The following is a 57,671-nucleotide window of genomic DNA, read 5'->3' as shown; positions in this document are numbered from 1 at the left end:
AGGCGATGAAGAAGCTGGACGACGCCGATCCGGCGACCAACAAGGCGGGCATGGTCGTCATGGGCCCGGCGCCCCGGCCGGACGGTGAGGCGCCGCCGACGCGGACCCAACTCGTCGCCGCGGGCGCGGTGCTGTTCCTGCTGCTCGGCGTCGTCGGCCACCTCGTCGCCGCGCGGACCAACCGCCGGCCGCGAACCGAGGCGGAGATCGCCGCGGCGCTCGGTGCGGCGCCGCTGGGCACCGTCGACGTGCCCACCGGGCGGCGCGGGCCGAGGCGCCGCGGGCCGCGGGCCCGGCTGCGCCGGCTGCTGGGCACCGACGCCCGCTGGGACGTGCCGGTGCCGCGGACGACCGAGGACGAGGCCGCGCTGCGGCTGCGTTACCGGCGGGTGTGCGCGCGGGTGCGGGACCGGCTGCCGGTGCCGGGGAGGGTGCTGGTGGTCGTGCCGGACGGCGACGGGATCGCCCGGCACGCGGCGGGGCGGCTGGCCGCCGAGGCCGGGGGCGATCCCGCCGCCGCCCCGGGCGCCACGAACGGGACGCACCCCCCGCTGCGGGTGGTGGAGGTGCCGGTGTCCCGGCCGATCGTGCCGGACCGGGGCACCGAGGCCGGTGCGCTGGTCGTGCTCGGCGCGGGCAACTGGACCGAGGAGGAACTCGCCGGTCTCGCCGGGGCGTGCGCGGACGCCGGGCACGAGGTCGTCGGCGTCGTCGTCGCCGGCCCGGTCCGGGTCCGCGGGAGACGGTCCGCCGGCCGCGGGAACGGCACGGCCGCGAAGGACGCCGTCCCGGACACCGCCGCTCCGGCGCTCGCCGCGCGCGGCCGCACGACGGGGGGTTCCGCATGACGACGAGCCACGCGGTGGAGCCGTCGGCCGGTGCGCCGCTGCTCGACCTGCAGTCGCTGCTGGCGGCGGTGCGCAGACGCCGCCGTCTGTGGGGGTCGCTGGCGCTGCTGGGGCTGCTGATCGGCGCGGCCGTGGCGGTGCTGCTGCCCCCGGCGCCGACCGCGGTGACGACGGTGCTGGTCACGCACGCGGAGGACCAGCCGAACGACACCGGCACGCTGATCCGCACCGACGTGGAACTGCTCGGGACCACCCGGATCGCCGGCGCCGCGCTGCGGTCCCTCGGCTCCTCCCAGAAGCCCGAGGACTTCCTGCGGGAGTACCGGGGCACCGGCCTCACCAACAACCTGCTGCGGATCGAGGTGACCGGCGACAGCGACGCGAAGGCGGTGGCCCGCGCCGGGGCGCTGGCCGACGCGTTCGTCGCCGACCATGTGCGGCGGATGCGGCGGACCGCCGACGCCGAGGCGCAGGCCCTGCAGGACCAGCGCGACCGGATGCGGAAGGAACTCGCCCAGGTCAACAAGGCGATCGGGGCCGAGTCGCCGGAGCGGGACCCGAAGGCGTCGGCGAGCGTCGAGTCGCTCTTCGCCCGCCGGGCCGAACTGAACTCGCGCATCGCCGACTTCGACGAGCGCGCGGCGGAGGCCCGCACCGGCACACCGAAGGTCGCGGCCGGCACGCAGATCGTGGACGACGCCCGCGCGGTGCCGCACTCCCTGCCCAGGGCCCTGGTCACCGACGCGGTGATCGGGCTGGTCCTCGGCCTGGTGCTGGGGCTCGCGGTGGCGGCGGTCGGCGCGGTGGTCGCGGACCGTCCGGTGCTTCGCCGGGAGATCGCGGCGCACCTGGGCACCTCGGTCCTCGCGGAACTGCGCGCGGGCGGCCGTCGCGCCCCCGCCGCGCGCGCCCGCCTCACCACGACCCTCGCCCGTACGGTGCGCGGGGCAAAGGGGCCGTTCGCCCTGCTGGAGCTGGGCTGCGCACGCACCGCCGGCGTCCTCGCGCTCGGCCTGGCGGGGGCGCTCCAGGCGGAGGGCCCGGTGGTCGTCGTCGACGGCCTGCCCGGCCGGGAGGCGACGAAGGCCGGCCGGCGGGGAGGCCCGAAGGTGATCACCGCCGCGTCCGACGACCCCCCGGACGCCGGGCGCCGGATCGGGGCCGGTTCCGTCCGGCCCGGTACCGCCTGGGCCGATCTGCCGTACCTGGGCGAGCGGGCGGTGCTCGTGGTGCGGGCCGGGCACGGGAGTGCCGCCTGGCTGCACACGGTGGCGCGGCAGCTCGCGGAGCGGCACGTCGAGGTGCTCGGGGCGGTGCTGGTGGACCCCGATCCCCGTGACCGTACCGACGGCACATTGTGGAACGGCGGGCTTCACGACGGGCCGGGGCGATACAGCGGGGTGGCCGTACCGGTGGCGGCGTCCCGTCCGCGCGCGGACCGGCCGCCGGTGCCGGTGCCGCGGGTCCCCTCGGTGCCGGACAGCGATCAGGAGGTGCGTTAGCACATGTGTGGCATCGCGGGCACCTACCGCTGGCCGGACGGCAAGGCCGTGGCCGACCGGCTCACCGCCGTCCTCGCCCACCGCGGCCCGGACGCGGCGGGCCGCTACGGGCACCCCGTCGGCGACGGCGAGGTGCAGTTCGGGCATCGCAGGCTGTCCATCATCGACCTGTCGGAGACCGGCGCCCAGCCGATGGTCTCCGACGGCCTGGCCCTCACCTACAACGGCGAGCTCTACAACGCGCCCGAGCTGCGGGCCGAACTGGAGTCCGCCGGGGTCCGGTTCCGGGGCACCTCCGACACCGAGGTGCTCCTTCAGGCGTGGCGGCGCTGGGGCACGGACTGTCTGCCCCGGCTGCGCGGCATGTTCGCGTTCGCCGTCTTCGACGAGCGCACCGGCGAACTGACGCTGGCACGGGACCAGTTGGGTATCAAGCCGCTGTTCCTGCTGCGGCGCGGCGGGGGCCTGGTGTTCGCCTCCGAGCTGAAGGCGCTGGCCACCGTGACCGGCGGGAGGCTGGAGGTGGACCACGCGGCGCTGGTGGCCTCGCTGCTGTACTACTGGGTGCCGGACTCGCGGTGCGCGTACCGCGAGGCGGAGAAGCTGCCGCCCGGGACCTGGCTGCGGCTGCGGCCCGACGGCCGGGAGGAGCGCGGCCGGTACTGGAGCCTGAAGGAGGTCGCCGCCGAGGGCCGGGAGCGTGCCCTGGCGGGCGAGGTGCCGGACCTGGCCGCCGTCGTCGAGGAGTCGACCCGGCGTCATCTGATGTCCGACGTGCCCGTGGCGACGTTCCTCTCCGGTGGCCTGGACTCCAGCTATCTCACCGCGCTGGCGGCCCGCGACCGGCCCGGGATCTCCGCCTACACGATCGGGTTCCGCGCCGAGGACTCCCGCTTCGAGGCGATGCCGGACGACCTGCGGTACGCCCGCGAGGTGGCCGCCCGGTTCGGCGTCGATCTGCACGAGATCGAGATCGCCCCGGACGTGCTCGACCTGCTGCCGCAGATGACCTACCACCTGGACGAGCCGATCGGCGACCCCGCCGCGATCAACACGTATCTGATCTGCTCGGCCGCCCGGGAGGCCGGGGTCAAGGTGATGCTCTCGGGGATGGGCGCCGACGAGCTGTTCGCCGGCTACCGCAAGCACCTGGCCAATGTGCTCGCGCTGCGCTACCAGCGGGTTCCGCGCCCGCTGCGGCGCGGGCTGTCGGCAGCGGTGGACCGGCTGCCGGTGGCCTCCGCCCGCCGGGGCTACCGGTCGGTGCGGTTCGCGAAGCGGTTCCTCACCTTCGCCGATCTGCCGGAGGAGACCGCGTTCCGGCGCAGCTACACCATGTACGACCGCGAGGAGCTGCTCTCCCTGGTCCATCCGGACCTGGCGGGCACGGTCGACGACGTGCTGACCGAGCACGCGGACGTGTACGAGGACAACGACCTCGACGACTTCGTCAACCGGATGTGTCTGGGCGACGCCCGGATGTTCCTGCCGGGCCTCAACCTCGCCTACACGGACCGCTCCAGCATGGCCGCGTCGACCGAGGTCCGGGTGCCGTACGTGGACGTCGAGGTGGTGCGGGCGGCGTTCGCGTTCCCCGGCGACCGCAAGATCGTCGGACGGCAGGGCAAGGCCGTGCTGAAGGAGGCGGCCACTTCCGTGCTGCCCCGGGAGATCGTGTACCGGCCCAAGGGCCTGTTCAGCGCCCCGTTGCGGGCGTGGATGAGCCGGGACCTGGCACCGCTGGTGCGCGAGGTGGTGCACGACGGCGAACTGGTGCGCGCGGGGCTGCTGCGGCGCGAGGCGCTGCAACGGCTGGTGGCCGAGGACGCCGCCGGGCAACGGGACTTCTCCAAGCACCTGTGGCACGTGCTGACCCTGGAGCACTGGTATCGCGGCGCGACCTCGGGGGCCTCACTGCCCCTTCCGTGACGGCACGACCCACCACTTGCGTCCCGGCGAAGAGACGAAACGAAGAGGACTTTCGGTGAAACAGGTCGTACAGAACTACAAGAGCGGTGAGCTGGCGCTCCTCGACGTGCCGGTGCCGGGGTGCAAGCCGGGCGGGGTGCTGGTCCGCACCGCCTACTCGCTGATCTCCACCGGGACCGAGCTGATGAAGGTGTCCGAGGCCGGCATGTCGATGCTCGGCAAGGCCCGCTCCCGGCCCGACCAGGTCGCCAAGGTCGTGCGGAGCGTGGCCGCCAACGGGGTGCCCGCCACCTACCGCAAGGTGATGGGCAAGCTGGACTCCTACACGCCGCTGGGCTACTCGCTGTGCGGGGTGGTCGAGGAGGTCGGCGCCGGGACCGACGACGTGAAGGTCGGCGACCTGGTGGCCTGCGCGGGCAACGAGCACGCGCTGCACGCCGAGGTCAACTGGGTGCCGAAGAACCTCTACGCACCCGTGCCGGACGGTCTCGCGCCCCGGCACGCGGCGTTCGGCACGGTCGGGTCGATCGCGTTGCAGGGCGTGCGGCAGGGCGAGTCGCGGCTCGGCGAGGTGGCGCTGGTCGTCGGACTCGGGCTGATCGGGCAGTTGGTGACGCAGCTCCTGACCGCCTCGGGGGTACGTGTCGTCGGCGCCGACCCCGACCCGGCCCGCTGCGAGCTGGCGACACGCCTGGGCGCCGTCGCCTGCGGCGATCCCGCGTCCTCCGCCGTGGAGAGCGCCGTCGCGGAACTCACCGACGGCCACGGCGCGGACCAGGTGTATCTGGCGGCCGGCGGCGGCAGCAACCAGCCGGTCGAGCTGGCCGCCCGGCTGAGCCGGGACCGGGGCCGGGTCGTCGACATCGGCAAGTGCCGCCTCGACCTGCCGTGGAACGCGTACTACGAGAAGGAGCTCGACGTCCGCTTCTCCCGCAGCTACGGCCCCGGGCGCTACGACCCGGAGTACGAGCTGGAGGGCCGGGACTACCCGATCGGCCATGTGCGCTGGACCGAGCGCCGCAACCTGGCCTGCTTCCTGGACCTGGTCGCCCGGGGCCGCGTCGACGTGGAGCCGCTCGTCTCGCACGTCGCCGAGTTCGACGACGCCGTCGAGGCGTACCGGCGGCTCAAGGACGGCGAACTCAAGGCGGTGGCCGTGCTGTTCCGCTACCCGGGGCACCCGGTGGAGACGGTGCCGCCGGAGGTGGGCGTGCCCGCCGTGCGGCGCGGCACCACGGCACCCACCCCTTCGCGGGCCGCCGGGACCCCGGTGCGGCTGGCGTTCGTCGGCGCCGGGAACTACGCGACGTCGATGCTGCTGCCGCACCTGGCCGGGCGTGACGGCGTCGAGCTGTCCACGGTCGTCACCACGACGGCGCTGTCCGGCGCCAACGCGCAGCGCAAGTTCGGCTTCGGAGAGGCGACCACCGACCTCGACGCCGTCCTCGAAGACGCCTCCGTCGACGCGGTGTTCGTCGTGACCCGGCACAACTCGCACGCCGAGCTGACCCGGAAGGCGCTGCTCGCGGGCAAGGCGGTGTTCGTGGAGAAGCCGCTCGCGCTCACCGGGGAGGAACTGGACCGGGTGGTCGCGGCGGTGGAGGAGTCCGGCAACGACCGGCTCCAGGTGGGTTTCAACCGCCGCTTCGCCCCGCTGCTGGTGGAGGCAGGGAAGCGGTTCGGGCCGCGTACCGGTCCGGCGAACCTGCGCTACCTGGTCAACGCGGGCCGGCTGGACCCGGGCAGCTGGTACCTGCGGCAGCAAACGGAGGGTTCGCGGTTCGCGGGCGAGGGCGGGCACTTCGTCGACACGGCGAGCCGGCTGCTGGGGGCCGACCCGGTCTCGGTGTACGCGACGGCCTCCCCGGGCAACGAGGACCTCCAGGTCGTCCTCGGCTACCCGGACGGGTCAACGGCCACCCTCAGCTATGTCACCACCGGTCCGTCCGGTTTCCCCAAGGAGACGTTGGACCTGGTCGCGGACGGCAGGGCGTTGCGGCTCGACGACTTCGTGCGCGCCTCGGTGTACGAGGGCCGCCGCCGCACGTGGGTCTCCTCGCGGCTGCCCAAGGCCCGCGACAAGGGCCAGGTCGCCGAACTGGCCGCGTTCGTACGGGCCGTGCGGACCGGCGGCCCGATGCCGGTGCCGCTTCAGTCGCTGGTCGCCACCACGGCGGCCACCCTCGCGGTCGGGGCGAGCCTGGCGGCCGGTGCCCCGGTGACACTGGCGGGGGCACGATGACCGCGCTGCCGGGGAGCCCCGGCTGGTACCTGCGGCGGCTGTCCCGGATGGGGCCGCAGGAGGTCGGCGGCCGGGTGGGCGACGCGGTGCGCCGACGGCGGTGGCGGTCGGCGCCTCCGGACGGGCCACGCGTGAGCGGTGCCCGGTTCACCGCCGTGCTGCCCGCCGGCACGCTCGCCGCGGTGCCGCCGGACGCCGCGAAACGCCTGCTCGCCGAGGCGGACCGGCTGATGGACGGGCACGCCGAGTTCTTCGGCGTGCGCCGGGACGACATGGCCGACCCGGACTGGTCGTACGACCCCAGGACCGGGCGCCGGGCCCCGTCGGGCCATGCCTTCGACGTGCCGTACCGGGACGAGGCGGCGGTCGGGGACATCAAGCAGATCTGGGAGCCGTCCCGGCACCAGTACCTGACCGTGCTCGCCGCCGCCCACGCGCTCACCGGCGACGAGCGGTACGCGGAGCGGGTGGCCGCGCATCTGCGGTCCTGGTGGGCGGTCAACCCGCCGCTGCGCGGGGCGCACTGGACGAGCGGCATCGAGCTGGGCATCCGGCTGCTGTCGTGGGTGTGGATCCGCCGTCTGCTCGACGGGTGGCCGGGCGCGGCGGCGCTGTTCGAGGACAACCCGGTGGCGGTGCGGCAGATCTGGCACCACCAGCGCTGGCTGGCCGCGTTCCCCAGCCGGGGCTCGTCGGCCAACAACCACGCCGTGGCCGAGACCGCCGGGCAGTCGGCCGCGGCCTGCGCGTTCGGCTGGTTCCCGGACTCGGCGCGGTGGCGGGCCGACGCGCTGCGCGCGCTGGACCGGCATCTGCGTGCCAACACCTTCCTCTCCGGTCTCAACCGAGAGCTGGCCACCGAGTACCACGGGCTCGTCCTGGAACTCGGCCTGGCCGCGCTGGCGGAGGCGGACGCGGCCGGGGTCCCGGTCCCGGCGACGACTCGGCTGGTGCTGCTGCGGATGACGGACGCGCTCGCCGCCGTCGTCGACGACCGGCTGCGGCCACCGCGCCAGGGCGACGCGGACGACGGGCACGGCCTGGTCGTGGACGGGGCGGGCACCGACCGCTGGGGTTCGCTGCTGGCCACCGGGGACGCCGTGTTCGGCGCCCTGCCCTGGTGGCCCGCCGTGACCGGCACCGATGTGCGCAGCGGGCTGCTGGCCGCGCTCGTCCGCCCCACCGAACCGTCCGCGCGCCGCCCCGCCGCCCGGCCCGCCCACTTCGCGGACGCGGGGCTCACCGTCCTGCGCGGCCCGGGAGGCATCTGGTGCCGCTGCGACGGCGGCCCGCACGGCTTCCTGTCCATCGCCGCGCACGCCCACGCGGACGCGCTGTCGCTGGAGGTGCGGCACGACGGCGTCGACGTGCTCGCCGACCCGGGGACGTACTGCTACCACGGGCAGCCGGAGTGGCGCCGCTACTTCCGCTCCACGCAGGCCCACAACACCCTGGAGCTGGACGGCGAGGACCAGTCCGTCTCCGGCGGCCCGTTCCTGTGGACGCGGCACGCCCGCAGCCGCGTCACCGACGTGCACACGTCCGGGGCGGGGGTGTCCCGGTGGTGCGCCGAGCACGACGGCTACCGGGGTTCCGTGCACCGCCGCCAGGTCGAACTCATCGACGCAGAGCGGGAGTTGCGGGTGACCGATGAGGTGCGCGGCCCGCGCCGGGCGGTGCGCCTGGCGTTCCACCTCGGCCCGGCCCTCACCGCCGAACTCGACGGGCACCGGGCCGAGTTGACCTGGTCCCGGGACGGCACGCCGCGCTCCGCGGTGCTCGACCTGCCCCGCCGGCTGTCCTGGCGGGCCCACCGCGGCGAGAGCGATCCGCCGCTGGGCTGGTACTCCCCCGGCTTCGGCCGCAAGGAGCCCGCCACGACGCTGCTCGGCACCGGATTCACCGATGACACGCACGAGTTCACCACCGTGCTCACGTTCCGCGACTAGGCACGGCCGCAGAGAACCGCAGCGAGCCGCAGAGAAAGGAGGAGGACGCGTGGGAGACAACTGGTGGCGCCGGACATGGGCGGCGGCGGTACTGGCACCGGTTCTGCTGGTGTCCGGCTGTGACGGCTCGCCGGACGCCCCGAAGGCGAGACCGACCACCGCGCCCTCCACGGCCGCGACCCGGCACGTGGCCCGGGTGTGCGCGAAACCCCCGGCGGGGCCCGCGAAGGCGCCGGCCGGCGCGGTCACCGTCGACCCCTCGGTCGTCGGCGACCTCGCCGCCAAGACGAGAAGCAGCCCGGCGAGGACGACGTTCTGGCTGCGACCGGGCAGGCACCGGCTCGACAAGGACCGGTTCTCCCAGGTCGTGCCCAAGAAGGGCGACCGCTACCTCGGCGCGCCGGGCGCGGTGCTCGACGGGCAGAAGACCAACCAGTACGCGTTCACCGGCTCCGCCACCGACGTCATCCTCAGCCATCTGACCGTGCAGCACTTCGTCGCGCCGCAGGACGAGGGCGTCGTCAACCACGACTCGGCCGACGGATGGGTCGTCGAACACTCGACGATCCGGCGCAACTCCGGCGCCGGGCTGATGGCGGGCGCCCGCCAGAAGGTCCGCGACAACTGCCTGCGCGACAACGGGCAGTACGGCATGAACGCGTACAAGGGCGACGGGCCGCTGCGCGACCTGGTGGTCGAGGGCAACGAGATCACCGGCAACAACACCGGCGACTGGGAGAAGCGGCGGCCCGGCTGCGGCTGCACCGGGGGCATCAAGTTCTGGGCCGTCGACGGCGCCGACGTCCGAGGCAACTGGGTGCACGACAACCGGGGCACCGGGCTGTGGGCCGACACCGACAACAACGACTTCCGCATCGAGAAGAACGTGCTGGAGGCCAACGACGGTGCCGCGCTGATCTACGAGACGAGCTACAACGCGGTCGTCCGGGACAACGTCATCCGGCGCAACAACTGGGTGGAGGGCCGCAAGTACGCCGACCGCGGCGACAACTTCCCCTTCGCGACGGTCTACATCTCCGAGTCCGGCGGAGAGCCGCGCGTCCCGGCCCGTACGGACGAGATCGAGATCTACCGCAACGTGCTGGAGGACAACTGGTCCGGGATCACCCTGTGGGAGAACGCCGACCGGTTCTGCAACAGCCCCGCCAACACCTCCTCCGGCGACTGCACGCTGCTGGTGAAGGACAGGAAACGCTGCGCGCGGCCGGCCATCGCGAAGGCGCCGCTCTACGCGGACTGCCGCTGGAAGACCCAGCGGGTGGACATCCACGCCAACCGCTTCGTGCTGCACAAGTCCGTCGTCGGCTGCACGGTGAAGTGCGACCGGATGGCGGTGCTGGCCAACTACGGCACGTATCCCGACTGGTCGCCCTACAAGGGTGAGCGGGTGGCCGAGGCGATCACCGGCAAACAGCACAACCGTTGGCACGACAACGTCTACGTCGGGCCGTGGAAGTTCGTCGCCCACGACCCGAGCCGGGTGCTGGACGGCCAGGAGTGGCGGGCCACGCCCTACCGGCAGGACGCGGGCAGCACGTTCGACGGTGACGCGGGGGCGGGGGGCTGAGATGAGCGCACACCCGCGCGGCACGGGGACGGTGGACACCTCGCCCGGCGCCGCACCGCACCCGGCCCGTGTCCCCCGGACCGTCGGGGTCGTCTGGGGCCTGCTGGTCCTCGACACCCTCGGCTCCGCCGGGGCGAAGACCATCGTTCCGCTGCCCCGCTCCCTCATCCAGATGGTCACCATGGGCGCGCTGGTCCTGGCGTTCGCGCTGGCACTCGTCGTCAATCCCCGGCCCGCGCTTGCGGGGCGGGGCCTATCTGTCCCTGCTCACCCTGCTGCTGGTGCCGAGCGTCCTGTCCAGCGCCGACCTCCAATCCGGGTTCGGGGCGCTGTTCCGCTGCTCCCGACTGGCCCTGTTCGTCGGCACGCTGTGGCTGCTGAGCCGCTGGTGGGACGGGAGCGACACGTTCGTACGGCACCACATCCGGGCGTACTTCGTGGTGCTCGGGTCGGTCGCCGCCGGGGCGCTCGTCTCGCCGGGGATGGCACTGCCCGACCTCTACGGGGGACGGCTGGTGGGTGCGCTGTGGCCGCTCACCCCGCCGCAGATCGGCCAGTACGCCGCCGTGATCAGCGGCCTGGCCGTGCTGCTCCTGCTGGGCCGCCGGACCGACCGGCGCAGCGCCGCGATGGTCGTCGTGCCGTCGCTGGTGCTGCTCGCGCTCACCCACACCCGCACGGCCACCCTCGGCCTGCTGGTGGGGCTGCTGGTGGCGATCGGCTCGCTCTTCCTGACCAGCGCCGCCGCCCGCCGGTTCTTCACCTGGGCGGTGGTGTGCGCGGCCGTGGCGGCGGTGGCGTTCGGCTCCGTACTCCAGGCGTGGTTCCTGCGGGGGCAGAGCGAGGAGAACTTCTCCAGCCTCACCGGCAGGGCCAAGGTGTGGCACGCGCTGCTCGCGGCACCCCGGACCGCGACCGAGCAGGTGTTCGGCACGGGGCTGGGCGACAAGTCGTTCGACGGGCTCCCGATCGACAACAGCTGGCTGGCCGTCTACCACGAGCAGGGCCTGCTGGGGGTCTCGCTGGTCGCGGCGGCGATCCTGGTCCTGGGCACCGTGGCGCTGCTGCGGCCGCCGTCGCCGGCGCGGGCCTGCGCGCTCTTCCTGATCAGCTACTGCGCCCTCGCCTCCTACACCGAGGCGGGGCTGGGCGACGCCTCGCCGTACCTGCTGCACCTGGCCGTGGCCGCCTCGCTGCTCGCGGCGCCGGTACCCGCGTCCCGTACGGCCGCCCTCGCACCGCCCGCTCGCCCGGTCGCGGCCGCCGCACCACCCGCTCACCCCGCACCACCCGCTCGACCGGTGCCGCCCGATCGCCCCGCCTCGGCCGCCGCACCGCCGACGGCACCCGCACCCGCCTCCCCCGCCCCGCCCACGCCCGAACCCCCGCGCCGACGCGTCCCGCGCTGGGCCCGGAAACCGGAGGTTCCCTGACCATGCACGTCCTCGTGGTGCACAACCGCTACCGCTCGGCGCAGCCCAGCGGCGAGAACAAGGCCGTCGACCAGGAGGTGGAGCTGCTGCGCGCGGGCGGCCACCGGGTCGAGCTGTTCGAGCGGCACAGCGACGACATCTCCGCCCGCTCCCCGCTCGGCAAGGCGGCCGTGCCGCTGCTCGTGCCGTGGAACCCGGCGGTGCGCAGGGAGTTCACCGCCCGGCTGCGGGCCACGCGCCCCGACGTGGTGCATGTCCACAACGTCTTCCCTCTCGTGTCGCCGTCCGTGCTGGCGGCGTGCGCGGACGCCGGTGTCCCGGCCGTCGCCACGCTGCACAACTACACGCAGATCTGCCCGCCGGGCACCCTGCTGCGGGACGGCAGGCCGTGCACCGAGTGCGTCGGCGCCTCGCCGCTGCCCGCCGTCCGGCACGGCTGCTACCGCGACTCCCGGGTGGCGACGGTGCCGCTCGCGGTGAGCCTGTCGCTCAACCGGCGGCGCTGGTGGACCGGCGTGGAGCGGTTCTTCTGCATCTCGGCGGCGCAGCGCGAGGTGCTGGTGGAGGCCGGGATGCCGGCCGAACGGCTCGCGGTGAAGCACAACTTCGTCCCGGACCCGGACCCGGCGGACCGCCGCACGGGGCCCGGCACGCACCTGCTCTTCCTCGGCCGGCTCGCGGAGGCCAAGGGCGTACGGCTGCTCATGGCCGCGTGGGACGAGCTCGCGGCGTCCGGCGGTGTGGGCGTACCGCTGCTGATCGCCGGCACCGGCCCGCTGGAGGATGAGGTGGCCGTCTGGGCGGCGGGCCGGGACGACGTGCGGTACGCCGGGCTGTACGGCCCGGACGAGTGCCGCCGGGCCCTGGCGGACGCGGTGGCCGTGGTGGCTCCCTCGACCTGGCTGGAGGCGTTCGGTCTGGTCGCCGTGGAGGCGATGGCGGCCGGGGTCCCGGCCGTCGCCGCCGGTCACGGGGCCTTCACCGAACTCGTCGAGGACGGGGTCACGGGGCTGCTGCACCGGCCGGGTGAGGCCGCCTCACTCGCGGACCGCCTGCGGCGGATCACGGCCGACGCGGACCGCAACCGGGAGATGGGCCGGGCGGCCCGGGACCGTTACGAGCGGGACTTCAGTCCGGCCGTCGGCCTGGAGCGCCTGGTGGAGGGGTACCGCGCCGCGCTCGCGGGCCGGTCCGGCGGCGGGGAGGGCCCGCCGCCCGTGGGGACAGCGATCACCGGCTCGCGGCGGGGGCGCCCGCGCGAGCGAAATGGGGGCAGTAGATGACACGATGCCGACTCTGCGGCTCGACGGCGCTCGAAAGCGTCGTCGACCTGGGAGCGACCCCGCCGTGCGAGAGCTTCCTCGCGGCGGACCGACTGGACCTGCCGGAACCGGCGTTCCCGCTGCACCTGCGGGTGTGCACCGACTGCTGGCTGGCGCAGATCCCGCCGCTGATCACCCCGGAGGAGACGTTCACCCAGTACGCGTACTTCTCCTCGTACTCGACGTCCTGGGTGGAGCACGCGCGTACGTACGTCGACGGTGCCGTCGAGCGGCTGGGGCTCGGCCAGGACGCGTTCGTGGTCGAGGTGGCGAGCAACGACGGGTATCTGCTCAAGCACCTGGTGGACCGCGGGATCCGCTGCCTGGGCGTGGAGCCGTCGGTGAACGTCGGCGCGGCGGCCCGGGAGGCGGGGGTGCCGACCCTCACCGCGTTCCTGGACCCGGCGACCGGCGCGGGCGTCCGCGCGGAGCACGGCCCGGCGGACCTGGTGGTCGCCAACAACGTGTACGCGCACATCCCGGACGTCGTCGGCTTCACCGAGGGGCTGCGCGCGATGGTCGCGGACGACGGCTGGGTCTCCGTCGAGGTGCAGCACCTGCTGACCCTGATCGAGGAGAACCAGTACGACACGATCTACCACGAGCACTTCCAGTACTACACGGTCGCGTCGGCGGCCCGGGCGCTGGCGAGCGGCGGACTGACCCTGGTGGACGTCGAGTTGCTGCCCACGCACGGCGGCTCCATCCGGCTGTGGGCGCGGCCCGACGGGGTGGCCGGCGAGCCGTCCGCGCGCGTGACCGAGGTGCTCGGCCGGGAGAAGGCCGCCGGGCTCCAGGAGCTGTCCGGGTACACCGAGTTCTCCGCCCGGGTGGCCAAGGTGCGCCGGGACCTGCTGCGGTTCCTGATCGACGCGGCCGAGCGCGGCGAGACGGTCGTCGGCTACGGCGCCCCCGGCAAGGGCAACACCCTGCTCAACCACTGCGGCATCCGGCCCGATCTGCTCCCGTACACCGTGGACCGCAACCCCTACAAGCACGGCAGGTTCACCCCCGGCGCCCGCATCCCGATCCTGGAGCCGGAACGGATCGCCGCCGACCGGCCGGACTATGTCCTCGTCCTGCCGTGGAACCTGCGGGCCGAGCTGACCGAGCAGCTGTCCTTCGTGCACGAGTGGGGCGGCCGGCTGGTCTTCCCCATACCGGAACTGAGCATTGTCGAGGTGGGGCCGTGAAGGTCGTCCTGTTCTGCGGCGGTTACGGGATGCGGATGCGCAGCGGCGCCGCGGACGACGTGCCCAAGCCGATGGCGATGGTCGGCCCGCGCCCGCTGATCTGGCACGTCATGCGCTACTACGCGCACTTCGGGCACACCGAGTTCGTCCTGTGCCTGGGCTACGGCGCCCACCACATCAAGGAGTTCTTCCTCAACTACGAGGAGACGACGTCCAACGACTTCGTACTGCGCGGCGGCCGCACCGAGCTGCTGTCCACCGACATCTCCGACTGGACGATCACCTTCGCGGGCACCGGCATCGAGTCGCCGATCGGCGAGCGGCTGCGCCGGGTGCGCCACCATCTGGACGGCGAGGAGATGTTCCTCGCCAACTACGCCGACGTGCTCACCGACGCCCCGCTGCCCGAGATGATCGACCGGTTCGCGCGGCGCGACGCCGGGGCCTCGATGATGGTGGTGCCGCCGCAGTCCTCGTTCCACTGCGTGGAGCTGGGCGAGGGGGGCCTGGTGGGCGGCATCACCCCGGTGAGCGAGCTGCCGCTGTGGGAGAACGGCGGCTACTTCGTGCTCCGCCAGGAGATCTTCGACCACATCCCGGAGAACGGCGACCTGGTGGCCGACGGGTGCGCCCGACTCGCGAAACGGGGGCGGCTGGTGGCGCACCGGCACCGGGGGTTCTGGCGGCCGACCGACACCGTCAAGGAGCGGGCCGCGCTCGACGCCGCCTATGCCCGGGGCGACCGCCCGTGGGCCGTGTGGGAGCGGGACGGCGCGGGGGTGGGCGCGTGATCCGACTGGGGGCCGGGTCCCTGGACCGGCTCGTCGCGGTGGGCGCGCACTGCGACGACCTCGCCATCGGCGCCGGCGGCACCCTGCTGACGGCCTGCCGGGCGCACCCCGGACTCCGGGTCGACGCGCTCGTGCTCTCCGGGGGCGGCGGCGAGCGCGAGCAGGAGGAGCGGGCGGCGCTCGCGGCGTTCTGCCCGGGCGCCGACCTGCGCCTCACCGTGCTCAAGCTGCCGGACGGCCGGATACCCGCGCGCTGGGAGGAGGCGAAGACGGCCGTGGAGGAACTGCGCGGGCGGACCGAACCGGACCTCGTGCTCGCCCCGCGCACCGAGGACGCGCACCAGGACCACCGCTGCCTGGCGAAGCTGGTGCCCACCGCGTTCCGCGACCACCTCGTGCTCGGCTACGAGATCGTCAAGTGGGACGGCGACCTCGGCCGCCCGACGGCGTACCAGCCGCTGTCGCCGGAGACCGCCGAGGACAAGGTACGGCTGCTGCGGGAGCACTACCCCTCGCAGCACCGCCGGCCCTGGTACGACCGGGAGGCCTTCCTCGGCCTGGCCCGGATCCGCGGGATCGAATGCCACGCCCGGTACGCCGAGGCGTTCCACGTCACCAAACTCGCTCTCACCCTGGGGGATTGAACCTTGCGCGTACTGCTGACCGGACACCAGGGCTACCTGGGCACCGTGATGGCCCCGGTGCTGACCGCCGCCGGACACGAGGTCGTCGGCCTGGACTCCGGGCTGTTCGCCGACTGCGTGCTGGGCCCGGCGCCCGCCGATCCGCCGGGAACCCGCGTGGACCTGCGGGACCTCACCGCCGAGCACGTGGCCGGCGTGGAGGCCGTGATCCACCTGGCCGCGCTCTCCAACGACCCGCTGGGCTCGCTGGCGCCCGAGCTCACCTACGACATCAACCACCGCGCCTCCGTGCGCCTCGCCCGGCTGGCCCGCGAAGCGGGGGTGCGGCGCTTCCTGTACGCCTCGACCTGCTCGGTCTACGGCGCCGCCGGCGGGGGCGAACTGGTCGGCGAGGAGGCCCCGTTGCGTCCCGTGACGCCGTACGCGGAGTCCAAGGTACGGGTCGAGGACGACCTGCACGCGCTGGCCGACGACGACTTCACCCCGGTGTACATGCGCAACGCCACCGCGTTCGGCTTCTCGCCCCGGCTGCGCGCGGACATCGTCCTGAACAACCTGGTGGGGCACGCCCTGCTGTCCGGCGAGGTGCTCGTCATGTCCGACGGCACCCCCTGGCGCCCCCTGGTGCACGCCGTCGACATCGCCCGCGCCTTCACGGCCGCGCTGACCGCGCCGCGCGAGGCGGTGCACGACCGGGCGTTCAACATCGGCACCGAGGTCAACAACGTCACGGTCGCCGAGATCGCCGAGGAGGTCGCCGAGGCGGTGCCCGGCTCCGAGGTGGTGATCACCGGCGAGACCGGCGCCGACCCGCGCTCGTACCGGGTGGACTTCTCGCGGTTCCGGAAGGCGATCCCGGGCTTCGACTGCGAGTGGACGGTGAAGCAGGGGGCGATCGAACTCGCCGACTCCTACCGGCAGTTCGGGCTGACCCGGGAGAGCTTCGAGCGCCGCTTCACCCGCCTCGCCGTGCTGCGCGCGGCGTCCGGGGCGGGCACGGTCGACGACACGCTGCGGTGGCGCCGATGAGCGCGGGGAGCCGGGAGGATGCGGCCGGGCAGGAGGCGTACGGGCAGGAGATGTTCGCCCTGGTGGAGCGGCTGTATCCGCTGTGCCGGAGCATCACCGGCGACGGGGTGCGCGAGACGCTGCGCATCGTCGACGAGTACGTGCCGCTCGACGTGCACGAGGTGCCGACCGGCACGCAGGTGCTGGACTGGACGGTCCCGCGGGAGTGGAACATCCGGGACGCGTACATCGCCGACGCCACCGGGCGGCGGGTCGTCGACTTCCGGGAGTCCAGCCTGCACGTGCTCGGTTACAGCGTGCCGGTGGCGGCGCGGATGCCGCTGTCGGAGCTGCGCGGCCATCTGCACACCCTGCCGGAGCACCCCTCCTGGGTGCCGTACCGCACGAGTTACTACACGCCGACGTGGGGTTTCTGCCTGGCGCAGGACACCCTGGACGCGCTGGAGGAGGGCGAGTACGAGGTACGGATCGACTCCACCCTCGCCGACGGCCACCTCACCTACGCCGAGCACGTGGTCCCCGGGCAGGTGCCCGACGAGGTGATCGTCTCCTGCCACGTCTGCCATCCGTCACTGGCCAACGACAACCTGGCCGGGATCGCGGTGGCGGTGTTCCTGGCCCGCGAACTGGCGCGGCGCAGGCCCTACTTCACCTACCGGTTCATCTTCGCGCCCGGCACCGTCGGGGCGATCACATGGCTGGCCCGCAACCGGGAGCGGATCGACCGGGTGAAGCACGGTCTGGTGCTCGCCTGCGCGGGCGACCCGGGGCAGCTGACGTACAAGCGGAGCAGGCGCGGCGACGCGGGGATCGACCGGGTGCTGCGGCACGTGCTGTCCGCGTCCGGACGCCCGCACCGGGTCACCGAGTTCACGCCGTACGGCTACGACGAGCGGCAGTACTGCTCCCCGGGCTTCGACCTCGGCGTGGGCTCGCTCACCCGGACCCCGTACGCGGGCTATCCCGAGTACCACACGTCGGCGGACGACCTGGACTTCGTCTCCCCGGCGGCGATGGCGGACACGCTCGCCGTCTGCCGCGAGGCGTTCGCCGTCCTGGACCGCGACCGGCACTACGTCAACCTCAGCCCGTACGGCGAACCGCAGCTCGGACGACGGGGGTTGTACGGCTCGCTGGGCGGGCGCAGCGACGCCGAGCAGGCGCAGATGGCGATGCTGTGGGTGCTCAGCCTGGCCGACGGGACGCACAGTCTGCTGGACGTCGCCGAGCGGGCCGGGCTGCCGTTCGACACCGTCGCCGACGCGGCCGATGCCCTGCACGGCGCCAAACTGCTCAAGGCGTGACACCGATGCCCACGGAGGGGGAGCGGACGACGACACCGGCGGCGGGGCGGGCCGGGCCCGCCTCCGTGCCATCCCCAGGGCGCTCCCCCGAGCAGACCGCCGGACGGCCCCCCGAGCGGTCCTCCACGCCGACCGCCGGACGGTCCCCCGGCCGGGCCGTCCTCGGCCGGCTGTCCTGGGGGCTGGCCGACCAGGCCGCCTCCAGCCTCAGCAACTTCGCCGTGGGCGTCTACGTCGCGCGCTCGCTGGGGCCGACGGCGTTCGGTGTGTTCAGCCTGGCCTGGGTGACCTACGGCGTGGTGCTCGGCGTCTCCCGGGGGCTGGCCACCGACCCGCTCGTGGTGCGCTTCAGCGGTGTCCCGGAGGCGTCCTGGCGCGGGGCGGCGGCCCGGGCCTCGGGGACCGCGCTCGGCGTCGGCACGGCCATCGGCGTGGTGTGCCTGGTGGCCGGGCTCGCGCTCGGCGGCCGGGTGGGGCCCGCGTTCGCCTGCCTCGGCGTCGTCCTGCCGGGGCTGCTGCTGCAGGACGCCTGGCGGTACGCGTTCTTCGCCGCCGGCACCGGCCGCAAGGCGTTCGTCAACGACGTCGTGTGGGGCGTGGCACTGGCCCCGGCCCTGGTGGTGGCGGCCCGGGCGGGCAGCGTGGGCGGCTTCGTGCTCGCCTGGGGCGGGTCCGCCGCGGTGGCCGCGGGGTACGGCTGCCTCCAGTCCGGGCTGCGGCCCCGGCTCGCCGGGATTCGCGGCTGGCTGCGCGCGCACCACGACCTCGGCTACCGGTACCTGGCCGAGAACGTCGGCGTCAGCGGCGCGAGCCAGCTGCGGGCGTATGGGCTCGGGGTGATCGTCGGGGTCGGCGCGGTGGGCGTGGTCCGGGGCGCCGAACTGCTCATGGGCCCGTTCATGGCCCTCCTGATGGGACTGTCGCTGGTCACCGTCGCCGAGGCGGCGCGGGTGCTGCGGCGGGCCCCGCACCGGCTCGGCCGGTTCTGTCTCCTCCTCGGCGGCGGGCAGGCCGTGGCCGCCCTGCTGTGGGGCGGGGCACTGCTCCTGCTGCCCGACCGGGCCGGCGAGCTCGTCCTCGGTGACGTCTGGAGCTCCGCCTCGGCGCTCCTCCTGCCGGTCACGCTGGGCGTCGCGGGCTCCGGCCTGGGCACCGGCGCGGCGGCCGGGCTGCGCGCGCTCGCCGCGGCCCGGCGCAGTCTGCGCTGCCAGTCGTTCGCCTCCGTCGCCTACGTGGGCGGCGGCCTCGGCGGGGCGGCCTGGGGCGGCACGGTCGGCTCGGCCTGGGGTGTCGCCGCCGCGACGCTGCTCTCCTCGGCCGTGTGGTGGCTGCAACTGCGGTCCGCTCTGCGCGAGCGGCACCACGATTCCCCTCCCGAAGAGACGAGTCCGAAGTGAGTGCGAAGTGAGGACCTCATGACCGCGCAACCCAGGCTGAGCATCGGCCTGCCCGTGTACAACGGCGAGGAGTACCTGGCCGAGTCGCTCGACGCCCTGCTCGGCCAGACGTACGAGGACTTCGAGCTGGTGATCTCGGACAACGCCTCGACCGACGGCACCGAGGACATCTGCCGCCGGTACGCCGCGAAGGACTCCCGCATCCGTTACCTGCGGCTGCCCCGCAACATCGGCGCCGCCCCGAACCACAACCACGTCTTCACCCGGTGCCGGGGCGAGCTGTTCAAGTGGGCCTCGCACGACGACCTGTACGCCCGTGACCTGCTGCGGGCCTGCGTGGAAGCGCTGGACGAGCGTCCCGAGGTGATCCTGGCGCACTCCGGGCAGGCGGTGATAGACGGCGACGGCAAGGTGAAGGTGCCCTACGCCTACACGCTCGCCACCGACTCCCCGCACGCGCCGGAACGCTTCCGCAGTCTGCTCTTCGAGCCCGGCGGCGACGACTTCTACGGGGTGATGCGGGCCGACGTGCTGCGCCGGGTGAAGCCGCACGACAGCTACCACCACGCGGACCGCACGTTCGTCGCCGAGATCACCCTGCACGGGCCGTTCCACCAGGTGCCGGAGCTGCTGTACTTCCGCCGCGACCACCCCACGCGCGCCGAGCGGGCCAACCCCTCCAAACGCTCCCGCTGCGTCAACCTCGATCCGCGCCGGGCGGGCCCGCTGCACCCGACACCCCGGCTGCTGGCCGAGTACGTGTGGGGTTTCGTCTCGGCGGTGCGACGGGCGCCGCTGTCCCCGGCCGACCGGCGCGCCTGCCACCGCCACCTCGCGGCATGGCTGACGAGCCGGGCCCGGCCGGGCGCCGGGGAGCGGGTCGAGGACCGCGCCCCGGCCGTCCCCGGCGCGCTCGCCCTGTCGGTGGACGCGCTCGTCGCGGGGCGCGAGGGCCGGGCGGGGAGGCGCCCGTGAGCACCACCCGCCCCGCCCGCGTGGGGGTGTTCGGGCTGCTCGGTTCCGGCAACCTCGGCAACGACGGGTCGCTGGAGGCCGTGCTCGGGTACCTGCGCACCGCGCACCCGGAGGCGGTGGTGGACGCGCTCTGCGGCGGGCCCGAGGTCGTCACCGCCCGGTACGGCATCCCGGCGACGCGGCTGCACTGGTACCGCGGGGAGTACCGGACCGCGTCCCGCGCGGGCGCGGTCGCCGGGAAGGGACTCGGCAAGCTCGTCGACGCGTTCCGCACCGCCGCCTGGGTGCGCCGGCACGACGTGGTGATCGTGCCGGGCATGGGCGTCCTGGAGGCCACGCTGCCGCTGCGGCCGTGGGGGTTCCCGTACGCGCTGTTCCTGCTGTGCGCGAGCGGGAGGCTGCTGGGCACGCGGGTCGCGCTGGCCGGGGTGGGCGCCGCACCCATCGGCAGCCGGGCGACCCGGGCCCTGGTGCGGCGGTCGGCACGCCTTGCCGCGTACCGCTCGTACCGGGACGAGCAGTCCCGCGACGCGATGCGCGCGATGGGCGTGGACACCACGGGCGACGAGGTCTGCCCGGATCTGGCCTTCGCCCTGCCCACGCCGAAGGCGCGCCCGGGACCGCCGGGCCAGGTCTGCGTCGGTGTCATGGACTTCCACGGGAGCGACGACGACCGCGACCGGGCCGAGGAGATCCACCGGCGCTACCTCGACGGCACGACCCGCTTCGTCCGGGTGCTGGCCGAGGAGGGCAGACCGGTACGGCTGCTCACCGGCGACGCGTGCGACGCGTCCGTGGTCGCCGCGATCCTCGACGCGGTGGACTCGCCGCTGGTCACCGCCTCCCCCGCGGCCTCGCTCGCCGAACTGATGGCGGAGACGGCGGCGGCCGAGGCCGTGGTGGCGACCCGCTACCACAACCTGGTCTGCGCGCTGCGGACCGGTACGCCGACGCTCGCCCTCGGCTACGCGGCGAAGAGCGACGCGCTCATGGACCGGATGGGGCTCGGCGCCCACTGCCACCCGGCCCGCGAGGTCGACGCCGACCGGCTGCTCGAACAGTTCCGCGAGCTGCAGAAGCGGGCGCCGGAGCTGCGGCGGACCCTGGCCGAGCGGAACGAGACGGTGGCCCGCCAACTGGCCCGCGAGTTCGCCATGTTGACGGCTGCCCTGTTCCCGACGCCCCGCGGAAACGACGCGACTCCTCAAAGCTCCGGAACCCCTGGAACGCCTGGAACCCCGCAGGAGGCCTTGTGAAGGCGACCGAAGTCCCGGCGATCGCCGGGGCGTTCCTGTTCGAGCCGACGCCCCGCGCCGACGAACGCGGCTTCTTCTGCCGCACCTTCGACGCCGACGTGATGCGCTCGGCCGGCCTCGACCCCGGCGCCTTCGTCCAGGACAGCCTGTCCCGCTCGGCCGGGGGCGTGGTGCGCGGGATGCATCTGCGCGCGGGCGCCGGGGAGGCCAAGCTGGTGCGCTGCTCGTACGGGAGGGTCTTCGACGTCGTCGTCGATCTGCGCCCGGACTCGCCGACGTACCTGGGCCGGGCGTTCCTCGACCTGTCCGGCGAGACGCAGCGGACCGTGTACATCCCGGCGGGCTGCGCGCACGGCTTCCAGGCGCTGACGGACACCGCCGACACGTCGTACCGCATCGACCGCCCGCACGACCCGGCCGAGGACGTGACGATCCGCTTCGACGACCCCGAACTCGCCATCCCCTGGCCGCTGCCGGTCACGTCGATGTCCGCGCGGGACCGGGAGGCGCCGAGCCTGGCCGAGGTACTGAAGCAGCTGGAGAAGTGAGGCCCCCGTGACCACCGAAGAGTTCGAACTGCCCCGCTCCCGGCAGGCCAACGCGCGACTGCACGCGCTGGTCCCCGGCGGCGCGCACACCTATGCCAAGGGCGACGACCAGTACCCCGAGGACCTGGCCCCGGTCATCAGCCACGGGCGCGGTGCCCATGTGTGGGACGTCGACGGCAACCGGTACGTCGAGTACGGCTCCGGGCTGCGCTCGGTCAGCCTCGGCCACGCCCACCCTCGTGTGACGGAGGCGGTGCGGCGCGAACTGGAGCGGGGCAGCAACTTCGTCCGGCCGTCCGTGGTGGAACTGGCGGCCGCGGAACGGTTCCTGGCGACGGTGCCGACCGCCGAGATGGTGAAGTTCGCGAAGAACGGCTCCGACGCGACGACGGCGGCGGTGCGGCTCGCCCGCGCCGCCACGGGGCGCCCACGCGTGGCCGTCTGCGCCGACCACCCCTTCTTCTCCGTCGACGACTGGTTCATCGGGACGACCCCGATGTCCGCCGGCATCCCGGCGGCGATCACCGAGCTGACCGTGTCCTTCCCGTACGGCGACCTGGCCGCGACGAAGGAACTGCTCACCCGGTACGAGGGCGAGATCGCCTGCCTGATCCTGGAACCGGCCGCCGCCGCAGAGCCCCCGCCCGGATATCTGGCGGGACTGCGCGAACTGGCCTCCCGGCACGGCTGCGTCCTGGTCTTCGACGAGATGATCACCGGTTTCCGCTGGTCGGAGGCGGGCGCCCAGGGGTTGTACGGGGTCACGCCCGACCTCTCCACGTTCGGCAAGGCGCTCGGCAACGGCTTCGCCGTCTCGGCGCTGGCCGGGCGCCGGGAGCTGATGGAGCGGGGCGGGCTGCGGCACTGCGGTGAGCGGGTGTTCCTGCTCTCCACGACGCACGGCGCGGAGACGCACTCCCTGGCGGCGGCGATGGCCGTGCAGGCCACGTATGTGGAGGAGGGCGTCACCGCGCGGCTGCACGCCCTCGGCGAACGGCTGGCGGCGGGGGTCCGCGAGGCGGCGGCCGGCATGGGCGTCGGCGACCACGTCCTCGTCCGGGGCCGGGCCAGCAACCTCGTCTTCGCGACGCTCGACGAGAGCGGGCGGCCCTCGCAGCCGTACCGCACGCTGTTCCTGCGGCGGCTGCTGGCGGGTGGGGTACTGGCCCCGTCGTTCGTGGTGAGCGCGGCGCTCAGTGAAGCGGACATCGCCCACACGGTGGAGGTGGTGTCGCAGGCCTGCGCGGTCTACCGCAAGGCGCTGGACGCGGGCGATCCGACACCGTGGCTCGGCGGCCGCCCGGTGCAACCGGTCTTCCGCCGCGTCCCGTAGGCCGCCGTAGGGTGTTCCGCCCCTGCCCGTCCCGTCCCTGACCCGGAGGCTCCGGGTCAGGGACGGGACGGGCAGGGGCGGCGGGGGCGAATCACCAGGTCGGCCATCCCCGCCGCCACCGGCGTCAGCGCCAACCCCGTACACCACCCCGCAACCGCATCCGTCACGTAATGCGCCCCAAGGGCGACTTCCGCCCACCCCATCACCGCACCGCCCCCCACCGACACGGCCACCACCAGCACCGTTCCCCTCGTCCTGCCGAGCCCGAGCCACCCCGCGGCCAACACCCCCGCCACCACGGCGAGCGTCGTGGCGAACGCGGTGTGCCCACTGGGGTACGACAGGTTCCCGTCGCCATGGATCGTGCGCCCCACGAGATGCTTGAGCAGCGTCGTCGTCCCCACGACCAGTCCACAGGCCACGACGACGAACACCGCCGCACGCGGCCACCGCGCCAGCAGGCACCCCACCACGGCCGCCGCGATCGACAGCACCGCTCCGCCGGGCTCCCCGACAAAGTCGACGGCCAGCGCGGCATACCGCCACGGCGGCCGCACACTGTCCGCGGTCGGCGAGAACACCCACCGGTCCGCCCGGCCGGGCGTGCCGCGCCCGGCGTACAGCACCCCCAGCGCGACGACCACGAGCGCGGCGAGCCCGCCGACCACCCCCAGCGGCATCCGCAGCACGGCGGGCAGCACACGCTCCCGGGTGCCGCCGTCTCGACCGGTCATGGGGCCAGCATGCCCCAACGCCCGCTCGTCGCACAGCCGTTGATCACCACCGCTACGGCGGGCCCACGTCGGGCGAACACCGACAGCAGCAGCGCCATCAGCGGCCCGCAGACGCTCACGACGGTCCGGATGGTGGTGTGCGACTTCGTCGCCTGCCCAAGGGCCGTCCGAGACCGCGCCCCACCGTGCGCACGGTGACGGGCGACGCGGTCCTGACGGCCGTCAGAACTCCCCCACCCCGCTCTCCGCCGGCCGGGTCGGCGAACGGATCGGCGTCTCCCGCGCCACCGCCCAGCGCTGCCTCACCTTCCTCGTCGCACCCGCGTTCTCTCTCTCCCCCCCCCACGGCACGGCCGTGAGTAATTCCCAGGTCTTCCGGAAATGGCGGACCCTCGAAACAGGGTCGCCGCGTCATTACACTGTTCCCGGGCGGGAGATCCTAGCGGCACCCTGTGGAGAACCACTCAAGATTTGTTCCGTAATTCCGTGAAGACTGATTCAGGAAGCGATGAGCGGCGGAGTCGAATCGGTCGAGTAGGGCTTCACCTGGGGTTTCTTCATAGAGTTGGCGCGGCACGGCCGCATTTTTGGCCATTGAGCGCGGGGCGTCTTGCCGGAGCCGAAACCACGGCCCTAATGTCGAAGGCGCCGGCAGGACGAATAGCGGCCCAGGATGCGAATGGGTTCGCTTTTCCTCTCCGCCGACGTACCGGGAAACCACGGACCAGGCAACAGGGGGTGACAAAAATGGAGCTCGACATCGAGATCGTCGAGGACGGCCAGGTGCTGCTGCACCACCCGTCCACCTGATCGTCCCGCGTGAACGAACGGCAGGTCCGGCTGTGCCGCTTGTGCGTCACAGCCGGACCACATCCAAGGAGCGCTCGCCGAAAGGAAGACGTGCATGAAGGTCCGCCGTCCCGAACACCTCGTCCTGAGGTGGCGTCCCGAGGGACTTGAGGTCGGCGTCCCGGGACGGGCGCAGTGGATCAGGCTCTCGGACGATCTGCGCAAGGTACTGGACCGGGCCGGGGACGGAATCGACCTGGACGACCTGGCGGCCGCGTTCGGCTCGCGGCACGAGGCCGGCGTGCGCCGGGCGGTGACCGGTCTGCTCCGGCTCGGGGTGCTCGCCCCCGTGGACGGGGACCAGCGGGTTCCGGACCTGTGGCAGCGCTGGGGCGGTCTCACGCGGCGCTTCCACACCGAGACGCGGGATGTCGATTACCTCGTCGACTCACCGAGACGGACCGACGAGGCGCAGGCGATCCTCGCCGGCGGCGATGCGCCGCCGGCGTACAAGGAGTATCCGGACAGCCCTGTCGTGCTGCTGCCGCGCAGGCCCCTGCCCCTGACCACGCCCGTGGACGAGGTGTTCGCCGCACGGCGTACCCATCGCCGGTTCGCGGACGCCCCCGTCAGTCTCGACCGGCTCGGAACGCTGCTCTTCCACAGCTTCGCGCCGCACCGGTTCATCGACGGCGGAGACTTCGGCACGCAGCAGTGCCGGGTGAGCGCTTCGGCCGGCGGCCGTCACGAGGTCGAGGCGTACGTCGTCGCCCACAACGTCACCGGTGTTCCGCCCGGCCTGTACCACTACTCGGTGGTGCGCCATGCGCTGGAGCTCCTGGACGCCCGGGCCGACCGGGCACGGCTGGCCGACCTGACGTACCACCAGGACGCCTCGTACCAGGGCGCGTTCACCATTCTCACAACGGCCGTCGCCAACCGTCTGGCCTGGAAGTACCGTCACCCACGCGCCTATCGCCTGTGGATGTACGACGCCGGGCACTACGGGCAGACCTTCTCGCTGACCGCCACGGCTCTGGGTCTCGGCCCCTTCCAGACCGTCGCCTTCGCCGACAGCCGGGTGGAGCAATTCCTGGGTGTCGACCCCGACGACGAGTTCGCCGTCTATCTGCTGGCCGCGGGGGTTCCGGAGGAACCCGACTCCCTGCTCCCGGCCGATTTCGCCTTCCCGAGCCCGGGAGTGGTGCGATGACACAGCGGTTCGCAGTGGTTCGTCTCCCGCACCGGGCCTTCTGCCGCAGGAGTGGGTCATGAGTCTGAAGCGATGTGTCGCGCTGCCGCCGGACGAGTTCCGCACAGCGGTGTTCGGTCACTCGTACCTGCACACCCGGGCCGCCGATCTGGCGGCCGACTTCACCGACCTGTTCTCGCCCCAGGCCCTGGAGGAACTGCTCTCGGGCGGACTGCGCACCTCTTCGCTGCGACTCGTGCGTGACGGCGTGGAAGGTGACGTGGCCCGGGGCTGCGTCGCCGAATCGGGTGACGCGCCCGGAGCGGCGCCGTTTCCCGACACCGACGGTCTGCGGCAGGCGCTCGCCTCGGGGCAGACCCTGATCGTGCGCTCCCTGCACCGCTTCCACCCTCCGGTACGGCGCTTCGCGCATGAGCTGGCGGCCGAGCTCGGTCACCCCGTCAAGGTCAACGCCTTCGTCACACCGCCCGGCTCGCAAGGGGTGGATCTGCACTTCGACGTCCAGGACGTGCTGGTTCTGCAGATAGCGGGCGACAAGCGGTGGCTGCTGCGTACGCCTCCGCTGCCCGACCCCCTGCCGGCCCACGCCTGGTTCGACGTTCCGGCGCGGCGGCGGGAGGAGATGCGAGCGGCCGCCCGGCCGCTCGCGGATCTGGTCCTGCGGACCGGCGACAGTCTGTACCTGCCGCGGGGGACGATGCACTCACCGATGACACGGGACACGCTGTCCATCCACCTCACCGTCGCCGTTTCCACGATCACCCGGCACGATCTGCTCGGCGAACTGGTCCGCGAGGCGGTCGACGACGAGTGGATGCGCGTCGCTGTCGACACCAACGGGCTCATGAGCGACCCCCGGCTCGCGCGGGAGCTGCTCGGGAAAGCCGGCGAACGGCTCGCGGCGCTGGCCGCCGACGCGGCACCGGAAGACGTGCTGTGGGCGGTGCGGAAAGCGGCGTTCCGGGAACAGACGCCGGAACCCGTGCCGATCCTGCCCGTGCCGAAGGACGTACGGCCGCGAGGTGTTCACCGGCTGCGGGCGGGCGTGTACTTTCACACGGCCTCCGTGAAGGATGGCATTCAGCTGTCGGTGGGAAACCGTCGGGTGCGGCTGCCCGCATCGGTGTCGCCCTTCCTGACGGCGTTGCACCGCGACCAGGTCGCGGACACGGCGGGGCTCACCGCGGCCCTGGGCGAGGACAACGCACGAAAGGTGGCCGCGGCACTGGTCGACATCGGTCTGCTGCTGCCACCCTCCGCGCCCTGGGACGCCACCACATCGCAGGAGGCGGTGCGGCCGGACGGCGCACCGGGAAGAGAAAGCGATCCGGACCACTCATGACGGAAGACACCACCGCGGCCCGCCGCGTAGACGAGGACGCGCCGGACGACGGGAAGTTACGGGATCACCCGCAGTTCCTGCGGCTGTGGGCGGGACAGGCCGCCGGGGCCGTCGGCGACCAGGTGTTCCCGGTGTCCTTGAGCCTGTATGTCCTGCACGAGGGAGGCGGTGCCGGGCAGGTCGGCCTGGTACTGGCCGGCCGGGGTGTGGCCCTGGTGGCGTGTCTGCTGGCCGGCGGCGTGATCGCGGACCGGTTGCGCCGCACGCGCATCCTGATCGCGGCCGACGGGTTCCGCGCGGCCGTCCTGCTCGTCACCGCCGTCCTCCTCACCCGGCTGCCACTGGGCGCCCTGCCCCTGATCACCGCGCTGGTCGGGGCCGGCGAGGCCCTCTCCCGGCCGGCGTCGCGCTCGCTGCTGCCGAACCTGCTGCCCGACGGCCTCCTGGAGCGGGGCAACGCCCTGGTCTCCGCGGCGCAGCGGAGCGCGGCCGTCGGTGGTGCGCTGGTCGGGGTGACCGCGGTGACCCTGATCGGGGTCCGGCCCGCGCTGCTGGTGACCGGCACCGTGTTCGCGCTGGCCTCGCTCTGTGTCCTGCGGGTGTCGGACGCCAAGCCCTCGGCGGCCGCCCGTGCGTCCGTACTCGGTGAGGTGGCCGCCGGGCTCCGGGCCATTCGCCGGCGTCCCTGGGTCATGGCCGTGATGGGCACGGTGTGCCTGCACCTGTTCGCCGGCTCGGCGACCGCGCTCACGCTCCTGCCGATCGTGGCACGGCGCGACTTCGGCGGCGATGTGGCGTACGGCGTCGTGCTGGCCGCCATGGGGGTCGGCGCTCTCCCGGCGATCGTGCTGGCGGGACGCATGCGGCCCCGGGCACGGGGAACCGTGTCGATGCTCGCGCTGACCGGGTACGCGCTGGTGCCGCTGAGTCTGGCCGCGCCGTTTCCGTTGCCCGTGGTGATTCTCTGTTTCGCGCTGGGCGGCTTCGTGGTCGAGCTGTACTTCGTGTACTGGGTCTCGGCGTTGCAGCGCGCCTTCCCGGACGCGCTCCTCGGCAAGGTCTTCGCTCTGGACCAACTGGGCGCGTACGCGCTCCTGCCGGTCGGATTCGCGCTCGTCGGCCCCATGGTCGACTGGCTGGGCATGACCGCCACCCTCGTCGCCGGAGGTACCGTGGTCGCCGCGTCGAGCCTCCTGAGCCTGGCCGTGCCCGGCGTGGCGCGCTTCGAGAACCCGGCCTAGAAGGCTTGGTTCACACCGCTGCCGCCAGGTAGTGCACCGTCGCCAGTCGCGGGCGGGCGACGGCTCGGTCGGGGACCCGGCTTCTGGCCGCCACCACCTCGCGCAACAGCGCCTCCCGCTGGTGCAGGGCGCCCGGCCGGCCGGTGAGCACCCGCTGCCACGAGGTGGCGGCGCAGCCGCGCGGAGTGCCGTCCTCGTCGTGGAGCTGGACGCGGCAGTCCAGCACGACGCCTCCGTCCGGCTCGGGCAACAGCCTGGACAGGCCGATACGGACGGTCGATTCGGGGAAGTCCACCACCACGGTGTCCTGGTCGCACAGGATGTGGTGGGCCTCGGCCAGCCGCTGGTCCCCGATGATCAGGACGAACCGGAGGGCGAGACCGCGCCGTTCGAGGGCCGTTTCTCGCCGCCGCGCCGGCCGGGGGGCCGACCGGTGAGGGGAAGCGTGTGTGCTGGGCATGAGGCACTCTCCCTGTGACGTCCGTGCGGTCCGGGGCGGACCCGGCCGGGGCGAGGGGGAACGCCCCGGCCGGGGACTCACTTCTCCAGGCAGAACTCGTCGATCGGATAGCCGACATGACGGTCTTCCACGGGCAGGTAGCCGAGCACCTTGTCGCCGGGCTTGAGCTCGGTGCTGTTGAGTACCGTGCCGCCCGGTCCGAGGACCCGCACGTGCCAGTCGTCCTGGAGGATCAGGTTGGCGGTGCGTCCGTCGGGCCCGACGGCGTCGACGGACAGCAGCGGACGGGACTCGATCTTGACACGGCCCACGGTCACCAGCCGGGACCGGCCGTGGATGTCCACCGCGGTGACCTTGCTGCCCGCCTTCAACTCGCTCAGATAACTGGTGCGCTGGTCCATGGCCAGCGTGTACGAGTGGATCGCCCCGGCGTTGACGCGGAACGGCCGGGTGGGCATGTACGGCAGGGGGTGGGTCTCGCTGACACAGAGGATCATGCCCTTGGAGTGCGAGCCGACGAGGATGCCCTCGTCCTTGCGGAAGTACGTGGCGGTGTCCACGCAGGCCCGCTCCCCCATACCCACGTGGGCCGTCGCCGTGATCTCGAGCTCGACCAGGGCCAGATCGGGTACCCCGGTCTCGGCCGCCTGCCGCAGCGCCGTGACGTCGCCCACCCGGGCCGGGGCCATGAGTACCCCGTCCGAGCCCAGCTCCAGCACGCCGAAGATGATCCCGGCTTCCTCGACGTCCTGCGCGACGGTGATCAGGCTGCCCTTCGACCCGGCCGCCGCGGCGATCACGATCTCCAGCGGGATCTTCGTGGGGTCGCGGAAGAACAGCAGACTCCATTTGTCCGTGCGGCCGGACGCGCAGGCGTCCTCCAGGGTCGCGGCATCCCTGATCTCGACATACCGGCCGAACTCGATGTCCGGGTGGCGGCCGGCCAGCTCGCCGGGGTCCCCGTGCTTGGCCGGGTCGACGATGACCACGTCCGCGGCACCGAAGTCCTCGGGCAGCGGCCGGTCCTGGGGGAACAGGATCTTCTTCACGGTCGGCGGCAGGTGCTCGAGGTCCTCGGGGACCGCGGCGAGGATGCCGTCGACGCGCGCGTGTATCGCTTCTTGGAGGATGGCGTCCTTCGCGGAGCCGAGGTCACGGATGTCGATCCAGCTGAGCTTCACATCACACCTGCCATGTGTCGGGAAGGGAGGGGGTCGGTGGCCCCGGCCGGGCCGTGCACGATGTCGGCGAGTTCGCGGACGACGCGCCCCGGAGCGCGGGAGGTGAAGACGCGCCGCCCCACGGCGAGGCCGCAGCACCCGCCGGCCAGCGCGGTACGGGCGAAATCGACCAGGCTCTGCTCGTCCGCGGCGCCTCCCGCCACCAGGATCGGCACGGGTGAGCCGGCGACGACCTCGGCCATGCGTTCCGCCGGGCCGACGAAGACCGTCTTGACCACGTCGGCACCGAGGTCGGCGGCGATGTTGGCCACGTGTGCCACCTGCTCGGGGGAGGCGGGCCCGGTCAGTCGCGGACCGCGCGGGTACGCCATCGCGAGCAGGGGCATGCTCCACCGGTCGCACGCCGCCGAGACCGCGCCCAGATCGGCGAGTTGAGCGGCCTCGGTGTCGGCTCCGATGTTCACATGGACGCTGACCGCGTCCGCTCCCAGCCGGACCGCCTCCTCGACGTCCCCGACCAGGACTTTGGCATCACTGTCGGGCCCGAGCGCGGTACTGGCGCTGAGGTGGACGATGAGCGAGCAGCTGGAGAACAGCCGCGGAGCGAGCGAGCGGGCCCGGCCCTTGTGCACGACGATGCCGTCCGCTCCCCCGTGCACGATGTCACGTACCAGGTCACCGAAGTCCGCGGCCGTGGTGATGGGGCCGTCGGACACCGAATGGTCCAGGGGAACGAGCAGAAGCCGTCCGTCGTCATGACTGGAGAGTCTGGCCAGACGTAATGCTCTACCGGTCAATGGTGCACGCGCCATCGGGTACTCCTTCTGCCGGCTGCTGTGGAACAGTCGGAGGTTGATTTCGGCGGGGCACTCGCAGCGTCACAGAAGGCGTTCAAGAAACAGTCGAAGGAACCGTTGAGATACAGCCCGGACCTGTGAGACGGCTGCTGCGCGCCGTTCGATCGCAGGTCGCGCGGACCGCTGTGCAACCGAGGAATTTCCTCGGTTGCACAGGGCGGAAGCGGTAGCCGATATTCCCTTCACTGTTTACAGCCAGGTCGTCCGAAATCGATCTGAGCGGGTGAAGGGGGGCTGTTACCTTTGGGGACGCTCCAGTCAATCCACGCCGCCGATCTCTGGCAATAGGTGACCGGATTCGAGTGATGGGGGACATGTGTATCAGTCGAACTACGCGACCGACTCAGGGCTCGATTCACGCCTCGTGCGCGACGCCCCTCGAACCGCGCGTGCTCACCCTCTAGTGCACGCCAGGGTCCTGGGTGCCCTGCACATAGGTGTCGACGGGGCGGTCGAAGCCGTCGCGGTCGCACCGAAGATTCGAACGGTTCTGGCCATGCTGCTGGTCCACGTCGACCAGGTGGTTCCCGTCCAGAGCCTTGTACGGGAGCTGTGGCAGGAGAACCCGCCCGTGACAGGTCTGCGCACCCTGCAGACCTACATTCTGAATTGCCGGAAACTGCTGACCCGCATCATCGGATGCTCCGCCGCCCGGGTCTCCCGGGAGGTGCTGGTGACCGGATCCGGCGGCTACTGCCTGAAAGGTGACCACCTCCAGCTCGACTGGCTGGAGTTCCAGCGTCTGACGGGGCGCGGACGCAGAGCACTGGGCGAAGGGGAGACGGCCGAGGGCATCGGTCTGCTGGACGCGGCCCTGGACCTGTGGCGGGGGGACGCGCTGGCGGACGCACCGGCCGGCCGCGTGCTCGAATCCAAGCGGAGACTGTTCGAGGAATCGAGACTCGACGCGATAGCCACGCGCGCCGAGGCACAGATCAGGGCAGGACTGCATCAGCGGGCCATCACCCAGCTCGCCGCCGTCACCCGGGAACACCCGCTGCACGAGGCCCTGCACCACCAGTACGTGCAGGCACTCGCGCTCGGCGGCCGTCGCGCCGAGGCTCTGGAGGTCCTGCGCTCCCTGCGACTGCGTCTGGTGAACGAGATCGGGATCGAACCCGGAGCCCCGCTCCAGGACCTGCAACTGGCCATCCTGACCTCGGACGCCCTCGCCATCTGAGCCGGGTTCCAGCCGCGCGAGGGCGTGTCCACCAGCACCGGACCGCCCGCCTCGGTGGCCGCGCGCCGGCGGCGGCCGGGGTACCGGAAACGGTTGTTTCCGGTACCCCGGCCGCCGCAGGGGCCCTACAGGGCGGAGGCGGCGCTCCACGGAGGCGCCTGGTGGAACGACGGGGCGGGCGCGGACGGCTTGACCAGGGCGGCCAGTTCCTGCCAGACCTGCGCGCAGGCCGTGGCCATCACGGAGATCGACTCCGCGCAGTGCGCCGGCACTCCCGCGGCGATGTGCCGGTGGTCCGCGGCCATATGGATCTCCATCATCCGCAGCAGCAGACGCCCCGTCTCGGTCATCCGCAGGGACGGATCCCGGCACAGGCTGCGGAACATCGCCTCCCGGGCCTCGGCCGACATGGGGACCGTGTCCTGGCGGACGACCAGGCGCGGCGGTGCGGGCCGCGACATGGGCGTGGCCGGTGCCGGCTGCGCCCTGGACGGCACGGGATCCTCGCCACGCCCGAGTCTGTCGCGCACGTCACGGACGGTTCCCGGGGCGATGCCCGCCCTCCTCGCGACGCTGCGCAGTGAGGCGGACGGGTCCTCGACGATGAGCCGGGCCGCGGTCCTGCGCCCCTCGGCGCTGCTGAGCGGGCGGACACGGCCGTCCTTGCCGATGCGGGCCGTCCCGGCCGCATCGCCCTGGACTCCGAAGCGTTGGGCGGCCACCGTCTTGGCCGACAGACCGGTGACGGAGGCGATGACGCGGTCCGACCACTCCGGGTGCGTGCGAATGATGCGGACCGCGGCGGTGACGCGCTCGGCCGTGGACAGCGGCAGTCCGTGTCGGACGTTGGCCTCGACCCCGAGGACGAACGCGTCCTTGGCCGGCCCGTCGAAGAATCGCACCTGGATCTCCTGCCTGCCGCGCCACCGGGCGGCCAGCAGTCGGTGCATGCCGTCGATGACACGCATGGAGGGGCGGTGCACGGTGATCGGCGGCAGCGGCAGCTCCGATTCGGCGAGCAGACGGACGTGCTCGTCGTCCTCGCCGCGGTGGCGGGGGGAGTCGGCCGGCAGCAGGCGGGCGATCGGCACCGTCGCCGCGGTGGACAGTTCGCAATCGAGTGCGGACACGAGGCACTCGTCGGGGCTCATTGCTCGATGCACCTCCGGGAACACGCGGTAAGGGGGGCGGTGCGGGCGGAACGAAGGGCCGGTCACCCGGCGCCGATCAACCGGTGGCGGCCAGCCACTGCCGTACCGGTCCCATGGCCGATCCCGAGCTGTCGGCCTCGATGTCCTGGGCGAGGTCGGCGATCGTGATGCCCTTGAGCGCCGCCCGCCACGCGGAGTCGGCGACAGCCATGGCCCGCGACACGGCACAGGGCGTACGGCACTTCTCGGGGCCCAGGCCGAGCGGGCCCTTCCTGCGGATCTCCGTGCAGCGGAAGGCCGGTTCGGGGCCGTCGATCGCCAGGACGACGTCCAGGACGGTGATCTGGGCGGGGGCCCTTGTGAGCACGTACCCGCCGGTCGGCCCCGGGGTGGAGCGCAGGATGCCGGCCTGCGACAGCGACTGCAGGTGCTTGGCGAGATAGGCCGAAGGAATGCCGTGCAGCTTCGCGATCCGTGCGGCGGACACGGGGGCCTGACTCTGGGTCAGGGAAACACAGCAGTGCAGCGCCCACTCGACTCCGTTGGACAGCTTCATGACGCCAGGATAGCAGTCTCGGATGTTTACTGTCCGAGATCCTGGTATAAACAAGGACACCAAGTATCCGAGATAGAACGGGGACAGACCCGAGATGGACGAAGGTGCAGGTCATGAGTGAGACTGAAGATCGTTTAACTCCCACGTCACCCGCTGCCGCGACGCCGGGGCACCGCTCGGAAGACGCCGCTTCGGCCTCTGGACGGGAGCACGCGGCCCTCGGGTTCGCCGCCGTGGCCCTGTTCGTGGCGGCGGCCAACCTGCGTCCCGCGATCGCCGCGGTCTCGCCCCTGGTGGACCGGATCCGCACGGACCTCGGCCTGTCGGCGACCGCGGTGTCCCTGTTGACGACCATCCCGACCCTGGCCATGGGCCTGTGCGCTCCGCTGGCCGCGTCGGTGGGCCGCAGGTGGGGACTGCAGCGAGGCGTGCTGATCGGCCTGGTCGTCGTCGCCGCGGCCACCGCGGCCCGGGGGCTGAGCACGGCCACCTGGCTCCAGCTGTGCTGCGCCGCCGTCGTGGGCGCCGGCATCGCCATCTCCCAGACGCTGCTGCCGGCCGTCGTGAAGACCCGCTTCGCCGACCGCGCAGGCCTGGTGACCGGGATCTACACGGCGGGGCTCGGACTGGGCGGCGCGGTGGCGGCCGGGGTCAGCGCCCCGCTGGCCGACGCGCTCGACTCCTGGCCCGCGGCCCTGGCCTCCTGGGCGCTCCTCGCCGTCGCCGGCATCGTGCTCTGGTCGGCGGCGAAGGGGCCGCTGCGCCTCGCCCACATCGACGGCCCCAAGGGCCCGGCCACCACCGGTCTGCCCTGGCGTTCCGGCCTGGCCTGGCGGATCACCGCGATCTCCGCCGGCAACTCCGCCCTGTACTACTGCGAGTTGGCGTGGATCGCGCCGTTGCTGCACGACGACGGCGGACTGACCGAGGCCCGGGCCGGCTTCATGCTGACGGTGATGATCTCCATCCAGGTCGTCGCGATGCTGGGCGTTCCTGTCCTGCTCGGCGAGCGCGACGACAAACGCCTCGGACTCGCGGTGACGACGGCGCTGACCGCCGTGGGATTCGTGGGCTTCGCCTTCAGCCCCGGCACCGGCACCTGGCTCTGGGTCCTCGCCATGGGCATCGGACACGGCGGACTGTTCACGCTGGTGCTGACCCTGCCCGTCTCGGCGAGCCGGGACGCCGCACAGGCCGGGCGCTTCGCCGCCATGGCGTTCTTCGTCGGGTACGCGTGCGCGGCCGTCGGACCGGTGGTCGTGGGCGGCCTGCGCGATGCCACCGGTGACTACCGTCTCGGCTTCGGTCTCCTCGCCGCCGTCACCCTGCTCATGCTCGCCCCCATCGCCCGGCTCTCACCACGCCGGATCGAACAGGACCGACGCGGCTGAGCGCTCCGCCACGGAGCGACGCCGCACCGCGACCGGCAGGAGTCCGTCCAATCCCCCGGGACGGGCTCCTGCCTCTTTCCACTTCCCCACCCCGCTTCTTCCCGCTGCCCCACCCTGCCCATGGCATTGAGCACTCCTACTGCTCGACCTCGACAGGCCTCTGCGACGCTGGCGAAACCCCGTGGCCCGGACGGTGAACCGGCCCCCACGGCGTCACCCGGTCCACCCTGGTCGAGAGGACGCGCATGGCCCCGTCGAAGGCACAGGTAGCCATCGTGGGAGGTGGCGTGGCCGGTCTGGTCACCGCCACGCTTCTGCACGGCCATGGCATGGACGTCCGGCTTTTCGAGCGGACACCGGTGTGGGGAGCCGTGGGCGCCGGCATCCAGCTCTCCCCCAACGGAGTACGCGTCCTGCACCGGCTCGGGCTCGCCGACGCCCTCGCCCGGACCGCGGTACGAGCCGGTGCCGTCGAGACCCGGCGGTGGGACGACGGAAGCCCGATCTCCCGGGTGCCGCACGGCACCCTGTGCGACGAACGGTTCGGCGCCCCGTACTACCTGATCCACCGCGCGGATCTGCAGCGCTGCCTGGTGTCCGCCGTGCCCGAGGGCATCGTCGAACTCGGCAGGGGCTGCACCCGCCTGGTTCAACGGCCCGACACGGTCGAACTCCACCTCACGGACGGCTCCGTGACCACCGCCGACCTGGTGATCGGGGCCGACGGCGTGCACTCCGTCGTCCGCCGGGCGGTCGTGGACGACGCGCCGCGGCACTCGGGCTACTCGGTGCACCGAGGCCTCGTCCCGGCCGAGGTGGTGCCCTCCTTCGCCCATGATCCGCGAGTGATGTTCTGGCTCGGCCCCGGGCGGCACGTCACGTACTACCCCGTCGCGGGCGGCGACACCGTCCACTTCAGCGCCGTCGGCGCCGACCCGGACACCCCTTCCGGTTCCTCCTCGGCCCCTGGCGCCGTCGAGGACCTCGACGCGGCGTTCGCCGGCTGGCACGAGGAGGTCCGACGGGTGGTGACCGCCGCCACGTCGGTCACCCGGTGGAACCTGTTCGACCGTGACATGGCCGACCGGTACGCCACCGGTCGGGTGGTACTGCTCGGCGATGCCGCACACCCCACCCTCCCCTACCTCTCGCAAGGGGCGAACCAGGCGCTGGAGGACGCCGAGGTGCTCGCGCGCTGCCTGAAGGAGGCCCGTCCCGGCGACCTGACCGGGGCCGTCCGCCGCTACGAGAGGCTGCGCATGCCCCGTACCGCCGATGTCCACCGGCGCGCCCGCGCCCTCGGGCGGACGTTCCACCTCCCCGACGGCACGCACCAGGAGCGGCGCGACCGTGAGATGCGCGCGCGACAGGACCTGGAGCACCTCGACTGGCTGTACGGCCACGAAGCCGTCGCGACGACCACGGCCCCGGAACCCGGACGGGAGCCCTCGGCCGGACGCCTCACCGCTCGCCCCTGACCTACGAGGAGAACCAGTGCTGCACACGCTGTTGAGCCGGGTCACCCGCGGGAACGGCTTCTACATCGGCGACATCTTCCACGCCGCCGCGCGCCGGGACGCCACGACACAGATCACGCTGGACCGCCCGCCGCAGTACGCGCCGGACCGGGGAACGCACTTCACCGTCGGCCAACTGGCCGATCAGATAGATGAGCTGGCGGCCCGCCTCTGGGCGGTGGGAGTCCGGCCCACCGAACGGGTGGCGCTGTACAAGAGCGACGACTTCGACATCGCCCTGCTCGCCTGCGCCGCCGCGCGGATCGGCGCCGTACCCGCGCTGCTGTCACCTGCCCTGGACGGCGCGGTCGCGCACGAACTGCTCGTCCGGCTCGAGAAGCCGTGGCTGCTGACCGACGGCGACACCCTCGCGGGCAAGCTGCGCGGCGTGCCCCTGGCCGACGACGTACGCCAGGTCCTGCTGTCCGCCGGGACGGCTCCCCCCGACCTCGTCGCGGAAACCGCCGACCGGACCGTCGAGCCGATCGCGCTCGCCGAGTACGCGGATGCCCCCGTACCCGAGCCGGTCTTCCTCCACCCGCGCCAGCCGTCACTGATCACACACAGCTCCGGTACGACCGGCATCCCGAAGCTTGCCGTGCACTGCCCCGAGGCCGGCTGGCACCGGCTCGTTCCGCAGCGGGTGGTCTCCTGGCCCATCCGGGGGAAGGAGACGGCCGCGCTGTGCATGACGTTCGTGCACTCCCGCTTCTACCAGGGGCTCGCCATGTTCCTCAGCCACGGCAACCCGATGGTGATCGCCGTGGATCCGCACCCCGACAAGATCGGCCCGCTGTTCGTCCGGACCCGCCCCGGATACATCGAGACTCATCCCAACACCTACATCGACTGGGAGGAGCTCGACCACGCGCCCGGCGCTCCCCTGTCCAGCGTCCGCGTCTTCGGTGCCACGTTCGACGCGATGCACCCGCGCACCATCCAGCGGATGCTCGCCGCCTCACGGCACCGGCGACCGGTCTTCGTCCAGTTCTACGGACAGTCGGAGATCGGTCCCATGGCCGGCCGCTGGTACACACGCCGCACCGCCCACAAGGCCGACGGCCGCTGCGTCGGGCTTCCGCTGCCCGGCTTCGTCTCCCTGCGCGTCGTCGACGACTCGGGCCGACGGCTCGGACCCGGACGGAGCGGCCACCTCGAAGTGCGCAGCCGCACCCGGATCCTCACCTACCTGGGCGAGGACGAGCGGTTCCGGAGCGAACTGCGCGACGGCTGGTGGCGGGTCGGTGACACGGGCTACCTCGACCGCCGGGGGCTGCTGCACCTGATGGACCGCGAGGTGGACCGGATCGATGCCGTGGACAGCAGCCTCGCGGTCGAGGACCTCCTGATGGGCCGCCTCGAAGAGCTGCGGGAAGTGGTGATCGTGGCGGACCCGCGGGGCGAGCCGGTCCCGGTCGTGGCCACCAGGGGCGAAGCGCCCCTCGACGAGAGCCGGTGGCGGCGGGCGACCGTCGACCTGCCCCCGATGAGCGCCTTCCGCCAACTCCGGTTCGACGACCTGCCGCGCACCTCGACCCGGAAGATACAACGTTCCGAACTCGCCCGACGGCTGTGGGAGGAGCACCCGCCCCCCGGCGGGATGCGCGCGGTGCCGGACACTACGAAGGGGGCCTGACCATGAGGGAAACAGCAGGGCGTCAACTGTTCGAGCTGATGGCCGGGTTCTGGAAGACCCAGGCCGTCCACCTCGCCGTCGAGTCGGGCACCGTCGACGCCATCGCGGCCGCGGGCCGCGCTCCGACCATCGCCCTGTCCCTCGCGACCCGCACCGACGCCGATGCCCTGGGGCGGCTCCTGCTGTTCCTGGAGAGCCTGGGAGTGGTCGAGGGTGACGAGGCCGGCGGCTGGGCGCTGACCGAGATCGGCGACCTGCTGCGCGCCGACACCCGCGACTCGATGCGCGACCACGTACGCATCTACGGCTCGCACTTCTACCCGGCCTGGGGCGCGCTGTCCCATTCGCTGCGCACCGGACGCTCGGCGTTCGCGCACGTCTACGGCACCGACCTGTTCTCGTACCTGCACCAGAACCCCGAGGTCTCGCTGACCTACGAGCGGGCCATGGTGGCGGGGACCCCCTTCTTCGCCGAGGTCAACAGCGCCTGCGACTTCTCCGGTGCGCGACGGATCGTGGACGTCGCGGGCGGGCACGGAGCGCTTCTCAACGAGATCCTCAACGCCAACCAGGGCCCGCGCGCCGTCCTGTTCGACGCCCCGCACGTGATCGAGGAGAGCGCGGACCGCCCGATCGCCACGGACCACGCGGACCGGTGCGAACGGGTCGCCGGGAACTTCTTCGAGTCGGTCCCGCCCGACGGAGACGTCTACCTTCTCTCCCGCATCCTGCACTGCTTCGACGACGAGGCGTGCGGGCGGATCCTCGCCAACTGCCGTAGCGCGATGGCCCCCGACGGCAAGCTGGTGATCCTGGAACGCGTACTGGTCCCGGGCACCGGCTCTTCACTGACCCAGGGTTACAACATGCACATGCTGGTGGTCCTCGGGGGCGGCCGGGAGCGGGACGAGACGCAGTACCGCACCCTCCTCGCCAAGGCCGGCTTCACCCTGGAGACCATCCACGATCTGCCTCTGGAGACGCATCTGATGGTCGCGAGGCCGAGCTGACGCGCAGGTGACACCGGGGCTTCCGCCCCCGGCGCACACTGCCGGCCGGACGAGGAACGGGCGCGGCGGCTCCGATCGGTTCGGCGCGCCCCGTCTCCTGCCACGAGGACAACAGCCTGCTCCGCGAGCTGGTGCGCACCCCGGGCTGCGGCCGGACATCAAGGCGCTGGGCGTCATCCCGCGCGAGAGCGCCAAGGCGGCCTTCGGAGCCGTCGACGTGCCCGTCGCCTCAGGCGGCGTCACCTTCCGCCCCGGCCACACCTGAGGTGCGGGCGGGGCGGCCGCGGTGCCGTTCATCCCCAGTGCTCCTCCTTGTAGCGCACGAGGTCGTCGCCGTGGAGCTGCTTGGTGGCGTTGCCCACCCGGACCCAGAAGTCGGTGGCGCCGTTGCCGCCCTTGGCGGGCCGGGCGAACACCGGCCTGCCCGCCGCGGCCACGCTGATCTGACAGACCACGTTGCCGGACACCTCGGGGAAGCGCACGCGGACGGTGGTCGCCGTCGGGGCCGACAGGTTGCTGTCGAGGAGCTGGCGCACGAAGAGCTCGTAGCCGTCGACGCTCGCCTGCGACTCCAGGGTGGCGAGGTCGTTGCCGATGCCGAGGAGAGTCCCGTCGTCGGCGACCCCGATGAACAGGTTCCCGCCCTCGCCGTTCAGGAAGCCGCAGACGGCCTTGACGATGTTGTGCCGCAGGGACTTGTCGGCCTGCCGGGTGTACACGTTCCAGCGGGCGCTGGCCTTGAACTCGGTGGCCTGGGACTCCCCGGCGGCGATCATGTCGGCCGGGGTGGTCGGGACGTACGCGGGGCGTTCCCCCGTGAGGGTCTCGAACGCTTCCTGTACGACCTTGGCGATGAGCCGGCGCCGCCGCTCCAGGAAGGTGAAGTAGTCGAGTTGTTCCCAGCCGACCGGGAGCGCGTGCCAGCGCATCTGCCGCTGGAGTACCTCCGGGTCCATCGCGTCCGTGATGCGCGGCCAGTATTCGTGCGGCGCGTCGGCGCGGGACTGCTCGCCCTCCGGCCACGTCACGTAGGCCATGTTGGCGATGGCGTTGACCTGGCGCCGGTCCGCGACACCCAGTCCGGCGAGCGTCTTGCGGGGGAACAGGTTGTGCCGGTCGACGGTCCTGGCGGGTTTGACCGAGGGGTCCAGCAGATCACGAAGGCGTTGATCGCCGAAGAGCGTCTCGGCGTCGAGGATGTTGAGCGCCGCCTGGTAGGCGAACAGCACCGGGGACCGCGAGGAGGAGGTGTCCAGCCGGTTCGGCAGGGAGATGTCCCAGTAGTCGCCGGTGAAGTTCGCCGCGATGATCCGGTCGAGTTCCGCGGTGAAGGCCCGGCCGTCGCCCGACGGCAGACTGCCGATCCGTCCGAGGTCGAACTCCATCTGCGACTCGGGCGAGTTGGAGTACCGGCCGGTGGTGTGCGCCATGAAGAACCACCGGGCGATCACGGGACGGAGTTCGTCGGCCGTCAGCCCGAAGTCGTGGCGTCCGATCAGCCAGATCGTGTAGCTGTACAGCAGGGCGTTGTCGGAGGTGATCATCTTGCGGCTGCGGAAGCCGGCCGTCGTGACGCACTGGAAGAACTCGTGCCAGTTCTCCAGGTCGAGCGCCTTCGTGTGCGCCTGGGCGAGCCGGTCGAACTGTTGCTGCCGTCGCTCGGCGGTGACCTTGCCGGTTTCGAGGTCCTTCCCCCGCAGGACGCTGTAGACGTGTTGCAGCCGGGCGCGCCGGAAGGCGACCGCGACGGCCACGCGCAGCAGTTGGTCCGGGCTGGGGTCCAGGAAGGCGTTGCGGGGGCTGGGACCGGGAAGTCCCGCGATCACCGCGTCCCGGCTGAAGTCCTCGAGCTGACGGCGCCCCTTCTCCCAGTGCACCGACATCAGGGTGAGGATGAAGTCGGACTGGTTGAGCTTCACACCTTCGGAGTTGATGCGTACGAAGATGTCGGCGACCTGCTCCTCGTCGGCCGAAGCACCGAGCTCCACCACTTGGAAGTGGAAGTCGTGCAGGTCCCGGACCCAGTAGATGCGTTCTTCGAGCTGATCCTTGACCTCGTCCGACAGGGGCTGTCCGGAGGTCTGTGCGAGCCGCCCGAAGAACTGCCGGACGGTGGACTTGTAACCGCCCCGGTCCCACAGCGCGGTGATGTCCGGAATGAAATGGGCGTCCCGCTCGATCGCCGCGTCCGTCACCTCGAACGTCTGATCCTCCGGGCGGAAGGCGATACGCACATTGATCTCGTCGAATGACTTGGTGACGATCTTGCGCCCGGTGAGGACGGCGAACAGGGCGGTGAGCCGCTGCTGTCCGTCGACGACGAGTAACTGGGGCGCCCGGTCACCGGCTTCGGTGCCGATCTGACGCGTCCCCACCTCGGCACCGGTCTCCCAGAACATCAGGGAGCCGATCGGGTAACCCCGGTACATCGAGTCGAAGAGGTCACGGGTCTTCGCCGCGGACCAGACGAACGGACGCTGGATGTCGGGCAGTCCGATCCGGCCGCCTTCGATGTTCTCGATCAGATGCCGGAGTGTGTAGTTGGTGACGCGATACAAGGTGGGTGGCACAGCCGAGGGCTCCTGACGTCCGGTGTCGACCGATCGGTGAAAACGGTCATAAAGTGAGGCAGCATCAGGTTCTTACCACGCGGGCGGGTCGCCTCACAGGGGTCAACGGCGCCTACTCCAGGCGGGGATGACCGGCATCTCGTCGAGCCGGACGTCCGTCAGGCCCGGTGAGCCGTCGGGCACTCGGCCCGGACGGTCTCGCCGGGGCCGGGGCGGTCGCGTACGCCCACGGCGTTTCGGCCACTCCCGTTCCGCTCCCCTCCCCCGGGCCCGCAAGGGTCGGTGTACCCCGCAGCCTCCGACGCGCGCACGACCGCAGGGGTGGCGACTCGGCCGAAACACATGTGTTCGAAAGCGCGGTCGGCTCGTTGAACCGCGCGAGCAGCCCTACCGCCGTCGAAGGGGACCATGTTGACTTCGGCCAGGACACCCGCACACGCGAGTCCGCACACAGTGACTCCGCGTCCACCGGCACCGCACACAGCGACTCCGCCCGCACCGGCACGGCCCGCGCAGGCGCCCGCGTCCCGGTCATCGCGCCGCCGCCCCGCCGCACCGGGAGGCGCCCGGTGAAGAAGCTCTTCGGACGCGTACGGATGGCCGAGCCGGAGGTCTCCGACGCCGAGCGGGAACTCTTCGGCGGCCCGCTGCGCTACGACATGGGCTGGTCCGAACACGAGCGCGCCTGGCTCGACCTGACGATGCTCTCGGCGCTGCGCTCCATGCCGAAACTGGTGGGGGCGACCCTGCGGATGGCATGGCAGGCGGACCGCCGCGCCCTGCTCACGGTGGCCCTCAGCGAGATCGGCCAGGGGCTCACCGCGGCGGTCGGGCTGCTCGCGGTCAACGCCGTGATGCACGCGCTGCTCGGTTCCGGCACCCCCGGGCAGCGGCTGCACGCGATCCTGCCCGGACTGTTCGCCGCCGCCGGGGCCGCCGTGGTCAACTCGGGCCTGTCCGGCTGGTCCACCTCACGGGCGGGCCGGCTGGAGCCCCTGGTGGAGCGGATCGCCACCACCCAGTACCTGGCCGCCGCCGCGTCGGTCGAGCTGGAGGCCATCGAGGACCCGGAGTTCCGGCGGCTCATCGACGTCGCCCAGTACGGTGCCGCGTCCGCCCGCCGCATGATCAGCGCCTGCGTGGCCGCGCTGAACGGCGTCATCTCCCTGGTCTCCACGGCCGGCGTGCTCACTCTCCTCCACCCCGTCCTGCTGCCGATGCTGCTCCTGATCGCGGCGCCGCGCGGCTGGGGCGCGATGCGGGTGGCGCAGGAACGGTACGTGTCCATGCTGACCTGGGTCGAGCACGTGCGGGCCGGCCGCCTCATCGGCAACCTGCTCACCGAGCGCGACGCCGCCCAGGAGGTGCGCATCCACGCCGTCGGGCCGTTCCTGCTCAGCCGCTACGAACGGATGGCAGAGAGCGCCGAGACCGAGCAGGAGCGCCTGGCGGCCGGCAAGGCCGTCACCGAGTGGGCGGCCGCCGCGCTGTCCGGCCTCGCCCTGGCGGCGACGTACGCGGCCATGTTCTGGCTGATCAGGAGCGGGCACATGAGCCTGGCCGTGGCCGGCACCGCCGTCATCGCCGTCCGGTCCGGCTCGGCGGGGTTGGGGGCGCTGGTGATGAACGTCAACCAACTGCACGAGGAGTCCCTCTACGTGCGCGACCACTCCCGGTTCCTGGACGAGGCGGCGCTGCGCACGATCTCCGCCGGGGGCGATCCCGTCCCGGCCCGGGTGGAGCGGATCGCACTGGAAAAAGTGAGCTACCGCTACCCCGACCGGGAGACCGCCGCCCTGGACGAGGTGTCCCTCGCCCTGCCCATGGGCTCGGTCACCGCCGTGGTCGGCGAGAACGGTTCCGGCAAGAGCACCCTGATGAAGGTGCTGTCGGGCCTGCTGCTGCCGCAGAGCGGGACCGTGCGATGGGGGACGTCCGACCTCGCCGCCCTGGACCGCTTCGACGTCTTCGACCGCGTCGCGCTGCTCACCCAGGACTTCCAACGCTGGCCCGTGACGGCGGCGTTGAACATCCGGATCGGCCGGCCCGGCAGGGCGGCGGAACCGGCGGACCTCCAGCCGTCCGTGGAGTACGCGGGTGCCGAACCGGTCGTCGCGAAACTCCCCGACGGCCTGGGCACCCTGCTGGCCCGGGTGTTCCGCGGCGCGAGCGAACTGTCCGGCGGCGAGTGGCAGAAGGTCGGGCTCGCCCGCACCCACTGGCGCAGCTCCACCTCGGACGCCGACGGGGTGCTCATCGTGGACGAGCCGACCTCCGCCCTCGACCCGGAGGCCGAGATCGCCGCGTTCGACCGCATCCGCCGGCTGGCCGCCCCCAACCGGGCCGTCGTCCTCGTCACCCACCGCATGTCCGGCGTCCGCCACGCCGACCGCATCTACGTCCTGCACCACGGACGGCTCGTCGAGCAGGGCAGCCACGACGAACTCATGGCCGCCCGGGGCCGCTACGCCGCGATGTTCGACGCCCAGGCCGCCCAGTACGCCCCCGTACCCGCCCCCGCACCCGCCGTCCCCCGCCCCGGCGGCTCCCCCACCGTCACCGATCCCGTGTGACCCGCCGACTCCGTCTCGGACGATCTCAGGAATCGAGCACGGCGGCCACGCCCTCGATCTCCACGAGCTGGTCCTTGTAACCGAGCACGGTGACGCCCATCAAAGTGCTCGGGACGTCGTGGTCGGCGAACACGTCCCGGACCACCTCCCAGGCGGCCACCAGGTCCTCCTGCCGGGCCGACGCGACAAGAACCCGGGTACTGATGACGTCCCGCAGTGACGCACCCGCGGCGGCGAGCGCGAGCCGCATGTTCTCCATGGCTTTCGCCGCCTGGCCCGCGTGATCGCCGATCGCCGCCGTGGAGCCGTCCTCGTTCAGTGGACATGCCCCGGCGAGGAAGATCAGGCGCGCCTCGGCGGGCGCCGTGGCCGCGTAGGCGTACTCGGCGACGTCGGACAGGGAGGCGGAGCGGATCAGGGTGACGGCACGGGCCATGGTCGTCGGGTCCTTTCCCATCAGGAGTCGAGCCTCGAGTCCGAGCCTCGGATGTCGGGCCTCGACGTCATTTCGAGGATGCCGAGCCTCGATGTCGTGCCTCGGTTGTCGAGCGGGGACATCCTGCCAACGGCCGGCCGGCTTCGCCCTCCCTTTTTCACACCGCCCGCCTCCCCGGTGCCATGGCCGGGCCGCCGGCCGAGCTGTCGCCGCTCGAAGGACTTCCTCGCTGGACGACCGCCCCTCACAGTGTACGTTTGTTCTTATGGATCCCGAGGGAACATCCGGCAGGCGGGGGACGGCGGGCGGTCAGGGGCGACGCGTCCGCCGCCACGACCCACGGCGCAGGGAGCACATACTCGACGCCGCGCTGGACGTACTCGCCGAGGTCGGGGTCGCCGGGATCACGCACCGCAAGGTGGCCGCCCGGGCGGACGTACCGCTGGGCTCCGTCACGTACCACTTCGCGAGCCTGACCGAACTCTGCGCGCGGGCGTTCGCCAGGTACGTCGAGCGGCAAAGCGGCGAGTACGAGGCGCTCTTCGCCGAGGCGGCCTCGCGCGAGGATCTGGTCGACGTCCTGGTGGAACAGGTCCGGGGAGGTCCGTCCCGGCACCGCAGCGCGGTCCTCGGCTTCGAACTGCACCTGGCCGCGCTGCGGGATCCCGCGCTGCGTGCACTGACCCAGGAGTGGACCCGGTCCAGCCGGGCGGTGCTGGCCCGCTGCACCGGGCCCGAGACCGCCGCCCGTCTGGACGCCCTCCTGGAGGGAATGATCATGCACACGCTGCTCTCCACGGAGCCGGAATCCGGTGAGGAGATCCGGGCGGCCGTCGTGCACACGCTCGGCCCCGCGGCGACCGGTCCGCTCAGGTGAGCGTCCGTACCCCCACTCACCCGCGCACCCCGCCCGAGCCCCCTCCTGAGGAGAGCACCGTGCCCACCACCCCCGTCATCCGCGTCACCGACGCCGACCTCGAGGACCTCCGCGCCCGGCTGCGTGCCACCCGGTGGGCCGAGCCCTGGCCCCTCGACGGCTGGGAGGCAGGCACATCCGCGGCCGAACTCCGCCGCCTCGTCGCGTACTGGGCCTCGGGCTACGACTGGCGGGCCCACGAGGCCGCCGTCAACACGCTGCCGTCCCACTTCGCCGACATCGGCGGCACGCCGGTGCACTACCTCCGCTACGACGGCGAGCACCCGGGCGCCCTGCCGATCGTGCTCACCCACGGCTGGCCGAGCACCGTCCTGGAACTCACCGCCCTTGCCGAACGCCTGGCCGCTCCCTCCCGTCACGGCGGCGACGCCCGGGACGCCTTCACCGTCGTCGTCCCCTCGCTGCCGGGCTTCGCCTTCTCCCCGCAGCGGCCCACACTCGGCGGCGGCGAGCAGACCCACGACCTCTGGCACCGGCTGATGCACGACCACCTCGGCTTCGCCCGCTACGCGGCCCACGGCGGCGACCTGGGCGCCGGCATCACCTCCCGGCTCGCAGAGGCGCACCCCGAGGCCCTCGTCGGCATCCACCTGCTCGCCGTCGCGGCACCGGCCGACCACGACCCGGCCTCGTCGACCCCCGAGGAGCGGGCGTATCTCGCGTCCGTCGCGGCCTGGCAGGCGGAGGAGGGCGGCTATCTGCACCAGCAGGCCACCCGCCCGCTCACCCTCGCCCCCCCGCCCTGAGCGACTCACCCGCCGGACTGCTCTCCTGGATCGTGGAGAAGTACCGCGCCTGGAGCGACTGCGGAGGCGACCTGTCCACCCGCTTCAGCGACGACTTCCTCCTCACCCAGGCGTCCCTCTACTGGTTCACCGGCACCGTCTCCACGTCCCTCCGCCCGTACTACGAGTACGCACACCACCTGACCCGACGAGTACGCCGCGTCGAGGTCCCCACCGCGCTCGCCCAGTTCCCCGCGGACCTCTCCCGGCCGCCGCGCAGCTGGGCCGAGCGCACCCACCGGCTCACGCGCCACACGCTCATGCCCCGCGGTGGACACTTCGCCGCCCACGAGGAACCCGCCCTGCTCGCCGACGACATCGTCACGTTCTTCCGCGAACTCAGGGCCCACGAACGCCGGTCGTGAGCCCTGGGGCGGGGTGCCGGAACCGGGGGACGAAGTCCGCGATCGGAACCCCGTCGAAGATCACGCCACGTACGCTCGGGCACATGGTTGAGCATCGGATGATCGACGTGAACGGGGTCCGGCTGCACATCGCCGAGGAAGGCGAGGGCCCCCTGGTCGTGCTGCTGCACGGCTTTCCCGAGTCATGGCACTCCTGGCACCGCCAGTTCGGCCCGCTGGCCGCCGCGGGCTTCCGGGTGGTCGCCCCCGACCAGCGTGGCTACGGGCGCAGCGACCACCCCGCCGACGTGGCCGCGTACAGCATCCTGCACCTGGTCGGCGACGTCGTCGGCCTGATCCACGCGCTGGGCGAGGAGAGGGCGTACGTCGTCGGGCACGACTGGGGTGCGCCGGTCGCCTGGCACACCGCCCTGCTGCGGCCGGACGTGGTGCTCGGGGTGGCCGGCCTGAGCGTGCCGCCGCCGACCCGGGGCCCGGAACCTCCGCTGGTGGCCATGGAGAAGAAGTTCGGCGGGCGCTTCTACTGGAACTACTTCGACCGCCCCGGAGTCGCCGACGCCGAGTTCGGGCAGGACCCGCGCACCGCGCTCCGCAAGTTCTTCTACGCGGCCTCCGGCGACCGGCCCGGCGAGGTCGAACAGCCGCTGGTCGACCCGGAGCGGGGCTGGCTCGCCGCCATGCCCGACCCCGAGGTGCTGCCGGACTGGTTCACCGAGACCGACCTCGACGCCCTCACCGACAGCTTCTCCCAGGGCTTCACCGGAGCCCTGAACTGGTACCGCAACCTCGACCGCAACTGGGAGCTGACGGCACCCTGGCAGGGCGCCGCCATCACCCCGCCCGCCCTCTACCTCTACGGCGACCGCGACCCCGTCCCCGCCTTCCCCGGCGCCCCCGAGTTCATCGCAAGCCTGCCCGACCGCATGCCCAACCTGCACCGCGCGCCCGTCGCACTGGCGGGCTGCGGACACTGGACCCAGCAGGAACGCCCGGACGAGGTCAACGCGGCACTCATCGATTTCCTCACGGCCCGTTCCTGAGCAGGCCCGGTGATTCACATCGCCTCGCCGCCCTCACCGGGGCGTCGCCGAGAGAGGAAGGTCCCGTCGTATCCGAGTTCCTCCGTGATGATCCCGTCCTCGGCCTCGAGAAGGCTGACACCGGTCTCGAAGTACTGCACCTCGACGTCCTTCAGGCGCTCCTGCACCATTCCCACCCTGTCCGTCCGCCCGCCATTTCCCGGAGGTCGGGGCTTTCGCTTCCGGCATCGAGAAGACGACTCGGAAGCGAGGTGGTGCCGGAGAAGGCGAGGCCGGGGAAGACCGTGCGGAACTCGGTGGCGAAGGCGCGCACCTCGTCACGTCCACGGCACGGGGCGTGCAGGGAGTATGCGAATCGGATGTCGGGTGCCGCCACCTCGTCGATGACGGCGGGGTTGACTTCCGGCCCCCAGAACTCGGTGAACCAGCGACCGACCACTGCCTTGTTCTCTTCTGTCGGCACGACGTACTCCTTGTGCATCGCGTGCTTGTCTTCGCGGGTCTTCCCGGATCCCTGACCGGGAAGAAGCCGGCCGCGGACGGCATGTGACGCGGGAATCGAAATCCGTCCGCGGAATGACGGTCAGGCGGTGGTTTCCAGAGTGAGGAGAGCGCGCTTGGCCTCGGCGCCGCCGACGTACTGTCCCGCCGAACCGTCCGAGCGCACCACGCGATGGCACGGCACCACGACGGGGAGCGGATTGGTGGCGCACGCCGTGCCGACAGCACGCACCGCCCGGGGGCTGGTGGTGGCCGCGGCGACCTGGGCGTAGCTCGCGGTGCGCCCGTAGGCGATGTCGGCGAGATGGGTGAGGACTTCGTGGCGGAAGCCCCGGGACAGCCGCCAGTCCAGCGCGAGGTCGAAGCCGCGCCGCCGGCCGGCGAAGTATTCGTCGAGCTGGCGGCTGACGGGATCCAGCAGACGCGGCGCGTGGAGGACGCGGGGGCCGACCGTGTCGGCCAGCGACTGCAGGACCTCGGCGTGGTCCTGGACCGCGTAGGCGACCTTGACCAGGCCGCGGGGGGTGGCGGCCAGCAGAAGTGTTCCGACCGGTGTGTCCATGGTCCGGTAGGAGAGGTCGAGGACGTCCTCCTCGTGCGCCTGCCTCACCAGCCGTGCGTGCAGCCGGCCCATGACCTGGTCCTCCGGTGGCAGCAGTGCCGCGGCAAGGCGCCCACCGTAGTAGTCGTCGTCGTGCGTGTTCACTGTCGGGCTCCCCTCTCTGCGATCAGTTGTGGATATGTACTGCGCAACCTCTTGATGCCGTCGGCTGCGGCTCGGCGAGCGGCGTCGGCGCTGCCGCCGATCAGTGCGGCGATCTCCTTGTACGGCATTCCCGCCACGTGGTGGTACGCCACGGTCTGGCGTTGCCGCTCGGGCAGTGCTTTCAGCGCGTCCCACAGGGCGCCGTCCCACGACGCTTCGTCCCACAGTGCGCCGCCCCGGCCCGGGGTCGAGCCGGTGTGAGCCGGGGGCGGGGGTTCGGGTGGCTCGTCCACGGCGATCGGGCGCCGGTTGTTGGCCCGGACGATGTCGATGGCTTTCCGGTGGGCGATCGTGACCAGCCAGGCTTCGATGTTGGCGTCGACCGCGAGGCGCGGATAGGCCTTCATCGCGGCGAGGAACGTCTCGGACCACGCGTCCTCGGCGTCGTTCGGTCCCAGGACGGCCCGGCACACCCGCAGGACCGTCGGCCCGTGGTCGCTCACGATCTGTTCGAAAGGTGGTTTGGTCACGTCTGGTAAACGACGTGGCAGCGCGGGAATGTGAGGTGCGAGGCCATAGTGCTTCCGTTCGGGGAGAAGCGGGAGGAGCCGGAGGAGTCGCCGGTCGGCCTGCTCCCCTGAAACGTCCGGGCGGCGGCCCTCCCCGGCAGCCGATTCTTCCGGACGACCACCGGCACCCTGTCGCCACGAACGCGAAGTCCGAATTTTGCCGGCGCGGGCGAGGAGCAGCGGCGGTCACCGGGCGGAGCCCCCTGACCGACAACCGCGCGAAGGCCGCTCCTTCGCCCAGCCCTCCCCCGCTTCGGACGCCCTGTTCAGCGACACCGCACCGGCAGACCCGGCACCCCTCGTCCCGCACGACAGGACTCTTCCGGCCCTCGGCAACGGCAACTGGGCGGACCGGTAGGCCCGGTTGGACGAGGAAGGAGTGGCGCTCACTCCCCCGCTGGTCCTGCGGAACGGCGAGGGATGATCTTCCCCGTGCGGCACCGCCCGGTCCGTGGCGGGAACGGCTTCCGCCGCCACCCCATGCGGTGGAGCCCAGGGTGTTCTTCCCCGACGAGGCGACCGCGATCGCGGCCGGACACCGACCCTGCGCCGTATGCCTGCCCGGGAAGTACGCCCGCTGGAAAGCGGACCAGGAAAGCACTGTCAGCGGCACCGGGGACGTCCGCGACCGCCGGGTGACCTCCTGCCGGCCCCGCGGGGCGGAAGCGTGACCGCGTTGCTGCCCGGCCTAGTCCCTCGCCGACGCACCCGGCCCGGTGGCCTCCATCGCCCCCGAATAATGGCCTGACCCATTAGTCGGGTAGAGTGCGGGAGTGCTCACCGACCCGGAACCGCTCTCCGTGTCCTTCGCCAACACCCTCTCGTCCTCGCTGCGGGACCGGATCGGCACGCTCGAGGAGTTCCGCGGGTGGACGAAGAACTGGCCGACGCTGCAGCCGCTTGCCGACCGGCTGACCGCCGCCGGCTTGGGGAGCCTGCTGGAACGCCGCGATGCCACCCAGTCGGTACTGCACGCGGTGGCCGACGGCCGCAAACCCTCCGCGGCCGCGTTCGCCCTGGCGACGGACGCGGGACTGGAAGCAGCACCTTTTCGCCTGCGGCCGACGGCCGGCGGCGCGGCCGTGGGCCGGGTGCCGCCCCTCGAAGCGATCTCTCATCTGCTCGCACGATCGACGGTCGACCTCCTCCTCAGCCCCCAGGCGGCCGGACTGCGACGGTGCGAGGGCACGGACTGCCGCAAGGTGTTCGCCGGCACACGTGCCAACCGTCGCTGGTGCGACACGCGCGTATGCGGCAACCGTGCCCGAGTGGCGGCACACGCACGCCGTCACTCGTGACGGAGGTCGTACCGGTCCGCCACAGTTGAGCCGGCTTCCCGATCGCCGGCGCCGCCCCGCTGCCGGGGAGACGGTTGCGCGCCGTCGCGATCGTCAACGCGTTCGTGCACCTCGCAACCGACGAGGTCGACTTCGTCGGCCTGGACGTTCCGATGACGTATCTGCTCGCGTAGCACGACCGGGTGCTCGCCGGACGGGGTGCGGAACGCACGCTCTCCGAACAGTGCCGACGCTGCGAAGAACGCGTGAGTTGCCCTGGTTGTTCGGGCGGTGGACGGCTGCCCGCCGTCTCACGTGAAGGCGACAGGCCGAGGCACAGGCACTGATCGCACCAGAGCCGGAGACGGCGACGGCGACGGCGACCGGACACGTGGGCATGACCGTGATTGAACTCCCCTCCCGCGTCCGGCAAGTCACCAACGGCGGGGAGCAGTCGGGCGACGCGGCTACCCTCCGTCACCACGCCGGGCACGTGAGCGGGGCGGTCGAGCGCCACCCTCAGCCACTCTCCACCCGCAAGGTGACCTCGGGCCGAGCACCCACTGACGACGCATCACGCCTGGCGCAACACCAACGGCGCCGGATCACGCGTCCACGCGTCCTCGCCCGGCACCGAGGGTGCCGACAGGACCCAACTGCCGGAAGCGTCACGGAAGAGTCGGCCCTCGAAGTCTCCGCTTCGGGGGGTGCCGTCGACGTCGACGTGCAGATACCGGAACGTGGCCGTTGTTTCGTCTGCCGCGCACGAAGCGGCGAGCATCCCGTGCGCGATGTTCCCTCCGCCGTATCTGGCGACGATTCCGTCGGCGTTCCGGTCCAGACAGAACACGGCCTGTGGCCCGAACACCGGGCTGAGGCTGGTCGGTGCGGGCCGGAGGACCGTGCCTCCGGCACCGAGCGGTTCACCCGCGAGTGCGGTGACGACGCGTCTGACTTCACCGGCGACACCCTGCGGCACGCCGTAGTAGTCGTAGATGCCGCCGCGTCGGCGGTCGTAGCCGCAGATGACGAACAGACCGCTCCCGGTGGCGGCCTTGACGGCGCCGGCGAACCATCCCACGAAGCCGCTGTCGTCGACACCGGCCGGCAGGATCACGCGGAAGACGGCGAAGACCTCACCGTCCGAGCCACCCGAGCCGTCCGAGCCGCCCGGCATCAGGGCGCTCACCCGGCCTTCGTCGCTCACTCTCGCGATCGCCGCCTGGGCAGCGTCCGCGGTCTCGGCCTCCGCGCCTTCACGGAAGACCCATGTGCCGGGCAACCAGTCGACAGTGCAGTGACGCATCACCGCCCTCAGCCGGGCTTCGGACTGTGCTGGTACCTCGGCAGACACCTGAACCATGCCCCCACACTGCCTCGTACCACCTAATGTGTCAAACCATTAGTACCGATTCATCCCGCGCCCCGCGCCCCACCTCACCTGCGGCGGTGTCCCACGCCCTCACGGCCCACCCGCCGCGCACCTACGCGACGACGGGCCGATGCCCTCGTCGAACACGAGGGATCCGTCCGGCGGGCACGAGTACCACTGGAGGGGCACGCGGAACCCATCGACCAACCCGGCATGGTTCTCGCCGAGCTGTTCGGCGAGAAAGGGCACCTGGCGTCGCCGACGGCACCCTCGTCCACGACGCGCTCCGAGACGCGCCCGGGCACCATGAACCGTGTCGATCCACAAGGGGTCCGGCGTTCGGCCCGGCAGCGGGGAGTGCGAGCGGTGCGGGGCGACCCGACCGTGTGTCCGCCGTCCCTCTCCGGTCGGTGACGGAGGCGGACCTGTCACCCCGCGTGTGCGGGCCTGCTCTCATCGACGGGCGGCGTGGGGCAGGCGTCGTCAGCGGGGCGGAGCTGGCGGAGACGGGTTCCCACCAGTTCGACGCGCGAGGAGACGCCGAGCTTTTTGAAGATCTTCCGGAGATGGAAGTTGACGGTATGAGGTGACAGCTTGACGCGGGAGGCTATCTGGCGGTTCGTCAGTCCTTCCGCGACGAGCCGCGTGATGGCCCGCTCGGTGGGGCTCAGCAGACCGCACTCCCCGTCGTCCACCGACCGCTCCTGCCTCAGCAGGCCGGCGGCCCTGCACAGCAGCGGATGGCGGAAGCGAAGCCGGTCACCGTCGAGGACGAGCACACCGGCCTCCACGGCCTCGCGCACGGAGGCGAGCACGGACACCGCACGGCCGTCCGGGAGGCGCATCAACTCGCTCGTCCACGGCGAGAGCTGCCGTGCGGCGAGCTCCTGCAGGAGGTCTCGGGCCGGGCCGGACAGCCGGGGATCCGCACGCAGCAGCGTGGTCAGCACGCGCGGCGGAAGTGCCGTCGACGCCGGACCGGCGACGTCGCCGCGCACCCTGTGGCCCGCACCGGCGACCAGCTCGTCCAGCACCGCCCCCAACAGGGCGGGATGTCCGCCACAGGCCGTGATCAGGCGCTCCACCGATGCGTCCGGCGATTCCCCGAGCCGGTCCGCGGCCATCCGTAACGCGTCTTGAGGTCCCAGCGGGCCGAGCGCGAGGCCGACGGAGTCCGGATGCCGGAACAGCGCGTGCGGGGCCGGTCCCCCGGTGCCGCACAGCAGCCACACCACACGGCGGTCCGACGGTGCGGCGGGCAACCCGCGCAGGGCGGCCAGAACGTCGGGATCGTCCCAGACGACATCGTCCAGGGCGATGAGCACAGGCCGGGCCGTGGCATGGCGAGGGCCCGGCAGTTCGGCGTCGAGGGCCGCGTCCAGGAGGTTCGGCCCAGGCGTGGGTGCGTCCGGCTCGGCCGAGCCGGGAAATATCCGGGAACGGGGCGGGCCCGTCATCAAAGAAACCGCCAGCAACAGTCTCCTGTGCCGCGCCGCGGGGCCGTTCACGACATCGAAGCCGGTCCGTCGCGCGGTGTCCGAAATTCGATCGACCAGGACGGTCTTCCCGCAGCCCTTCGGACCGTGCAGCAGGACCAAATTACTCGGCCTGCTCCTTATTCGGTGTAAACATCGCCGTAATACCCGTTGCTCATGGACACGGCCGTACAAATTCACTTTTCTCCCCGGTGTGTGCCTGATGCAGCAATCGCTTCGGCACGTGTTCGCGAGGCATGACGCCCTGAACCCCGTATGCGACGTTAACCGACCCGGGTAAAGGGGATCCCATGTCCGACCTACGCTTTCCGGCCGATCGCGAGGCCGATTCCGCACTCTGCGCGCCGCCTTACCTCACCTCTCTTCGGTCCGTCAACTACTCGAACAAGTAGTGGCTGATTTCGAGATTTCTTGGCAGCTTTGAACGGTCCGCGGAGTGCATCCACCGGGCCACGAAGCGATCCCTACGGGGGAGAGTCACATCGACATGCCAGCCGCCGACCGGGGCATTCGCCTGCCGCTGACCGCCGCGCAGTCGGGCGTGTGGGCCGCACAACGGCTGAGCCCGGCGAACCCGCGCTACAACTGCGCCAGCTATCTGGAGATACACGGCCCCGTGGACACCGGACGGCTCGACCGCGCGGTGGCGATCGCGCTCACCGAGGCCGAGGCTCTGCGCGTGCGATTCGACGACGACGACGGCCCCGGCCAGACCGTGCCGCCGCCGGCCGAGAACAACCCCCTCGACGTGCTCGACCTCTCGGCCGCCGATGTTCCGCGGGCCGCCGCCGAGGAATGGATGCGCACCGACCTCTCCCGGCCGGTGGAACCGACGGCCGGCCCACTCGTCCGGCACGTACTCATCCGGGAGTCCGCCGACAGCTGGCTGCTGTACCTGCGCTACCACCATGTGCTCATGGACGGTCTCGGCCACACGGTCCACATCCGCCGTGTCGCCGCGGTGTACACCGCGCTGACGGCCGGCACCGAACCCCCCGCCGTACGCCGCCTGCCGCTGCGCGACCTGGTCACCGAGGACGCGGCCTACCCGGACACGCCCGCCTTCGCACGTGACCGTGCCTACTGGCTGGGCCGGTTCGCGGACCGTCCCGCCCCGGTGAGCCTGGGCGACCGGCACACCGGCGCCGAGGGCGGGCTGCTGCGCCGCACCACCGATCTCACGCCGGCCGACACCGCACTGCTGCGGGACGCCGCCCGGAGGCTGGCGGCCCGCCCCTCCACACTGCTCGTCGCGGCGGTGGCCGCGTATCAGAGCAGACTGACCAGCAGCGAGGAGACCCTGCTGCGGGTGCCGCTGCCCGCCCGCCCCAGCAGCGCGGCCATCGGCACCCCGGCCATGTTCGCCAACGAACTGCCGGTGCGCGTCGCGGTGCCCCGCGCCGCCTCCTTCGCCGAGGTGGTGGCCGACGTGTCACGAGAACTCGGTCTCGCTCTGAGCCACCAGCGCTTCCGCGGCGAGCGGCTGCACCGGGAGCTGTTCCCCGAAGGGCGGCGCGAGCCGCTCGCCGGAACCACGGTGAACGTGGTCACCTTCGACGCCGAGGTGTTCTTCGGGGACGTGCCGAGCACCGCGCACCACCTGTCCTCCGGCCCGGTCGACGACCTGCGCTTCGACTTCTTCTCCGACGCCCGCGGCACCCGGGTGCGGCTGAACACCGATGCCAACCCCGAGCGGCATTCCGCCGGCGCTCCCGCCGCCCACAGCCGTCGGCTGCTCACCCTGCTGCGCACAGCGCTCGCGGACCCCGAACTGCCGGTGGGGCAACTGCCGTTGATAGCCGAGGACGAGCGCCGCACCGTGCTCGCCGCGGGCGCCCCGCGCCGACGCGACTACCCCCTGGACACCCGGCTGCACGAACTGGTCGAGGCGCAGGCCCGCCGCACCCCCGACGCCGTGGCCGCCACCGACGGCACGACGAGCCTGACCTACCGTGAACTGCTCGGCCGCGCGCGCCGGCTCGCCCTCCACCTCACCGCGCGGGACGTGGCACCGGGAACGATCGTCGGCGTGTACCAGGAGCGCTCGGTGCACCTGGCCGTCTCCCTGCTCGCCGTCCTCATGGCCGGAGGCGCCTATCTGCCGCTGGACCCCGAACTGCCCGCGGCGCGCCTGGCCTTCCAGATCGAGGACGCGGCCGTCACCACCGTCCTGAGCACCGCACGGACGGCCGAGTCACTGTCCGCCACCGGCGCGCGGGTCATCGCCGTCGACGAGGTGCTGTCCGCCCTGCCCCCGGCCGACGGCCCGCTGCCCGCCGGCAGTCCCGCGGACATCGCGTACGTCATCTACACCTCGGGCTCGACCGGCACGCCCAAGGGCGTCCCCGTGCCGCACCGCGGCGTGGTCAACCGCCTGCTGTGGATGCAGGAGGAGTACTCACTCGAACCCGGCGAATGCGTGCTGCAGAAGACGCCGTTCACCTTCGACGTGTCGGTGTGGGAGTTCTTCTGGCCCCTGCTCGTCGGCGCCCGGCTGCACCTCCTCGCCCCCGGCGCCCACCGCGACCCCAGGGCGGTGGCCACCGCCGTGCGGACCCACGGCGTGACCACCCTGCACTTCGTGCCGCCGATGCTCGATCTCTTCCTGGCGGAGCCCGACGCCGCCGGACTGCCGGGGCTGCGCCGGGTGGTGTGCAGCGGCGAGGCGCTGCGGCCGGAGACCGTGGCCCGGTTCTTCGCCGTGTACGGGCCCTCGGCCGACGCCCCCGGCCTGTACAACCTCTACGGGCCGACCGAGGCCTCCATCGACGTCACCCACCTGCGCTGCACCGAACGGCACGCGCAGGCGCCGGTGCCGATCGGCCGCGCTGTCGCCAACACCAGCCTGTACGTTCTCGATCCGGGCGGCGAACCACTGCCGTTCGGTGTCCGTGGAGAACTGCACATCGGCGGCGTCCAGGTCGCCGCCGGCTACCTCGGCCGGCCCGAGCAGACCGCGGAACGTTTCGTCGCCGACCCGTACACGCCGGGCGGTGGCGTGCTCTACCGCACCGGGGACCTGGCCGTGCTGCGCGAGGACGGCACGGTCGAGTACCGCGGCCGGATGGACCACCAGGTGAAGATCCGCGGCTTCCGCATCGAACCGGGTGAGGTCGAGTCGGCGCTGCTGGCCCTGCCCGGGGTCGAGCAGGCCGTGGTCACCGCGCTCAGGCAGGCCGACGGGCAGCACCGGCTGCTGGCCCATGCCGTGGCCCCCGGCGTCGGTGCGGAGCCGCTGACGACGGCCCTGGCCACGCGGCTGCCCGAGTACATGGTGCCGTCCTCGATCGTGCTGCTCGACGCCCTCCCCCTGTCGCCCAACGGCAAGGTGGACCGGCGTGCACTGCCCGCCCCCGGCGACACCGACGCGCCCGGACGGGCGGACGGCGCCGGACCGCGCGACACCGCGGAACGCCGGGTCCACGACGCCTTCGCGGCGGTGCTCGGCAAGGAACACGTCGGCCTCGAAACCTCCTTCTTCGCACTGGGCGGCGACTCCCTGC

Annotated in this window: 47 protein-coding genes and 1 pseudogene (2 of these 48 only partly in view); 33 read left to right on the top strand and 15 right to left on the bottom strand. The window is 72.3% G+C overall.

The window, feature by feature from the left end; translation table 11 throughout:
• From QFZ64_RS26485 to QFZ64_RS26400, 18 genes and pseudogenes are all read left to right on the top strand, one after another.
• Positions 1-848, top strand: the 3' portion of a protein-coding gene (locus tag QFZ64_RS26485; protein WP_307069864.1) for a Wzz/FepE/Etk N-terminal domain-containing protein. The gene continues 577 nt to the left of window position 1, outside the view; only the last 848 of its 1,425 coding nucleotides appear in the window; its start codon lies off the left edge, out of view; the stop codon is at positions 846-848.
• Entirely contained in the window at positions 845-2,350 is a 1,506-nt protein-coding gene (locus tag QFZ64_RS26480) for a Wzz/FepE/Etk N-terminal domain-containing protein (RefSeq protein WP_307069861.1), read from the top strand. Before QFZ64_RS26485 ends, QFZ64_RS26480 begins: the two co-directional genes overlap by 4 nt.
• 3 nt (positions 2,351-2,353) lie before the next feature.
• Positions 2,354-4,279 (top strand): asparagine synthase (glutamine-hydrolyzing), encoded by a 1,926-nt coding sequence (gene asnB, locus QFZ64_RS26475; protein WP_307069859.1) that lies wholly within the window; start codon positions 2,354-2,356, stop codon positions 4,277-4,279.
• A 55-nt stretch (positions 4,280-4,334) separates the two neighbouring features.
• Positions 4,335-6,521, top strand: coding sequence for a bi-domain-containing oxidoreductase (locus tag QFZ64_RS26470; protein WP_307069857.1), 2,187 nt, complete (start codon positions 4,335-4,337; stop codon positions 6,519-6,521).
• A complete protein-coding gene (locus tag QFZ64_RS26465) occupies positions 6,518-8,470 on the top strand; it encodes an alginate lyase family protein (protein WP_307069855.1) in 1,953 nt (650 codons plus the stop codon). The genes QFZ64_RS26470 and QFZ64_RS26465 overlap by 4 nt, the downstream gene beginning before the upstream one ends.
• Positions 8,471-8,519: 49 nt before the next feature.
• Complete coding sequence (locus tag QFZ64_RS26460; RefSeq protein WP_307069853.1) at positions 8,520-10,058, top strand: right-handed parallel beta-helix repeat-containing protein; 1,539 nt, start codon at positions 8,520-8,522, stop codon at positions 10,056-10,058.
• A gap of 1 nt (position 10,059) precedes the next feature.
• Positions 10,060-11,491 (top strand): annotated as a pseudogene (locus QFZ64_RS26455) (O-antigen ligase domain-containing protein).
• Positions 11,492-11,493: 2 nt separating this feature from the next.
• On the top strand, positions 11,494-12,774 hold the full coding sequence (locus QFZ64_RS26450) for a glycosyltransferase (protein ID WP_307069851.1): 1,281 nt from the start codon (positions 11,494-11,496) through the stop codon (positions 12,772-12,774).
• Positions 12,771-14,006 (top strand): class I SAM-dependent methyltransferase, encoded by a 1,236-nt coding sequence (locus QFZ64_RS26445; protein ID WP_307069850.1) that lies wholly within the window; start codon positions 12,771-12,773, stop codon positions 14,004-14,006. The genes QFZ64_RS26450 and QFZ64_RS26445 overlap by 4 nt, the downstream gene beginning before the upstream one ends.
• Positions 14,003-14,797 carry a glucose-1-phosphate cytidylyltransferase gene (locus QFZ64_RS26440; protein WP_307069848.1) on the top strand — a complete coding sequence of 265 codons (795 nt, stop codon included), beginning with the start codon at positions 14,003-14,005 and terminating at the stop codon, positions 14,795-14,797. The genes QFZ64_RS26445 and QFZ64_RS26440 overlap by 4 nt, the downstream gene beginning before the upstream one ends.
• A complete protein-coding gene (locus QFZ64_RS26435) occupies positions 14,794-15,441 on the top strand; it encodes a PIG-L deacetylase family protein (protein ID WP_307069846.1) in 648 nt (215 codons plus the stop codon). Before QFZ64_RS26440 ends, QFZ64_RS26435 begins: the two co-directional genes overlap by 4 nt.
• Before the next feature lie 3 nt (positions 15,442-15,444).
• On the top strand, positions 15,445-16,470 hold the full coding sequence (locus QFZ64_RS26430; protein WP_307069844.1) for an NAD(P)-dependent oxidoreductase: 1,026 nt from the start codon (positions 15,445-15,447) through the stop codon (positions 16,468-16,470).
• Complete coding sequence (locus QFZ64_RS26425; RefSeq protein WP_307069842.1) at positions 16,467-17,774, top strand: DUF4910 domain-containing protein; 1,308 nt, start codon at positions 16,467-16,469, stop codon at positions 17,772-17,774. Before QFZ64_RS26430 ends, QFZ64_RS26425 begins: the two co-directional genes overlap by 4 nt.
• 5 nt (positions 17,775-17,779) lie before the next feature.
• Positions 17,780-19,171, top strand: a complete 1,392-nt coding sequence (locus tag QFZ64_RS26420; protein ID WP_373430668.1) for a hypothetical protein — start codon at positions 17,780-17,782, stop codon at positions 19,169-19,171.
• An 18-nt stretch (positions 19,172-19,189) separates the two neighbouring features.
• Positions 19,190-20,146, top strand: a complete 957-nt coding sequence (locus QFZ64_RS26415) for a glycosyltransferase family 2 protein (protein ID WP_307069838.1) — start codon at positions 19,190-19,192, stop codon at positions 20,144-20,146.
• On the top strand, positions 20,143-21,402 hold the full coding sequence (locus QFZ64_RS26410; protein ID WP_307069836.1) for a polysaccharide pyruvyl transferase family protein: 1,260 nt from the start codon (positions 20,143-20,145) through the stop codon (positions 21,400-21,402). The genes QFZ64_RS26415 and QFZ64_RS26410 overlap by 4 nt, the downstream gene beginning before the upstream one ends.
• Positions 21,399-21,950: a dTDP-4-dehydrorhamnose 3,5-epimerase family protein gene (locus QFZ64_RS26405; RefSeq protein ID WP_307069834.1), complete on the top strand. Its 552-nt coding sequence runs from the start codon at positions 21,399-21,401 to the stop codon at positions 21,948-21,950. Before QFZ64_RS26410 ends, QFZ64_RS26405 begins: the two co-directional genes overlap by 4 nt.
• Before the next feature lie 7 nt (positions 21,951-21,957).
• Positions 21,958-23,283 (top strand): glutamate-1-semialdehyde 2,1-aminomutase, encoded by a 1,326-nt coding sequence (locus QFZ64_RS26400; RefSeq protein WP_307069832.1) that lies wholly within the window; start codon positions 21,958-21,960, stop codon positions 23,281-23,283.
• A gap of 56 nt (positions 23,284-23,339) precedes the next feature.
• Here QFZ64_RS26400 and QFZ64_RS26395 read toward each other — a convergent pair whose 3' ends face one another.
• Positions 23,340-24,017: a phosphatase PAP2 family protein gene (locus QFZ64_RS26395; RefSeq protein ID WP_307069830.1), complete on the bottom strand. Its 678-nt coding sequence runs from the start codon at positions 24,015-24,017 to the stop codon at positions 23,340-23,342.
• On the bottom strand, positions 24,014-24,136 hold the full coding sequence (locus tag QFZ64_RS26390; protein WP_307069828.1) for a hypothetical protein: 123 nt from the start codon (positions 24,134-24,136) through the stop codon (positions 24,014-24,016). Before QFZ64_RS26390 ends, QFZ64_RS26395 begins: the two co-directional genes overlap by 4 nt.
• Before the next feature lie 785 nt (positions 24,137-24,921).
• On the opposite strand from QFZ64_RS26390, the gene QFZ64_RS26385 reads away from it, so the two are divergent.
• Genes QFZ64_RS26385 through QFZ64_RS26375 form a run of 3 tightly spaced genes read left to right on the top strand, consistent with a single transcriptional unit; the run spans position 24,922 to position 28,602 of the window.
• Positions 24,922-26,019 carry a SagB/ThcOx family dehydrogenase gene (locus tag QFZ64_RS26385; RefSeq protein WP_307069826.1) on the top strand — a complete coding sequence of 366 codons (1,098 nt, stop codon included), beginning with the start codon at positions 24,922-24,924 and terminating at the stop codon, positions 26,017-26,019.
• A 58-nt stretch (positions 26,020-26,077) separates the two neighbouring features.
• Positions 26,078-27,361, top strand: coding sequence for a cupin domain-containing protein (locus QFZ64_RS26380; protein ID WP_307069824.1), 1,284 nt, complete (start codon positions 26,078-26,080; stop codon positions 27,359-27,361).
• On the top strand, positions 27,358-28,602 hold the full coding sequence (locus QFZ64_RS26375; RefSeq protein ID WP_307069822.1) for an MFS transporter: 1,245 nt from the start codon (positions 27,358-27,360) through the stop codon (positions 28,600-28,602). Before QFZ64_RS26380 ends, QFZ64_RS26375 begins: the two co-directional genes overlap by 4 nt.
• A gap of 10 nt (positions 28,603-28,612) precedes the next feature.
• On the opposite strand, the gene QFZ64_RS26370 is transcribed toward QFZ64_RS26375, so the two are convergent.
• From QFZ64_RS26370 to QFZ64_RS26360, 3 genes are all read right to left on the bottom strand, one after another.
• A complete protein-coding gene (locus tag QFZ64_RS26370) occupies positions 28,613-29,062 on the bottom strand; it encodes a hypothetical protein (RefSeq protein ID WP_307069820.1) in 450 nt (149 codons plus the stop codon).
• Positions 29,063-29,139: 77 nt separating this feature from the next.
• On the bottom strand, positions 29,140-30,243 hold the full coding sequence (locus tag QFZ64_RS26365) for a 3-dehydroquinate synthase II family protein (protein ID WP_307069819.1): 1,104 nt from the start codon (positions 30,241-30,243) through the stop codon (positions 29,140-29,142).
• A complete protein-coding gene (locus QFZ64_RS26360; protein WP_307069817.1) occupies positions 30,240-31,055 on the bottom strand; it encodes a 2-amino-3,7-dideoxy-D-threo-hept-6-ulosonate synthase in 816 nt (271 codons plus the stop codon). The genes QFZ64_RS26365 and QFZ64_RS26360 overlap by 4 nt, the downstream gene beginning before the upstream one ends.
• A 541-nt stretch (positions 31,056-31,596) precedes the next feature.
• Here QFZ64_RS26360 and QFZ64_RS26355 point away from each other — a divergent pair.
• Positions 31,597-32,280, top strand: a complete 684-nt coding sequence (locus QFZ64_RS26355) for an AfsR/SARP family transcriptional regulator (protein ID WP_307069815.1) — start codon at positions 31,597-31,599, stop codon at positions 32,278-32,280.
• Positions 32,281-32,405: 125 nt separating this feature from the next.
• On the opposite strand, the gene QFZ64_RS26350 is transcribed toward QFZ64_RS26355, so the two are convergent.
• The gene (locus QFZ64_RS26350; RefSeq protein WP_307069813.1) at positions 32,406-33,410 is read right to left on the bottom strand and encodes a ParB N-terminal domain-containing protein; all 1,005 of its coding nucleotides are present in this window, start codon (positions 33,408-33,410) and stop codon (positions 32,406-32,408) included.
• Between the two features lie 97 nt (positions 33,411-33,507).
• Entirely contained in the window at positions 33,508-33,987 is a 480-nt protein-coding gene (locus QFZ64_RS26345) for an Rrf2 family transcriptional regulator (RefSeq protein ID WP_307069811.1), read from the bottom strand.
• A gap of 233 nt (positions 33,988-34,220) precedes the next feature.
• Between QFZ64_RS26345 and QFZ64_RS26340 the strand changes: the two genes are divergently transcribed.
• The 4 genes from QFZ64_RS26340 (at position 34,221) to QFZ64_RS26325 (ending at position 39,541) form a co-directional block, all read left to right on the top strand.
• On the top strand, positions 34,221-35,378 hold the full coding sequence (locus tag QFZ64_RS26340) for a CynX/NimT family MFS transporter (protein WP_307069809.1): 1,158 nt from the start codon (positions 34,221-34,223) through the stop codon (positions 35,376-35,378).
• Positions 35,379-35,623: 245 nt separating this feature from the next.
• The gene (locus tag QFZ64_RS26335; RefSeq protein WP_307069806.1) at positions 35,624-36,856 is read left to right on the top strand and encodes an FAD-dependent monooxygenase; all 1,233 of its coding nucleotides are present in this window, start codon (positions 35,624-35,626) and stop codon (positions 36,854-36,856) included.
• Between the two features lie 16 nt (positions 36,857-36,872).
• Complete coding sequence (locus QFZ64_RS26330; protein ID WP_307069804.1) at positions 36,873-38,531, top strand: class I adenylate-forming enzyme family protein; 1,659 nt, start codon at positions 36,873-36,875, stop codon at positions 38,529-38,531.
• Between the two features lie 2 nt (positions 38,532-38,533).
• The gene (locus QFZ64_RS26325; protein WP_307069802.1) at positions 38,534-39,541 is read left to right on the top strand and encodes a methyltransferase; all 1,008 of its coding nucleotides are present in this window, start codon (positions 38,534-38,536) and stop codon (positions 39,539-39,541) included.
• 293 nt (positions 39,542-39,834) lie between these two features.
• Here QFZ64_RS26325 and QFZ64_RS26320 read toward each other — a convergent pair whose 3' ends face one another.
• Complete coding sequence (locus tag QFZ64_RS26320) at positions 39,835-42,111, bottom strand: DUF262 domain-containing protein (RefSeq protein ID WP_307069800.1); 2,277 nt, start codon at positions 42,109-42,111, stop codon at positions 39,835-39,837.
• Positions 42,112-42,707: 596 nt separating this feature from the next.
• Between QFZ64_RS26320 and QFZ64_RS26315 the strand changes: the two genes are divergently transcribed.
• Complete coding sequence (locus tag QFZ64_RS26315; protein ID WP_307071871.1) at positions 42,708-44,684, top strand: ABC transporter ATP-binding protein; 1,977 nt, start codon at positions 42,708-42,710, stop codon at positions 44,682-44,684.
• Positions 44,685-44,709: 25 nt separating this feature from the next.
• Here QFZ64_RS26315 and QFZ64_RS26310 read toward each other — a convergent pair whose 3' ends face one another.
• Positions 44,710-45,120 (bottom strand): RidA family protein, encoded by a 411-nt coding sequence (locus QFZ64_RS26310; protein WP_307069798.1) that lies wholly within the window; start codon positions 45,118-45,120, stop codon positions 44,710-44,712.
• 265 nt (positions 45,121-45,385) lie between these two features.
• Here QFZ64_RS26310 and QFZ64_RS26305 point away from each other — a divergent pair, with 265 nt between their 5' ends.
• The 4 genes from QFZ64_RS26305 to QFZ64_RS26290 all read left to right on the top strand — a co-directional run bounded on the left by QFZ64_RS26305 (position 45,386) and on the right by QFZ64_RS26290 (position 48,247).
• Entirely contained in the window at positions 45,386-45,997 is a 612-nt protein-coding gene (locus QFZ64_RS26305) for a TetR/AcrR family transcriptional regulator (RefSeq protein ID WP_307069796.1), read from the top strand.
• 59 nt (positions 45,998-46,056) lie between these two features.
• Positions 46,057-46,803: an epoxide hydrolase family protein gene (locus QFZ64_RS26300; RefSeq protein ID WP_307069794.1), complete on the top strand. Its 747-nt coding sequence runs from the start codon at positions 46,057-46,059 to the stop codon at positions 46,801-46,803.
• A gap of 32 nt (positions 46,804-46,835) precedes the next feature.
• On the top strand, positions 46,836-47,207 hold the full coding sequence (locus QFZ64_RS26295) for an alpha/beta fold hydrolase (RefSeq protein WP_307069792.1): 372 nt from the start codon (positions 46,836-46,838) through the stop codon (positions 47,205-47,207).
• Positions 47,208-47,290: 83 nt separating this feature from the next.
• Entirely contained in the window at positions 47,291-48,247 is a 957-nt protein-coding gene (locus QFZ64_RS26290) for an alpha/beta fold hydrolase (protein ID WP_307069790.1), read from the top strand.
• A gap of 14 nt (positions 48,248-48,261) precedes the next feature.
• On the opposite strand, the gene QFZ64_RS26285 is transcribed toward QFZ64_RS26290, so the two are convergent.
• The 4 genes from QFZ64_RS26285 to QFZ64_RS26270 all read right to left on the bottom strand — a co-directional run bounded on the left by QFZ64_RS26285 (position 48,262) and on the right by QFZ64_RS26270 (position 49,984).
• Positions 48,262-48,417 carry a hypothetical protein gene (locus tag QFZ64_RS26285; protein ID WP_307069788.1) on the bottom strand — a complete coding sequence of 52 codons (156 nt, stop codon included), beginning with the start codon at positions 48,415-48,417 and terminating at the stop codon, positions 48,262-48,264.
• The gene (locus QFZ64_RS26280; protein ID WP_307069786.1) at positions 48,399-48,728 is read right to left on the bottom strand and encodes an ester cyclase; all 330 of its coding nucleotides are present in this window, start codon (positions 48,726-48,728) and stop codon (positions 48,399-48,401) included. The genes QFZ64_RS26285 and QFZ64_RS26280 overlap by 19 nt, the downstream gene beginning before the upstream one ends.
• 102 nt (positions 48,729-48,830) lie before the next feature.
• Entirely contained in the window at positions 48,831-49,310 is a 480-nt protein-coding gene (locus QFZ64_RS26275; protein WP_373430775.1) for a methylated-DNA--[protein]-cysteine S-methyltransferase, read from the bottom strand.
• 140 nt (positions 49,311-49,450) lie between these two features.
• Positions 49,451-49,984 (bottom strand): RNA polymerase sigma factor, encoded by a 534-nt coding sequence (locus tag QFZ64_RS26270; RefSeq protein ID WP_307069782.1) that lies wholly within the window; start codon positions 49,982-49,984, stop codon positions 49,451-49,453.
• Between the two features lie 812 nt (positions 49,985-50,796).
• On the opposite strand from QFZ64_RS26270, the gene QFZ64_RS26265 reads away from it, so the two are divergent.
• Complete coding sequence (locus tag QFZ64_RS26265) at positions 50,797-51,321, top strand: CGNR zinc finger domain-containing protein (RefSeq protein WP_307069780.1); 525 nt, start codon at positions 50,797-50,799, stop codon at positions 51,319-51,321.
• Positions 51,322-51,874: 553 nt separating this feature from the next.
• Here the strand turns inward: QFZ64_RS26265 and QFZ64_RS26260 are convergent.
• Both QFZ64_RS26260 and QFZ64_RS26255 read right to left on the bottom strand, forming a co-directional pair.
• Complete coding sequence (locus tag QFZ64_RS26260) at positions 51,875-52,663, bottom strand: DUF6196 family protein (protein WP_307069778.1); 789 nt, start codon at positions 52,661-52,663, stop codon at positions 51,875-51,877.
• 437 nt (positions 52,664-53,100) lie between these two features.
• On the bottom strand, positions 53,101-54,348 hold the full coding sequence (locus QFZ64_RS26255) for a LuxR C-terminal-related transcriptional regulator (RefSeq protein ID WP_307069776.1): 1,248 nt from the start codon (positions 54,346-54,348) through the stop codon (positions 53,101-53,103).
• A gap of 307 nt (positions 54,349-54,655) precedes the next feature.
• On the opposite strand from QFZ64_RS26255, the gene QFZ64_RS26250 reads away from it, so the two are divergent.
• A protein-coding gene (locus QFZ64_RS26250; RefSeq protein ID WP_307069774.1) for a non-ribosomal peptide synthetase crosses the window boundary here: on the top strand, positions 54,656-57,671 show its start. The gene runs 4,217 nt beyond the window's last position; only the first 3,016 of its 7,233 coding nucleotides appear in the window; the start codon lies at positions 54,656-54,658; the stop codon falls past the right edge of the window.

Origin of the sequence: Streptomyces sp. B3I8, assembly GCF_030816915.1 — a bacterium.
Classification (GTDB): Bacteria; Actinomycetota; Actinomycetes; order Streptomycetales; family Streptomycetaceae; genus Streptomyces.
Note: the sequence above shows the minus strand (reverse complement) of the source record. Positions and strands in the feature narration are given on the sequence as shown.

Bases quoted from the DNA above. Each gene is read 5' to 3' on its own strand.
- QFZ64_RS26375 (WP_307069822.1), top strand. From the start codon at position 27,358: ATGACGGAAGACACCACCGCGGCCCGCCGCGTAGACGAGGACGCGCCG.
- QFZ64_RS26285 (WP_307069788.1), bottom strand. From the start codon at position 48,417: ATGGTGCAGGAGCGCCTGAAGGACGTCGAGGTGCAGTACTTCGAGACC.
- QFZ64_RS26305 (WP_307069796.1), top strand. From the start codon at position 45,386: ATGGATCCCGAGGGAACATCCGGCAGGCGGGGGACGGCGGGCGGTCAG.
- QFZ64_RS26385 (WP_307069826.1), top strand. From the start codon at position 24,922: ATGAAGGTCCGCCGTCCCGAACACCTCGTCCTGAGGTGGCGTCCCGAG.
- QFZ64_RS26480 (WP_307069861.1), top strand. From the start codon at position 845: ATGACGACGAGCCACGCGGTGGAGCCGTCGGCCGGTGCGCCGCTGCTC.
- QFZ64_RS26450 (WP_307069851.1), top strand. From the start codon at position 11,494: ATGCACGTCCTCGTGGTGCACAACCGCTACCGCTCGGCGCAGCCCAGC.
- QFZ64_RS26260 (WP_307069778.1), bottom strand. From the start codon at position 52,663: ATGGTTCAGGTGTCTGCCGAGGTACCAGCACAGTCCGAAGCCCGGCTG.
- QFZ64_RS26380 (WP_307069824.1), top strand. From the start codon at position 26,078: ATGAGTCTGAAGCGATGTGTCGCGCTGCCGCCGGACGAGTTCCGCACA.
- QFZ64_RS26355 (WP_307069815.1), top strand. From the start codon at position 31,597: ATGCTGCTGGTCCACGTCGACCAGGTGGTTCCCGTCCAGAGCCTTGTA.
- QFZ64_RS26425 (WP_307069842.1), top strand. From the start codon at position 16,467: ATGAGCGCGGGGAGCCGGGAGGATGCGGCCGGGCAGGAGGCGTACGGG.
- asnB (WP_307069859.1), top strand. From the start codon at position 2,354: ATGTGTGGCATCGCGGGCACCTACCGCTGGCCGGACGGCAAGGCCGTG.
- QFZ64_RS26445 (WP_307069850.1), top strand. From the start codon at position 12,771: ATGACACGATGCCGACTCTGCGGCTCGACGGCGCTCGAAAGCGTCGTC.
- QFZ64_RS26335 (WP_307069806.1), top strand. From the start codon at position 35,624: ATGGCCCCGTCGAAGGCACAGGTAGCCATCGTGGGAGGTGGCGTGGCC.
- QFZ64_RS26395 (WP_307069830.1), bottom strand. From the start codon at position 24,017: ATGACCGGTCGAGACGGCGGCACCCGGGAGCGTGTGCTGCCCGCCGTG.
- QFZ64_RS26315 (WP_307071871.1), top strand. From the start codon at position 42,708: ATGGCCGAGCCGGAGGTCTCCGACGCCGAGCGGGAACTCTTCGGCGGC.
- QFZ64_RS26465 (WP_307069855.1), top strand. From the start codon at position 6,518: ATGACCGCGCTGCCGGGGAGCCCCGGCTGGTACCTGCGGCGGCTGTCC.
- QFZ64_RS26325 (WP_307069802.1), top strand. From the start codon at position 38,534: ATGAGGGAAACAGCAGGGCGTCAACTGTTCGAGCTGATGGCCGGGTTC.
- QFZ64_RS26420 (WP_373430668.1), top strand. From the start codon at position 17,780: ATGCCCACGGAGGGGGAGCGGACGACGACACCGGCGGCGGGGCGGGCC.
- QFZ64_RS26415 (WP_307069838.1), top strand. From the start codon at position 19,190: ATGACCGCGCAACCCAGGCTGAGCATCGGCCTGCCCGTGTACAACGGC.
- QFZ64_RS26275 (WP_373430775.1), bottom strand. From the start codon at position 49,310: ATGGACACACCGGTCGGAACACTTCTGCTGGCCGCCACCCCCCGCGGC.
- QFZ64_RS26370 (WP_307069820.1), bottom strand. From the start codon at position 29,062: ATGCCCAGCACACACGCTTCCCCTCACCGGTCGGCCCCCCGGCCGGCG.
- QFZ64_RS26345 (WP_307069811.1), bottom strand. From the start codon at position 33,987: ATGAAGCTGTCCAACGGAGTCGAGTGGGCGCTGCACTGCTGTGTTTCC.
- QFZ64_RS26360 (WP_307069817.1), bottom strand. From the start codon at position 31,055: ATGGCGCGTGCACCATTGACCGGTAGAGCATTACGTCTGGCCAGACTC.
- QFZ64_RS26310 (WP_307069798.1), bottom strand. From the start codon at position 45,120: ATGGCCCGTGCCGTCACCCTGATCCGCTCCGCCTCCCTGTCCGACGTC.
- QFZ64_RS26290 (WP_307069790.1), top strand. From the start codon at position 47,291: ATGGTTGAGCATCGGATGATCGACGTGAACGGGGTCCGGCTGCACATC.
- QFZ64_RS26280 (WP_307069786.1), bottom strand. From the start codon at position 48,728: ATGCACAAGGAGTACGTCGTGCCGACAGAAGAGAACAAGGCAGTGGTC.